This window comes from Marimonas lutisalis (assembly GCF_005434965.1).
GTDB classification, from domain to species: Bacteria; Pseudomonadota; Alphaproteobacteria; order Rhodobacterales; family Rhodobacteraceae; genus Marimonas_A; species Marimonas_A lutisalis.
On record NZ_SKCI01000005.1, the window covers coordinates 55596 to 110757 of the forward strand.

Genomic DNA, 55162 nt, shown 5'->3' on the forward strand with positions numbered 1-55162 from the left:
AAACGCGACGAAAACACCATGGCACAGATTACCAATACCGCCGGAAAACGTGGCAGCGCATGGCTGGCCGAGGGCGGGCTGCGCCCGACCCGTCAGCGCGTCGCGCTGGCCTCGCTTCTCGTGGGCGACGGAATGCACCGTCATGTCACCGCCGAAAGCCTCTATGACGCCGTGCAGAAATCCGGCGAAAAGGTTTCGCTGGCCACCGTCTACAATACGCTGCGCGCTTTCTGCGACGCCGGGCTGATGAGCGAGATCACGGTGGATGGTACGAAATCCTATTTCGACACCAACACCACCGAGCACCCGCATTTCTTCTGGGAAGAAACCGGCGAGCTGACCGACGCCTCGGACGAGCGGATGCTGATCACCAACCTGCCCGATGCCCCCGCTGGAGCCGAAATCGCCTCGGTTGACGTGGTGATCCGCCTGCGCCGGACCTGAGCCATCTTGCATAATCGCTGAATTGTCGCTCTCTTGGCCGCACCACGCCAAGGAGGGAACAATCATGCGCGCCATCACCTACACGAAATTCGGCCCCGCCGACGCGGTTCTGGCCCTGCGCGACATGCCCACGCCCAACCCGGCGGCGGGCGAGGTTCTGGTCCGGCTCAGCCGGTCGGGCGTGAACCCTTCGGACGTCAAAGCGCGCGCCGGGTCGCGCCCTGGCGTGACCGAGCCTCCCTATCCGCTGATCATCCCCCATTCCGACGGTGCCGGCGTGATCGAGGCCGTGGGCACCGGCGTCGATCCGATGCGCGTGGGCCAGCGCGTCTGGGTCTGGAACGGTCAGTGGCAGCGCCCGCATGGCACCGCCGCAAGCCATATCGTGCTGCCCGCCAGCCACGCCGTTCCCCTGCCCGACGGTGTCAGCTTCGATACCGGTGCGACGCTTGGCATTCCGGCTCTGACCGCGGCGCAAACCGTGTTTGGCGGCGGCGAGATCAAGGGCAAAACCCTGCTGGTGTCGGGCGGCGGCGGCTCGGTCGGGCACCTGGCGATCCAGCTGGCGGTCTGGGGCGGGGCCAAGGTGATCGCCACGGTAGGCTCGGGCCGTTCGGGCGATGATGCCCGCGCCGCCGGCGCCACAAGCGTCGTCGATTACCATTCGCCCTCCCTGGTCGAGGATATCCTGGCCGCCAATGACGGCCAGCCGATCGACCGCGCGGTGGAATGCGAGTTCGGCCCGAATGCCGACACGCTGGCCCAGGTCATGGCGCCGCTCTCGACGATTGCCGCCTACGGCTCGGCCGGAAACATGTCGCCCACCTTTCCCTTTGGCCCGATGCTGTTCAAGGCGCTCAAGATCGACATCACGCTGATCTACATCCTGCCCCCGCACGAGCGTGCCGAGATGATCCGCCTCATCCACAAGGCGCTGGATGAAGGCGCGCTGAATTCGCGTGTTCACGCCGTCTATCCGCTCGATCAATGCGCCGAGGCGCACAAGGCGGTCGAGGCGGCGGGCCGCCACGGTGCGATCCTGCTCGACTGCGACTAGCGCGGCCTACCTCTCGGGCGTTTCATCCAGCGTCTGAACGCGTTCGCGCGAGGCTTCGAGCCCGTCCGCATAGGCTTCGGCATCGCCGTAATCGATGAAGAGCGGGTAATGCGGATGCGGCGCGCCCATGCGGCCCGCATGCTTGATCGGGCACCAATAGGCCTCGGTCCGGCCGGCCACTTCGCGCACCCAGGAAATGACGCCGTTGGCATAGCCGCAATAGACGCAGTTCAGCTTCTGCAACCCGTTCAGATATTGCAGCTTGTGCCGGTCGATCCGGACATGATCGCGGCGCCGCACCTTGGGGATGCCATAGACCGGGAAACAGACCGCCTGGTAGATCGCGACGAACAGGTCCAGCAACACCAGGGGAACAATCAGCGCATAGATCACCGGCGCGGTCAGAACCACCATCGGCCGCGTCGCGCGCAGAAACTCCCATAACTTGATCCGCAGCTTGCGATGCTGCCGGCGAACCTCGTCCTCGAAGACAACGCGATCATTCTCGAGGCGATAGCGAAAGGCCTCGCCCTTGCGGGCGATTTCCTCTTCCAGCTCGTCCTGGAGATCGCGAATGCGGGTGATCAGATTTTCGATGGCTGACATGGGGCGGCCCTCCGGTTGCCACCCCAGCCTAGCATGAGCTGCCGCCGCGCGGCAGCCCCATGGCTCAGCCGATCGAAACCAGCTCGACGTCGAAGATCAGGTCCTTGCCCGCCAGCGGGTGGTTGGCATCCAGCACGACATGCGTGTCGGTGATCTCGTGGATGGTCAGGGTCATCACCTGGCCCTGCTCGTTATGGGCATGCACCTGGATGCCCACCTCCATCGGGATCTCGTCGGGGATTTCCTCGCGCGGGACGGCGCGGCGTGCTTCCTCGTGCACCGGGCCATAGGCCTGGTCGCTCGACACTTCCACGCGGCGCTTTTCGCCCACTGCCATGCCTTCCATGGCGCTGTCCAGCCCCGGGATGATCTGCCCGGATCCCACGGTGAATTCCAGCGGATCGCGGCCCTCGCTCGAATCGAACACGCTGCCATCGTTCAGTGTTCCGGTGTAGTGGATACGGACGGTATCGCCCTGTTTGACCTGGCTCATTTCGGCTCCTTTCCGTCCGTTCGGCGAACGTTTCCTCAGATAAATGAGTTCCGACCGTAACGGCCGTGTCCGGTGATTGCAAACAGGCCCCCCGCGACAATCCCGCACGTTTTTCGCTTTTCCCCTGCCCGCGCCCATGTCACCCTGTGCGCCGCAAGGGAGACGTAACGATGCCCATCACCACCGCCGTGTTCGATGCCTATGGCACGCTCTTCGATGTCACCGCCGCCGCCCGCGAAGCCGCGGGAGAACCCGGGCGCGAGGCGCTGGCCGACACATGGCCGCAACTGGCCGCGCATTGGCGCACGAAACAGCTGCAATACACCTGGCTGCGCGCGGTGACCGGCGATCACACCGATTTCTGGACCGTCACGCAGGATGGGCTTGACTGGGCGCTCGAGGCCACGGGCCTTGCCGGAGATGCCGATCTGCGCGCCGGCCTGCTGCAGCTTTACTGGGAGCTTTCGGCCTACCCGGAGGTGCCCGCCATGCTGGCGCGGCTCAAGGAGATGGGCCTGTCTACCGCAATTCTGTCGAACGGCTCGCCCGACATGCTCGCCGGGGCGGTGCAATCGGCCGGCATCGGCGATCTGCTCGACGATGTGCTGTCGGTCGAAAGCGTCGGCATCTTCAAACCTGCCCCGGCGGTCTATGATCTTGTCGGCCAGCGCTTCGGCTGCGAAAGATCTGACGTGCTCTTCGTCTCTTCCAACGGCTGGGATGCCGCCTGCGGTGCGGCCTATGGTTTCGTCACCGCCTGGGTCAACCGCGCGGGCGAGCCGATGGATCGCCTGCCGGGCCAGCCCCAGCACGAGCTTTCCGATCTCACCACCATCCCGCAAATCGCAGACCCGAACTATGGCAAGCTTCACAACCTCTGATGGCATCAAGCTGCACTACACCGACGAAGGCGCTGGCACGCCCATCCTCTGCCTGTCAGGCCTCACCCGGGAGGGGCGCGATTTCGATTTCGTCGCGCCGCACCTGTCGAAGGTGCGCCTGATCCGGCTCGATTATCGCGGCCGGGGCCGCTCGGACTGGGCCGATCCCGCCACCTACACGCCCGCGGTCGAGGCGCGCGACGCGCTTGAACTGCTCGACCATCTCGTGATCGACAAGGCCGCCATCCTCGGCACGTCGCGCGGGGGGATCATCGCGATGGTGTTGGCCGCCACGGCGCATGACCACCTGCTTGGCGTCGCGCTCAACGATGTCGGACCCGAGCTTGACCCAAAGGGGCTGGAAACCATCCTCACCTATATCGGCCGCAACCCGTCACACAAAACCCTCGCCGACCTGCTCAAGGTCTGGCCCGACGTGATCCGCGGTTTCGCCAACGTGCCCGAAACCCGCTACCGCGAGGAAATCGCCCGGCTATACGATGAAACGCCTGACGGCCTGCGCATCACATACGACCCGAAACTGCGCGATGCCGTGCTCGCCTCCGCGTCCGAGCCCGCCCCCGATCTCTGGCCGCTGTTCGATGCGCTGGCCGGCCTGCCGCTGGCCGTCATTCGCGGGGCGAATTCCGATATCCTGATGGAAAGCACCCTAGCCGAGATGCGCCGCCGCCGTCCCGACATGATCGTGGCCGAAGTCCCCGACCGCGGCCATATCCCCTATCTCGACGAGGCGGAAAGCCTCGCCGCCCTTCGTGAATGGATTGAACGCCTATGAATATCGAGATGATCCGCGCCGCCGCCGCGCGGCTTGAGGGCCATGTGCGCCGCACGCCCCTTCTGAGTTCACCCTTTCTGGACGAGATCGCGGGGCGCCGGCTCTTCGTGAAGGCCGAATGCCTGCAGCATACCGGCAGTTTCAAGTTCCGTGGCGGCTGGTCCGCGGTCTCCGCGCTCGATCCCGAGACCCGCGCGAAGGGCGTGATCGCCTTTTCCAGCGGCAACCACGCGCAAGGCGTGGCCCATGCCGCCACGCTGCACGGCGTACCATCGGTCATCATCATGCCCGAAGACGCGCCAAAGCTGAAAATCGACAACACCCGCGCACTCGGCGCCGAGGTGGTGCTGTATGACCGCGTCAACGAAGACCGCGATGCCATCGGCGCACGGCTGGCCCGGGAACGCGGCCTGACCCTCATCAAGCCTTTCGACGAACCCCAGGTCATCGCCGGCCAGGGCACCTGCGGCCTGGAAATCGCGCAGCAAGCGGCCGAGGAAGGCATCGCGCAGGCCGACGTGCTGGTCTGCTGCGGCGGTGGCGGTCTCACCTCGGGCATCGCGCTCGCGCTCGAAGCCGACGCCCCGGGCCTGCGCGCTCGCCCCTGCGAGCCCGAAGGCTTCGACGATACCGCCCGCTCGCTCGCCTCGGGCCGGCGCGAACGCAACGCGGCCATGTCGGGGTCGATCTGCGATGCCATCGTCACGCCCAGCCCGGGCGAACTGACCTTCCCGATCATGCAGCGCCTCTGCGGCCCAGGCCTCGCCGTGACCGAAGACGAGGTCCTGCGCGCGATGGCGCTGGCCTTCCTGCGGCTAAAGATCGTCGTCGAACCGGGCGGCGCCGTGGCGCTGGCCTCCGCGCTCTTCCATGGTGACGAGATCGAAGGCGACACGGTGATTGCCGTCACCACGGGCGGCAATGTCGATCCGGGCCTCTACCAGCGCGCCCTCGCGACACTGCCGGGCTGATCCCCGAATTTTCGCAGAAAATTCGCGCCCGCGGGCCGGTTGACACCCGGCACCGTGCCCGAGACCATTGTGCCAAAGGAAAGGCCCGCCATGACCCGTTTCACGATTGCCTCTTTCAACGTCAAGAACCTGATCGGCCCGGACAAGGAATTCTATGAATTCCTGACCTACACGCCCGAGGAATACGCCTGGAAACGCGCCTGGCTCGCAGATCAGATCCTGTCGATGGACGCCGACATCGTGGGCTTTCAGGAAGTGTTCGAGGAAGACGCCCTGCGTGATGTGCTGGCCGAGGCCGACCAGCGCGGTCGCAACCTGAACGATGCCGCGCTGCCCGACTCCTCGAAACCCTACCGCAAGAAGGCAATCTTCCGGAAACTGGCCTACACACCCTATGGCGACGCGGCACTCGCTTTCGCCCCTAATCTCAACGACGGCGAACCGGGCAAGCGCCGCCCGGGCCTCGCCATCGTGTCGCGCCTTGGCTTCGCCGAGCCGCCCCAAGTGCTTCAGCATCTCGATAAACCGCTCAGCATCCCGTTCCGCGAACTCACCGGCGAAGATGCGGGGCACTACACAATCACCCGGCTCTCTCGCCCGATCCTCAAGGCGCGCATCCCCGTCGGCGGCGAGGTGATCACGCTGTTCAACTGCCATTTCAAATCGAAACTCGGCGAACACCTCAAACCCAAGGGCGCCCCCTTCGCGCCCGAGGCCAACCTGCTCTCTTACGATCCGGCGGGACGCGCCATGGGATCGCTGCGTTCCGGCATCCGCCGCATGGCCGAGGCCTGGGTGCTGCGCCGCGAAGTCCTCGCCGAACTCGATCGGGGCCGCCCGGTCATGGCCATGGGCGATTTCAACGACGGCGAACACGCCGTCAGCAGCGAGATCGTCACCGGCGAGTTGCCCTTCAAGAATTACAGCTGGATGCTGCGCCACGACGCCAAGCATGACCAGGACCGTTATTCGAAAGAAGAACACGAACGCATCACCGAAAGCGTCGAACGCGTGCGGCTGCACTCGGCCGAAAAGCTTTTTGTCCGAAAATCCCTGCGCGACATGGTCTATACCTCGGCCTTCGGCGGCGTGTTCGAGTCGATCGACCAGATCTATATGTCCCGCCACTTCCACCCCGACTACGCAAAGAAGATCGGCGAGATGGAATATTTCAGCGCCTTCAACGACCACCTTACCGACGGCTCGCACCCCGAAGCGCCTTATAACAAGCTGGCCTCGGATCACGGACAGATCATGGCCCACATGGTGATGCACGACGACCGGTAAGGAATACCTGACTACCTGTCTGGCGCTGTCTGCGGCATCCTGCCCTTATTACATAAAAAACTTTTTCGGTGGGTGGTTCGCAGGTTTCCGGTCAATAGTGCCGCCGCAGTTTTCAATGGATGCTTCTTTCATAAAGACCTTTGCCTTCATCCTGGTCGCGGCAACCGGCTGTGCCATTGCCACGATCGGGATGAAGATGGCTTCGGGCAACTGGAGCTTCTTTGCGCTGGCGCTTCTGCTGCTGGGCTTCTTCGCCGCCACGCAATCCGAGGTTCACCTGATGCGGGGGATCGACCTCGGCGTGCTCTATCTGCTTATCATCGCGGTCGAAACAGTGGCGGTGCTGGGCTATGCCTGGGTCATTGGCGAGGGCCTGGGCCCCCGCGATGCGATGGGCGGGCTGCTGATCCTGGCCGGGATGGCGGTGGTCACGCATTAGGACGGCCAAGACATTTGACATCCCCCGCAGCTCTGCCGCACATAACCGGGGCAGACAATCAGGGGACACAGCACCATGCTCATGGCCGATCTCGGCGATATTCGCCTGCACTACCGTATCGACGGCGATCCCGATGGCGCGCCCGTGGTCTTTGCCAATTCGCTGGGCACCGACCTGCGGCTTTGGGACAAGGTGCTGCCGCTTCTGCCCAAGGGTCTGAAATACATCCGCTATGACAAGCGCGGTCATGGTCTTTCCGATGCCACGCCCGCGCCCTACCCGATGGGCACGCTGGTGCGCGATGCCGAACGGCTCCTCGATCATCTTGAGGTCAGGGAGTGCGTATTCGTCGGCCTTTCGATCGGCGGGATGATCGCGCAGGGCCTCGCCGTCAAGCGGCTCGACCAGGTGCGCGCCATCGTGCTGTCGAATACAGCCGCCAAGATCGGCCAGCCGCAGATGTGGGATGACCGGATCGCCGCCGTGCGCAAGGGTGGAATCGAGGCGCTGGCCGACAGCATTCTGGAACGCTGGTTTTCCAAACCGTTCCGTGAAACTGATGAGTTCCATGGCTGGCACAACATGCTGATCCGCCAGACGGTCGAGGGGTATACCGGCTGCTGCGCGGCAATCTCGGGCACCGATTTCTACACGCCCACTTCCGGGCTGCGCCTGCCCTGCCTCGGCATCGCGGGCAGTGAAGACGGCTCCACCCCGCCCGACCTGGTGCGCGAAACCACCGATCTGATCCCCGGCTCCCGGTTCGAGTTGATCCGCCGCGCCGGCCATCTGCCCTGTGTCGAACAACCCGCGGAATACGCCCGCATCCTGACCGCGTTCCTTCACGAGATCGGCCATGGCTAGGTTCGCCTCTGCATTGCATTCCGCCTGACGCTACGTCATTATTCGCCGCGAAATGTGCCCTTGACCGGAGTATCGCATGGCCGACTTCCTGTTGATCCACGGATCCTGCCACGGCGCCTGGTGCTGGCGCGACATGATCCCGGCTCTCACAGATCTCGGCCATACCGCCAGGGCCATCGATCTGCCCGGTCATGGTGGTGACCTTACCCCGATCCCGCAGATCACGCTTCAGGCCTATGCCGATGCGATCCTCGACGCCATCGACAAACCAGTCACCCTCGTCGGGCATTCCATGGGCGGCTACCCCATTTCGCTGGCCGCCGAGCAGGCCCCCGAGAAAATCAACCGCCTGATCTATCTCTGCGCCTATGTGCCCAAGGACAACCTCAGCCTGGCCGAGATGCGGCGCGAAGCGCCGTACCAGCCACTGATGCCGGCGGTCATGCGCGCCGAGGATGGCATGAGCTTCCGCATCGATCCCGCCAAGACGCAAGAGGTTTTCTACCACGACTGCCCCGACGGCACGGTGGCCTATGCCAACACCCGTCTTTGCGCTCAGGCCGTCGCGCCACAGGAAACCCCCTGCCCGCTGGGCGACAACTATGCCCGGGTGCCGCGCAGCTATATCCGCTGCATGGATGATCGCACCATTCCCCCCGAATACCAGGTCACGATGACATCCCAATGGCCGCCCGCGGATGTCTACGAAATGCCCACGGGCCATTCCCCGTTCTTCGCCGATCCCACGGGGCTCGCGGCCCTGCTTTCGCAAATCGCAGGATAACACACCCATGGCAGGATCCGTCTTCGACAGCCCTCTTTTCGCACGCCTGTTTCCCACCGGCGAGGTGGGCCGGCTCTTCACCGACAGCGCCGAGGTCCGCGCGATGCTGCTGGTCGAAGGCGCGCTGGCCAAGGCGCAGGGACAGTTGGGTGTGATCCCCGAAACCTCCGCCGCCTTCATCCAGCGCGCCACCATGGAGGTCCAGATCGACCCGGCCGGCTTGGCTGAGGCCACGGGCCAGAACGGCGTCAGCGTGCCGGGCCTTGTTGCGGCCTTCCGCAAGGCGATGGAGGCGCCCGAACACGCCCAATACGTCCACTGGGGCGCGACCAGCCAGGACATTATCGATACTGCCCTGATGCTGCGGCTGAAACAGGTTCTGGGTCATTATGCAACCGGGCTACGCGCCACACTGACGGCGCTGGCGCAACTGGCCGACACCCATGCCGATCTGCCAATGCCAGCGCGCACCTGGGGCCAGCATGCCACGCCCACCAGCTTTGGCGCGGTGGCCGCGGCCTGGGGGGCGCCCCTGCTCACCCTGCTGGGCGAAATCGACGGCCTGCGCGCCCGGCTCTGGGTCTCGCTCTCGGGCGCGGCGGGCACCGGCGCGGCCTTGGGGGACACCGCCACCGAAACCCGCGCGGCGCTGGCCCAGGGGCTGGCCCTGACGGATCCCGGGCGCACCTGGCACAATGACCGCACCCCGATCCTGACGCTCGCCGCCTGGATCACCCGGTTGCACGCGGCGCTGGCCAAGATGGGCGAGGATCTGATCACCCTCACGATGACCGGCATAGCCGAGGTCACGCTCGGCACCTCGGGCGGTTCCTCGACCATGCCGCAGAAACAGAACCCCGTCGGCCCCGGTGTCCTGTCGGCGCTGGCGCATCAGGCCACGGCACTCAATGCCACGCTTCAGGGCGCGGGCGTGCACCGTCTGGAACGCGACGGCCCGGCCTGGTTCTCCGAATGGCTGGCCCTCCCACAGCTCTGCCTGGGGGCCGCGGCGGCGCTCGACCATGCCACCAAACTGGCTGAAACCCTCTCACCTAACCCGCAGGCCATGGCCGGCGCGCTGGCCGCCGGTCAGGGTCTCATCCATGCCGAGGCGCTCAGCTTTGCGCTCACGGCCAAGCTCCCCCGCCCCGAGGCGCAGGCCGAAACCAAGGCACTCTGCCGGCAGGCGGCCCAAACCGCCCGCCCGCTGGCAGACCTGGCCGCCGAAGCACATCCCGATCTCGACTTTTCGGCCATATTCGACCCGGTGCAGCAGATGGGCCATGCCTCCGCCGAGGCACGCGCTTTCTCTGCAGCCGTGCGGGCTTTGCCCTCCGAAAGGTAAGGAATACCTGACTTTCCCCCAAGTCATCAGCCCAAAGCGCTTCCCTGCGGCCCGCCTTGCCCCTAGTTTCGCGCGACCCGTCCTTTTCGCGCGTTTTCCATGTCAGCCCGCCTGCCCGTTCTCTTCATAGTCATGACCGTGGTGCTCGATGCCATGGGGATCGGCCTCATCATGCCGGTCATGCCCGCGCTGATCGCCGAGATCGACGGCGGCAGCATTGCGCAGGCCGCGATCTGGGGCGGCATCCTGTCCACGGTCTTTGCCGTGATGCAATTCCTGTTCGGGCCCATCATCGGCGCGCTCTCCGACAGGTTCGGGCGCCGGCCAGTGCTGCTGATCTCGCTTCTCGTCATGGCTGCGGACTACGTGATCATGGCACTCGCAGGCTCGATGTGGCTTTTGTTGCTGGGGCGGATCATCGGCGGCATCACCGCAGCCACCCATGCGACCGCCAATGCCTATATCGCCGACATTTCCGCCCCGCATGAGAAGGCCGCGCGCTTCGGCCTCATCGGTGCGGGCTTCGGCATCGGCTTCGTTCTGGGCCCGGTGCTGGGCGGTCTTCTGGCCGAATACGGCACCCGTGCGCCCTTCTGGGCCGCCGGCGCTCTGGCGCTGGCCAACGCGCTTCTGGGCGCGCTGGTGCTGCGCGAAACCGTAACCGATGCCATCCGGCGCCCCTTCCGCTGGAGCCGCGCCAACCCATTCGGCGCCTTCCGCTCGATCACCGCCTTCCCGGGACTAGGCGCGCTTCTGCTGGTCTATTTCGTCTACCAGGTGGCCGGCATGGTCTACCCCGCGATCTGGGCCTATTTCACCACCGAGCGCTTCGGCTGGACCGAGGCGACGATCGGCCTCTCGCTCGGTATCTACGGGCTCTTCTTCGGGCTCGTGCAGGGCCTTGCGGTGCGCCCCTCGATGCGGATTCTCGGTTATCGCGGCACCGTGCTTTTCGCCCTCTGGGTCGAGCTGATCTCGCTCCTGATCACCGCCTTCATCACTTCGGGCACGCTGCTTTTGTTCCTGATCCCGATCGTGGCGCTTGGCGCCGTGGGTCTGCCCGCGCTTCAGGGCGCGATGTCCACGGCCGTCTCCGATGACGCGCAGGGCGAATTGCAAGGCGTGCTGACCTCGGCGAACTCGATGGCGATGATCATCGCGCCGCTTGCCATGACCCAGACATTCGCCGCCTTTACCCGCGAAGGCGCCTCCGTCTACCAGCCCGGCGCGCCTTTCCTGCTCGCGGCCGTGCTGATGGCGCTCTGCCTCATCCTGTTCGCACGAAATTCCGTTCCGTCAGCGACACGCTGATCGCCGCATTCGGGCTTGCGCCTCGCCCCGCTTCGCGCGCACATTCGCGCCAAAGCCCAGGGAGAGAGCCATGACCGCCATCAAAGCTGCCGTCTGCCGTGAATTCGGAAAACCGCTGGCCATCGAAACCATCGAACTGCGCGGGCCCGACATGGGCGAGGTGCAGGTCGATCTCGATGCCGTCGCCATCTGCCATTCCGACATTTCCTTCATCGAAGGCGGGTTCGGCGGCAACCTTCCCGCCGTCTACGGCCACGAAGCCGCCGGCCGCGTCTCCGCCGTGGGCCCCGGCGTCAAAGGCTTCGAGGTGGGCGACAGCGTCTGCGTCACGCTCATCCGCGCCTGTGGCACCTGCCCGTCCTGCGGTTCCGGTAAACCCACGATCTGCGAAACGCCCTATGACCGGATGAGCGGCCCGCTCAGCCTGCCCGACGGCACGCCGGTCGAACACGGGCTGGCCACCGCCGCCTTTGCAGAAAAGGTTGTCGTCGATCAAAGCCAGATCGTGAAAATCCCCAACGAAGTGGGCAAGGATGTCGCCTCGCTCATCTCCTGCGGGGTGATCACCGGCGTCGGCGCCGCCGTCAACGCCGCGAACATCCGGCCCGGTCAGGACGTGGTGGTGATCGGCGCGGGCGGTGTCGGTCTCAACGCGATCCAGGGCGCGCGCATCGCTGGCGCCCGCCGCATCGTCGCCGTGGACATGAGCGAAGAAAAACTCGAAGCGGCCCGCGAATTCGGCGCTACCGATGGCGTTCTGGCCACCGATGGCAAACCTTGGCGCGCCGCGATCAAGGCAATGGGCCGCGGCGCCGACGCGGTGCTTGTCTCGGTCGGCGCGACCCAGGCCTATGACGAGGCCCCGCGCTATTTGGCCCGGGGCGGCAGTGTCGTGATGGTCGGCATGCCGCATCTCGGCCAGACAAGCAGCTATTCCCCGCTGATCATGGCCGACAGCGGCCAGAACATCCTGGGCACCAAGATGGGCGACGTTGTGATCAAGCGCGACATCCCCTGGATCGTGGACCTCTACCAGCAGGGGCGGCTCAAACTGGACGAACTGATCACCAACCGCTGGAGCCTCGAAGAAATCAACGAGGCCATCGAGGACACCAAATCGGGGGCCGCGCGGCGCAACGTGATCCTGTTCTGACGCGAACGGGGTTGCGATACGCGTCTCCCGCGGGGATTGTGGCCTGAAACCCAACCTCGCGAGGCGCGCATGAAACTGACCGATCTCGACATCATCGTCACTGCCCCGCCCGCCCCCGGCTGGGGCGGGCGCTACTGGATTCTCGTGAAGCTTTCCACCGATACCGGCATCACCGGTTGGGGCGAATGCTACGCGTCCTCGATCGGTCCCGAGGCGATGAAGGCCGTGATTTCAGACGTGTTCACCCGCCACATGGAAGGCGAAAACCCCGAGAATATCGAACTGATGTTCCGCCGCGCCTATTCCAGCGGCTTCACCCAACGGCCAGACCTGACGGTGATGGGCGCATTCTCGGGGCTCGAGATCGCCTGCTGGGACATCCTGGGCAAGGATCGCGGCCGCCCGGTGCACGCGCTCATCGGCGGGCGGATGAACGACCGCATTCGCGCCTATACCTATCTCTACCCGCTTGACGGGCACGACATGGACACCTTCTGGACCGATCCACAAGCCGCCGGTGAAAGCGCCGCGGCGATGGTCGATCTGGGCTACACCGCGGTCAAGTTCGATCCGGCCGGCCCCTACACCATCCGCGGCGGCCACATGCCGGCAATGTCCGACATCACCACCTCCGTCGCCTTCTGCAAGGCCATCCGCGAGGCCGTGGGCGACCGCGCTGATCTCCTCTTCGGCACGCACGGGCAGTTCAATACCGCGGGCGCGATCCGCCTGGGCCAGGCGCTGGAGCCCTACTCACCACTCTGGTTCGAAGAGCCCACGCCCCCCGACAACATCGAGGACATGGCCCGCGTCGCCCGCAATTTGCGCATCCCCGTCGCCACCGGCGAAAGGATGACCACCAAGGCCGAATTCGCCGCCGTCCTGCGCGCAGGTGCCGCCGAAATCCTGCAACCGGCCCTGGGCCGCGCCGGCGGGATCTGGGAAATGAAGAAGGTCGCCGCCATCGCCGAGGCGTTCAATGCGCAGATGGCCCCGCATCTTTACGCCGGCCCGGTCGAATGGGCCGCCAATATCCACCTTGCCGCCGCGATCCCCAACATCCTGATGGCCGAGACGATCGAAACACCGTTCCACAACGATCTGATCCGCGGCGCGATCAAGGTCGAGGGCGGATTCATCACCCCGCCCGATGCCCCGGGCCTCGGTATCGAAGTCGACGAAGACCTTGCCCGCGCGCATCCCTACACCGGCGACGGGCTGCATCTGCAGATGCAGGAACAGCCCTGCGACTATGCCAACGGCAACAACTTTCAGGGCGGCGCCCCGGCAAGCAAGGTGTAATACTCGCTTTTCGTTCTTACATATGCTAAAGATCGCATGAATGAACCGCGAGGAGCAGACGCTTGGACGCCAAGGCCCCACCCGCCCCGCCCGAAGAAATGGCCCGCAGTGCCGCCAGCGCGGCGGCCTATCTGAAAACCCTGGCCCATGAGGGCCGGCTGATGATCCTGTGCCATCTCGGTTCGGGCGAGAAATCGGTGGGAGAATTGGAACAGCTCCTGCAGATTCGCCAGGCTGCCGTCAGCCAGATGCTCGCGCGGCTGCGCGAAGAGGGTCTTGTGACAACGCGCCGCGACGGCAAGACCGTCTATTACAGCCTCGCCAATGAAAGCACCTACGAGGTGATTTCGCTGCTCTACCGGCTGTTCTGCGGACCCGCCGACACGCAGCCGGGTGATCCCATCGCCTGCGCCTGATTGCCCACACCCCTTTCCATTTGCAGCGACAAGCCTTAACTTGAACGCGGTTCAAACTGCGGAAGAGAGACATGGCAGGCAAAGTCGAAGCGCGCCGCGAGGCGCTGCGGGACAAACTGATCGACATCGCCGAAAAAACGATCGCCGAGCAGGGCATGGAAGCCATCCGCGCTCGCGATCTCGCGCGCGAGGCCGGCTGCGCCGTGGGCGCTATCTACAATGTCTTCGGCGATATGGGCGACATCGTGATCGCCGTGAACGGCCGCACCTTCCGCAAGCTGGGCAAAGCGGTTGCCGCCTCGGTGCGCGAGGCGCCCGAAGACCCGATCGAGCAGTTGATCGCGATGTCCTACGCCTATCTGCGCTTCGCCGTCGAAAACCCCAGGCTCTGGCGCACGCTGTTCGACATCCAGATGTCCACCTCCACCGACGTGCCCGCCTGGTACCTGCAGGAACTGGATGCGCTCTTCCAGAACATCGCGCGTCCCCTTGCCCGCCTGTTCCCTGAAATGCACGCGGACGAACTCGACCTGATGACGCGCACACTATTCTCCTCGGTTCACGGCATCGTCCTGCTGGGCGTCGAAAATCGCATCTCTGGTGTGCCCCGCGATCGCCTGGAACAGATGATCGCCCTGCTGCTTCGGAATATCACGGCGAAACAAACCGTTTCCTGAACAGTGTTCATTTTTCCTTGAACGCCGTTCAAGGTATTGCTACATCCATTTCATGAACACCGTTCACGAAGGAGGAGGTAACATTGACATCGCTGATAACACCCTGCGCCCGCTTACACGCATAGGCGCAGACACAACCTGAAATTGCCCCCAAAACACTCCGGGCACGCCTCAAAGTTGCCATTTGGGGCAAGTAACACGCAAACGTAATCTCGAAGAAAGGTACTCTTATGTTTTCGACTCTCAGAACCCTTTTCTCTGGTGCACAGGCCCGCGCCGACGAACGCATCACCGATCATTTCGCGCTTGAACTCATTGATCAGAAAATCCGCGAGACCGAGGCCGCCGTCAAAGCCGCCAAGGCCACGCTGGCCAGCCTGATCCAGCGTCGCAACGCCGAACAGCGACAAGTCGACGCGCTCAAATCCCGTATCGAAGGGCTGATGGACCGCGCCCGCGCCGCGCTCGCCTCCAATGACGAGGCGCTCGCCGCCGAGGCCGCCCAGGCCATCGCCACGATGGAAAACGAGCTGGAAGGCCGCAACGAAACGCTGGCACGCCTTGAACAGAAGGTTCTGCGCCTGCGCAATTCGGTCGAGGCGGGCAACCGCCGCGTGGTTGACCTCAAGCAGGGCGCCATCCAGGCCCGTGCCGTGCGTCGCGAACAGGACATCCAGAAACGCCTGTCCACCACGCTTTCGGGCCGTGACAGCGCGTCGGAGGCCGAGGAACTCATCAACCGCGTGCTTGGCCGCGATGACCCGTATGAGCAGGCCGAGATTCTCAAGCAGATCGAAGACGACCTTTCGCATCGCGATCTCGAGGACCGCATGTCGGACGCCGGCTATGGCCCCGCGACCAAAATTACCGCGAAATCGGTGCTGGATCGCCTCAAAGCTGACAAAGCCGCTTGATACCAGTCCGCAATCACGCATCCCCCGCCTGATTTAATGAGGAACTCACAATGTTTGACATGAACAAGAACGACAACACCCTGATCATGGTCTTCAACGGCGCTGGCGTCGTGGCCGCCTACATCCTGCTCGGCATCTCGCTGTGGCTCTCGACCGAAGTGCCGCTCTCGACCAAGGGTTTCTGGGGCATCGGCATCCTGATGCTCACGATCAGCCTGGTGAACTTCGTGAAATACCGCTTCGACACCCAGCAGCGCGAAGACCGCCTGCGCATGATCGAGGAAGCCAAGAACGAGCAGATGCTGGCCAAATACGTCACCAAGGACGAATAATCAGCCTTCCCACCAATCGCGGATTTCCTCCGCGCTCACCCCGCCTTGTGGTCCGATCGCCACGAGGCGGGTTTTTTCTGGCCGGGCCACCCGCGTTATCTCGACCGAGGGGCCGACCTTGTGCAGTTCGAACCCTTCCTCGCCCGATCCGCGTATCACGCCTTTCACACGGTAAAGCCGCTCGGGTGCCTGGCCCAGCTTTTCTTCCAGGGCCACCCGGCCATATTCCGCGTCCCCTTCGTAGCTCCAGGTGACATAGGCGCCGTGGCCCGCGCCGCTGCTCTTGCCCGTGCCCGCTTCGATCCCGCCGAGCAAAAGCGGGGCCACCGCCTGCAGCGCATCCATCGCCACCACCGGCGCGCGGCTCAGCGCAGCCAGTTGCATCGCCAGCGCCGCCGGCACCTCGCCCCCGCATTTCGACACGATCAGCAGGTCGGCCACTTCGATCTGGCCGCGGATCTGCGCCCCGATCTGCACATCCGCCGCCAGCGCGGGAAAGTTCTGCGCATCCACCACGACGGCAATGCCACCATAGTCCATCTCGGGTTCCGCCCGCGCCGCATCGGCGATCTTCTTGGGGTCGGCGATCCCGCTCGCCTCGATCACAAGATGCTCGGGCCGCGGCCGCCGGTCCAGCGCATCGCCCAGCGCCATGTACAGGTCCGCGCCCATCGTGCAGCACACGCAGCCATTGGTCAGTTCGATCGTGTCCTCGCCCGCGCTTTTCAGCAGGTCGGCGTCGATATTCACCGCGCCAAAATCATTGACCATGACCATCACGCGCCGGCCATGCGCTTCACTCAGCAAGCGGTTGATCAGCGTGGTCTTGCCCGCACCCAGGTACCCCCCGATGACCGTCAATGGCAGCTTGTCCATGATCTCCCCCTGGAAAATGGCGATCCCGGAAGGACTCGAACCCTCAGCCTGCTGATTAGAAGTCAGCTGCTCTATCCAGTTGAGCTACGGGACCGCACGTTTCCTATTTGAACGCGCGACCGCCCCTTGGCAAGGGCATCAGTGCGTCCAGGGCCCGCGCCGGTTGGTGGCGAAATTCTCGCCATAGCCGCCCGCGCGGATATTGGGCTTGCGCTTGTGCGGGCGGGTCACCACGGCGTCGATGCCATGTTCCTCGGCATAGGCCAGCGCCGCTTCCTTGGTGGGGAATTTCAGCTTCACCTGCGATTGCGTGTCCCGCGACGAGGTCCACCCCATCAGCGGATCAACCTCGCGCGCACTTTCCGGCGCAAATTCCAGCACCCAGTGTTTCGTCTTGGCCGTGCCCGATGACATGGCGGTACGGCTGGGCTGATAAATACGCGCGGGCATTGGCACACTCCTCGTTGACCGCCCTTGGTTTACCCAAATCCCCGGCCCGCCCGCAAGCCGGAAATAACTGCAAAACAGGGGATTTGCCCAAAAGCGGCCCGTGCGGCCCACCCATCGGGCCAACGCCCCCTTGAACCGGAACAAAAAGTGATCAACTCTAAGGGGCTCAGCCCGCGGAGTCGCCCATGCCCTACGCCCATTCCGACAAATCCGAACCGATCCTGCATTCCCCCGCCCCCGACGTGAAAACCCGCGAGAAGCTCGAGGGCGGCAAGCGCTTCGTCATGCAGACCGAATTCAACGCTGCCGGTGACCAGCCCACCGCGATCGCCGAGCTCAGCCAGGGCATCCTCGATGACGAGCGCAACCAGGTCCTTCTGGGCGCGACCGGCACCGGCAAGACCTTCACCATGGCCAAGGTGATCGAGGAAACCCAGCGCCCCGCCATCATCCTCGCCCCGAACAAGACGCTCGCGGCCCAGCTTTACGGCGAATTCAAGGGCTTCTTTCCCGACAACGCGGTCGAATACTTCGTTTCCTACTACGACTATTACCAGCCCGAGGCCTACGTGCCGCGCAGCGACACCTATATCGAGAAGGAATCCCAGATCAACGAACAGATCGACCGGATGCGCCACTCGGCCACCCGGGCGCTCTTGGAGCGCGACGATGTGATCATCGTCGCCTCGGTTTCCTGCATCTACGGCATCGGCTCGGTCGAAACTTATGGCGCGATGACCCAGGATTTGCAGGTCGGCAACGATTACGACCAGCGCGCAGTGATCGCCGATCTGGTCGCCCAGCAATACCGCCGCAACGACCAAGCGTTCCAGCGCGGCTCATTCCGCGTGCGCGGCGACAGTCTCGAGATCTTCCCGGCCCACCTCGAAGACCGCGCCTGGCGGCTGTCGTTCTTCGGGGAAGAGCTTGAATCGATTGTCGAATTCGACCCCCTGACCGGCGAAAAGACCGACACGTTCGACAAGATCCGCGTCTACGCCAACTCGCATTACGTCACGCCGAAGCCCACGATGCAGCAGGCCATCCAGGGCATCAAGCAAGAGCTGCGCCAGCGCCTCGACCAACTCGTAGGCGAAGGCAAGCTGTTAGAGGCTCAGCGCCTCGAACAGCGCACCAATTTCGACCTCGAAATGCTCGAGGCCACCGGCGTCTGCAACGGGATCGAGAACTATTCGCGCTACCTCACCGGCCGCGCCCCGGGTGAGCCGCCCCCCACCCTCTTCGAATTCATCCCCGACCATGCCATCGTCTTCGCCGATGAATCCCACGTCAGCGTGCCGCAGATCGGTGGCATGTATCGTGGCGACTACCGGCGCAAGTTCACGCTGGCCGAACACGGCTTCCGCCTGCCGTCCTGCATGGACAACCGCCCGCTGAAGTTCGAGGAATGGGACGCCATGCGCCCGCAATCCGTCTTCGTCTCGGCCACCCCCGCGGCGTGGGAGCTTGAACAGACCGGCGGCGTCTTCACCGAGCAGGTGATCCGCCCCACCGGCCTCCTCGATCCGCAGGTCGAAATCCGCCCGGTCGACACCCAGGTCGATGACCTCCTGCATGAGATTCGCATCGTCGCCGAAAAGGGCTTCCGCGTCCTCTGCACCACGCTGACGAAACGCATGGCCGAGGACCTCACCGAATACCTGCACGAACAGGGCATCCGCGTGCGCTACATGCATTCCGACATCGACACGATCGAACGGATCGAAATCCTGCGCGACCTGCGGCTTGGCGCTTTCGACGTGCTGGTGGGCATCAACCTGCTGCGCGAAGGGCTCGACATCCCCGAATGCGGGCTGGTGGCGATCCTCGATGCGGATAAAGAGGGCTTCCTTCGCTCCGAGACCTCGCTCATCCAGACCATCGGCCGCGCCGCGCGCAACGCCGATGGCCGCGTCATCATGTATGCCGACCGGATCACCGGCTCGATGGAGCGTGCGATCTCCGAGACCGACCGCCGCCGCGCCAAGCAGATCGCCTATAACGAGGAACACGGCATCACGCCCGAGACGGTGAAGAAGAACGTCGAGGACGTGCTCGCAGGTTTGTATCAAGGCGACGTGGACATGAACCGCGTCACGGCACAGGTCGACAAGCCGCTCCACGGCGCCAACCTAGAAAAGGTGCTCGACGGCATGCGCGACGACATGCGCAAGGCCGCCGAGAACCTCGAATTCGAAGAGGCCGCCCGGTTGCGGGATGAGATCAAGCGGCTGGAAGCGGTGGATTTGGCCGTCGCCGACGACCCCCTGGCGCGGCAGTATGCGGTGGAGAAGGCGTCTGAAGCGGCTGTGGGCTCGCGTGGGCGCTCAACGGCCGGCCGGGCCGGGCAGCGTGGGGGGAATGTGAAGCGGAGGGGGCGGTGAAACAAATATGGCAGACTATAGAGAAATTTCTCAGGAGTATGCTCAAGGAGCAATAAAGGCATCCGTTCTTTTGAATAGTGGCGCGATTGTCATTTGCCTGAGTCAATTGGATGAAATGATCCAACACGTAGGTCGATGGAGCTTCGCTTGCGCGATCCTGCTATATGTTTTCGGAACACTGTTCGGCGCGGTGACTTGGGTGCTTGCTTTTTTGTCTACTCGTCACGTTGACAGGAAACAACTCGGCCAAGAGGAAACTTACGAGCGCGCAGATCAGTATATGTTCGGCGGATTCTTTTCGATTGTGGTTTCACTGCTTATGTTTTTGACAGCTGCATTGGTTTTAGCTTTTTCGCTAATCTCGAATTGATCATTTTGATTTCATGCGAACGTTGCGGAAGGCTGCGGGGCATATCTACTAATGCCCAAATCTCCGATTTGGGCACGCGCCCGACCCGGGGCGGGCGCGACGCCTACGTCTAGCGTTCCGCGTGGATCATCACCGTAGGCCGGGCTTTTGCCCGGCACCCCACCGCAAAACCCGCACCGCGCTTGCACCCCTCCCCCGGCAATGCCACCCTGCCCGCATCGCCCACCCGAGCCCCGGACCCCGGCCATGACCGACCCCGAGAAATGGTCCCGACACGTCACCGAAACCAGCCATGCGCTGGAGCTTGAGCCCGGCCTCTTCACCTGGGACGATCCCGAACGCATCGCCGCCGCGCTCAAACGCGCGGCCGAGGCCAGCACGGCACGCAAGGGCACGCCCTATCAGTCGGCCATGTCGATGCTCACCTTCTACATCAACCGCGCCGGCCACAGCCTGCCCGATGACCAGCGCAAGGTGCTCGAAGAGGCCAAGCAGCACCTGCGCCGCCTCTTTGGCCGCCATCCCTGACCGCGACTGCCCCCAGCCGCTCCATTTCGCGGCGTCTCAGACCTGCTTAATCACCCGGATCAGCACCAGCAGGATCACCGCCCCGATGGTCGCATGGATGATCGACCAGATGATCCCGCCGCCGCCCCCGAAGCCGATGACCGGAAAGGCCAGCCCGGCGATGATCGCGCCGACGACCCCAACAACGATATTACCGCCCAGACCAAAACCGCCACCCTTGACGATCGTCCCCGCCAGCCATCCGGCCACGGCCCCGACGATCAGCATCACGATGATACCCATGCGCTGTCCTCCTGTTACGCTACATTCATTGCCCCAGCCCCAGCCGCTCAAGATGCGCCACGCTGTCGGGCACGCGGGAAAAATCGTTGATCTCGACGATCAGGTGCGGCTTCACCTCCAGTTCCCCCAGCGCCGTGAAGATGGGAAAGAAATTCGTATCCCCCTCGCCCAGCACCCAGTGCCGGTCGGCATAGCCGTCTGCATCCTGCAGGTGCACATGGCCCAGAAGCTCGCCCGCGTCCTGAATGAACCGATCCACCGGCGGCGCGCCCGCCGAAACATGCGCCCAGAGCGCGTGGCCGGTATCCACCGACAAACGTAAGCTGGGCGTATCCGCCGCCTCCACCACCGCGCGGCGCAGAGCCGGGTCATTGTCGCGGATATTCTCCAGCACCATCTCGACACCCAGCTCCCCGGCCCGCTTCAGAGCCGGCGCCAGCGTGTCGAGGATCGCGGAAATACTCTTTGCCCGGTCCTTCGGCCCGTTGTCGAGGTTATGCGCATCCCACGGATCATAGGGCGAATGGATCACCATCTGCCGCGCCTCCAGCCGCGCACACACCTCCAGCGCCTGGTCCAGCCGCGTCTGCACCACCGCGCGGATGTCCTTGTCCTTCACATTCAGTTCAAAACCCGAAAACGGCCCGTGAATGCCCAGCCGTCCCTCCCAGCCCTGCAACTTGGCCTTCGCCATGTCGATGAACGGCCCCGGGTTCTTCAGGATATCGGCCATGCAGAACTCGGGCAGCTCGATGTCGCGGTTTTTCTCGAAGATCCAGTCGCGGTGCCGGTCCAGGTCCAGCACCGTCAGTTGCGCGCCGATCACGGGTATCTCTGTCATGGGGTCCTCCCTCTTGCGCGCCATACTGCGCGCGCCGCGCCCCCTTGCCAAGCCCGCACCGCTCGCGCAGTCTCGGCCCATGCGCCGCCTCGCAATTCTTCTCTGGTTCGGGCTTGCCCCCGCCGCGCTGGCCGATGACGGGATCACCAGCCCCGGCCAATGCCTGCGCGCGCCCTATGCGCAGGCCGACACGCCGCACCAGGCAAGGCTGGCAGAACTCGTCACCCACCTGCGCTCGCATCTCGCGGCCTTTGCCACGCTGCGCGACACGCTCGATGCAATCGGCCCCACGATCTGCCTCTCGGATGCGCTGATGGCCGAACATGGCTTCATGACAGTCGAAGACCGCCAGATCGTGCTCAACGCCGCGCTGCCGGACGACAAAATGCTGCTGACGCTGGTGCACGAGTTGCGCCACCTGGAACAGCTGCGCGAAGGGGTCTGCCCCTCGCCCGGCCTGTCGATGCGCGAAAACGCCCGCGCCACCTTCGTGATCGAGGCCGACGCCAATGTCGTCACCCTTCTGGTCGGCTGGCAGGCGCGCGCGGATGGCCAGCCGGCGCTCTGGCAGATCCTGAAAACCTGGGACAGCACCGCCGACATCGCGGAAGAATTCGAACGGGTGATGGCGAACACCGGCGACTTGTCAGAGGCCGCCTCGGCCGCCTTCGATCAATGGTATGCCCGCCCCGACCGGCGCGAAAACTACTACCTGCAAAGCTGCTCGGACTATCTCGACCGGCAGGACGAACGCCACGCCCTGCCCAGCTACAAACGGATGGACCCGGGCTTTCTCGACGCACTCTGCCATTTGCCCGATGGCACATCCTATGACTGTACCGAGCCGCCCGGCGCGCTCGCGCGTTAGTCGCCGGTGACGGTCAGGCCCAGGCCGCGCCAGCTCTGCATGCCGCCGCGATAGTAATAGATCTTCTCGGCCGGATAGCCCGCCTCGATCATGCGGCGCGCGGCGGTCGGCGATTGCCCGCACCACGGGCCGTTGCAATAAAGCGCGACCGATTTCACATCCGGCCCGTCGCAGATGAACCCGTCGAAATCCGGCTCACAACCCAGCTCGCCCAGGCGGTCGGCGGCTTCGGTATAGGGCACGTTCACCGCGCCCGGAATGGCGCCTTTCTCGAAATCGGGGCGCACCCGCCCGTCGATTACCACGACGTTCGGATCGTTCAGGAACTGCATCAGCTCCAGCTCCCCGATCGGCGTGACGCCCGGCGCGGGGATCATCGGCTGAATGCAGAAATTCGGACAGGGGCGCGAGGTCAGCGCGAAATTCCCGGTGATCACGTTCGCATTGTCCTGGATGCGCTTGATCTCAACCGGCCCATCCGCTGTTTCCACGGTGACCGACATCACGTCCTTGGTGATGTTCACCGGCTCCTGCGCGGCGACGGGGGCGGCCAATACGGCCAGGGCAAGGGCAAGGGCAAGTTTCTTCATCTGTTCGGGTCTCCCTGTCGATTACTGTCACTCAGTCGAAATCGAAAATCTCGGCAAGGATCGACTTGCGCTTTTTCTTCTTCCGATACCAGCCGTCATCGTCCGAATACTTGCCACGATATTTCTTGGCTTTCTTGTAGCGGTCCTTGTCATAGCGCTGCTCGTCCTCGTATCGGCGCTCGTCCTCGTATCGGCGCGGCTCCTCATATCGCGGCATTTCGTGCGCCTGGCGCGGGGCCGGCGCGGCCTGCGGCGGCTCGGGTGGGGGCGGTGCCGGCATCGGCTCGGGGTCCGGGTTGGGCAGCACCATCGGGCCCGCGGCCTTTTCGATGATCTTGTCCAATTCACCCCGGTCCAGCCACACACCCCGGCATTTCGGGCAATAGTCAATCTCGACGCCGTGGCGTTCGGTCATGATCAGGGTTTCTCCGTCGATCGGGCATTTCATTGCGGGCGGCCTCCTCTGTCTCTTGCCCCGATATGGGAAGAGCCCGGCCAGCCCGCAACCGCGTGCGCTTTACCTCAGCACGTGCACCGCGCATTTCGCATGGCGCACCACCCGTGCCGCGGTCGACCCCAGCAGGTAGTCGCTCAGCCCCGGCCGGTGCGAGGCCATGACGATACAATCGATCCCATGCTCCTCGGCATAATCGAGGATGGTGCGCGCCGAATGGCCCTCGACCACAACCGGCGTCACGTCTTTCGCGCCGCCCAACTCGGCCTTCAGCTCCGTCTCGACCTCGTCCATGATCTTCGCGCTCTGTCCCTCGGGCAGCTGGTTCTGAATATAGCCGGGCATCGCCTCGACAACAGTCAGCGAGGTGATCTTCGCGCCCTCCGAGGCCAGCGCGCGCGCCACGTTCAACGCCTTGCCGGTATGCGGGTCATGGTCGGATGCAATCGGCACCAGGATATTCTTGTACATGGTCAGTTCTCCTTGTTTGTCACGGCCTCAGCGCACCACGTGCACCGCACACCCCGCATGGCGCACCACATGCGCCGCGGTCGAACCTAGCAGGTAATCCTGCATGCCGGGCCGGTGCGATGCGATCACGATGCAATCGGCCCAGTTCTCCTTGGCCCAGTCCAGGATCGAACGTCCCGAATGGCCCTCGATCACCACCGCCTTGGCGTTCTCGATGCCCTCGGCCATCTTCTCCAGTTCGGCCTGCACGGCCTGCGCGGCCTCGTCCAGGTAATCCTGCGACATGTAGGAAATCGCGTAAGACGGAATATGCTCGATCACGTGCAAAAGCGTGATCCGCGCGCCCTTCCCGGCCAGCGCCTTGGCAACGTCAATCGCCTCCTGCGCGTCGCGCTCCGTGTCAAATGATACCGGCACCAGAATATTCATGTACATGGCTGGTCTCCCTCCAGTGGTCGAAGGGATGATGCCGCATCCGCGTCCGGCGGACATTGATTCATATCATGGGCGCGCAGCGCCCTGCGGCAGGTCAGTCGTAGGTATCGACCACGTCATACATCACCGGTTCGAAATTCTTGCACAGATCGGCGATCCGCCGGTTGCGCTTGCGCATCTCGTCGCTGCGCAGCATCGCCTGGAAGTCCTCGCGTCGCTGCCATTGCGAATAGTTGGCGATCCGGGTCTGCGCATCGTTGATATGCAGCCCCGCGGCAATGAACCCCGGCTGTTTCGAGATGAACTCGGCATAGGCCGCGCGCAGCTCGTCCATCAGGTCCTGCGCGGTGCCCGGCGTCATCTCGAAGGTCGTGATCACTGTCTGAAAACTGTTATCCTTGGAAATCTTCGGCATCTCGGGCCTCCCTCTGGGTATCCACACTCAGCCTAGCAGCCCACTCTGCCGCTGCAAAACCGTTTCCGATTAACCCCCTGTTTACCAAACTTTCCGAATACTTACCGGCGCACCCGCAAAGGAGCGCCGATGCAGCGCCTTCTGATCCTTGTTCTGGCCAGTGTTCTGGCCTTTGTTCTGGCTTGTCTCCGCGCCCCCGCCGCCCAGGCCGGGGCGTGGCCGCGCGAAAAGGGCAAGGTTTTCCTCTCGGCCTCGACCCGGGTCGCGGGCACCAGCCTGGCAGGCCCCTATTCGATCTATTCCACCACCTATCTCGAATACGGGCTCACCGACAGGCTCACCGTCGGCCTCGATGTCGGGCACGCCATCTCGGGCCAGGGCAAGGCGGTCGTGTTCCTGCGCTACCCTCTCGCGCTCGGAAAAGACCCCAATCGCTTTGCTGTCGAACTGGGCCTCGGCACAATTGCCGGCGAACCGGCGATCCGTCCGGGCTTTTCCTATGGCCGCGGAGTCTCGCTGGGGCAGAGTTCGGGCTGGTTCAATGTCGACACCTTCGCCGAATACCGCGGCACCAACCGCCGGATCGACCTGAAATCCGACATCACCTTCGGGCTCGATCCGCCCGGCCCCCTGAAGGCCCTCGTCCAGTTGCAAACCGGCATTTCGCAGGGCGATCCCTCGTTCGCGCGCCTCGCACCGTCACTGCTCTATGAATTCGGATCTCGCAGCCATATCGAACTGGGGCTCACCGCGGGGTTGATCGGCGACACCCAGATGGGGGTCAAGCTGGGCTTCTGGCGCGAATTCTGAACACGACAGGGACGCCCGCAGCGGACGCCCCTGCCCTTCGGCTCACCGCCGCCTACAGCGGTTCGTCCATGCGCACCTTCACCGTCACGTCCCCGCGCACCGGCTGTTCAAAGACCAGCTCGACCCGGTCCTTGTTCGGCCCCTGTTGCAACACACCATAGGGCTGTTCGTGCCGCGCCGCGTTGCTGGCATTGCGCAACGCCCCGATCGGCTGCACCGATTCCAACGTCTGCGCCCATCCGCCAAAGGGAAACCGCGGTGCACAATCAATCGTCCAGACCTGCGCCTCTGTCGGCTGCGCATGTTTCACGATCAGCGGGTTTTCCGTGGCCACGTCGATCAGGTTGAACATGTTGTTGGTGAAGGTGACGTTCTTCATCCGGTCATAGTTCAGATCGGCGAAACTCGTGTCCACGCGCTCCACCCGCTCGATCTCTCCACCGATGGTGCGGAAGAAATTGCCCTGAACCGTCAACCCGTTGATGAAATGCCCCGTGCCATAGGGCTTCACCACGAGAAAACTGAACCACGGCGCCACATGGCTGCACAGGAAATAGTTTTCGGTGATCGACAATTGGCTGAACGACAACTCGGTGGCGAACTCGGGCGCGTTGTCATGCTCGTTCGTCCATTCCAGGAACGCGTTGTCCACGTAGTTGCCGTTCACAACCGCCCGCGTGTTGGTGCCGGTAAAGACAATGCCGGCCGTGCGGATCCCCTCGCTCACCCCGTCACCCTGGAAAAAATGGTTGCCGGTGATGATGCTGCCCGATCCGCCGATCACCGCGAAATGCCGGAATTTCGACGCCCGGTTGTTGCGGATCTTCACATCGTTGCCGGTCGTGTTCATCACAATCGACACCCGGTCCTGGCTCAGCTTGGCGCCCTCGTCGGAAATGAACTGGCACCGGTCCACCAGCATCCCCTGACAGCCCTCGCCATGGCTGGTGATGCAACGATCCTTGGGCCGGGTGATGAAACAGTCGCGTAGATGAAAGATCAGGCCCGACGGCGCCAGAAGGATGCCGCTCGCGTGCCCCGAACAGCGAAACTCCACATCCGAGATAGAAAACTTGTCCAGATCCTCGAAGCCCGAGAAATCCAGCACGTATTTGAACCGCCGGAAAGTGAAAACCTGCGTGCCTTCCGCATCATAAAGCTGCTTGTTCAGCGTGATTTCCTGCGTCGCCACGTTCTTGTCGCGCACATAGACCTCGCGGCCCACGCCCGTGCCCTCGACCAGCGATCCCACCGGAATGTTGGCCACGTTGACCACCCCGGTCAGCTTGCGGCCATCCGCCACCGAATATGTCGCCTGGCTCGTCACCACCTCGGTGTCCCACGCGGGCCCGCGCTGCACGTCGAACTGGCCGTTTCGGATATGCCGGCGCATCGAGAACGACGTGCGGTTGGCCACCGCCGCCTGCACGTCGATCGGCTGGGTCACGGTGATCTGCCGCCCACCCATGTCCAGCCCCTCATGGTCGGAATTGTTGAACAGCGCCTGCACCGCTTTTTTATAGGCCAGTTCCTCGTTCCCGAAGGCGTCGATATAGGCCGGCAGGTCGTAATCCTTGGTCAGCGACAGGATCGCCGCATCGGGCATCACCACCGTGCCCTCGAATTCCACCCGGCTTTCAAAGGTCATCGAGTCGCCCAGGAAATACGTGCCCTTCGACACCAGCACCTTGCGCCCGGCCGCCGCCGCATCCGCCGCCTCGAAGGCCGCCAGGTCATCGCTCACCCCGTCGCCCACAGCACCGTAATCGCGCACATCGACCCAGTTCATCATGTCGCGCAGGAACACGCTGGTGATGTCCTCGATCACGATATCGTCGATCCGCACCACCCCGCCGCTGGCGCCGGTCAGGTCCAGGCCGAAATGGCCATAGATCGGCTCCGCGCCCCAGACCATGTCGACGCCCGTGCGTAGCCCCGCGCCGATGATCGCGCTCACCTCGACCACCTCGCCATACTGGCTCAGCGCTACGCTCGGGCCCACCTCGGTCAGGCCGGTGACATGCGCACCGCCTGCGCCGCCGGCCCAGCCGGCGATGCGCACCGACGGCAGGTTGCCGCTCACCGCCTTCACCCGCGCGGTAATACGCAGGTAACAGCCCGGCAGCAGCGGCGTTTCCCCCATGTAGCGTAACTGCTGTACGCTATCGAGTTTCTGCAACTCCAGGCAGCCGCCGAAATCCTGGTCCGCCGGCACCAGGGCCGCATTGGCCGCATTCTCATAGGTGTCCGAGCCCGGCGTGCCATCCCCGCTCGACCACACGTCAAGCCCCGCCGCGAATGCGGGCGGCATCAGGATCACGCCATCGGTAATTGCCTTGTTCATCCAGTTTTCCCTTTCCGCGCGCCGCGCCGCATGCCGGCAGAGGCGTGCTTGATGTCTCTCAGCCTGCGCCGGGCTTGGCCTCACGCGCCGGAAAGGGAGGTATCAACGAAGGGTTAACAGGGCCTGAGACCACCGTAACGGTGCCTGCCCGGCACACCGCGCGGCGCAACACCACCGCACGCCGCGTTTACGACCGTCGGTTAACCCTTTGTCAGGATTTGGCCGACAGCCGGATGTCAGCCGGGGGGTGCACGCATGTCACCCCCCTGAAAACAGCGAAAGCCGGGCGTTAATCCCGGCTTTCGAATTGGTTGATTTGCGCCAGGCGTCAGGCGCTCAGGCGATCCTTGACCATCGGGCCCACCGCGCCGAAATCCATCTGCCCGGTGTATTTTTCCTTCAGCATGCCCATCACCTTGCCCATGTCGCGGATCGACTCCGCCCCGGCCTCGCTGATCGCCTCGCTCACGGCCTCGGCCACCTCGTCATCGTTCAGCTGCTTGGGCAGGAATTCCTCGATAACGCTCACCTCGGCGCGTTCGCTCTCGGCCAGGTCCAGCCGCCCACCCTCTTCATAGGCGCGCGCGCTCTCCTGGCGCTGCTTGACCATTTTGCCAAGGATGGCAAGCACTTCGGCATCGCCCACCCCGGCCTCGTTGCCATCACCGCGGGCCGCGATATCGCGGTCCTTGATCGCGGCATTGATCAGGCGCAGCGTCGAAAGGCGGTCTTTCGCCTTGTCCTTCATCGCCTGTTTCAGCGCGGAATTGATCCGCTCGCGCATATCCATTTACGGCCATCCCCATGGTTGTCGTAAGCTCTGTTACATAACCCTTCGGACTGGCCCTGACAACAGTGACGCAAGGGCCGTTTCGCCCCCTTGACCCCTGCCCGCCCCGACACTAGGTTCGCGCCAATTTGACCCCCGGAGAGACTCGCATGGCGCTTGATACCCAATCCCGCCCGACCGCCTGCCTGGCCCTGGCCGACGGCACGCTGTTCTTTGGCCACGGGTTCGGCGCCACAGGCGAAACCACGGCCGAGCTCTGCTTCAACACCGCGATGACCGGCTACCAGGAAATCATGACCGATCCCTCCTACGCCGGGCAGGTCGTCACCTTCACCTTCCCCCATGTCGGCAATGTCGGCGTGAACGTCGATGACGACGAAACCGGTGATCCGGTGGCCGAAGGCATGGTGGTGAAATGGGATCCGACCGAACCGTCGAACTGGCGTTCCACCGAACGTCTGGCCGATTGGCTGGCCGCGCGCGGGCGCATCGCCATCGGCGGCATCGACACGCGCCGGCTGACCCGCGCGATCCGCCAGCAGGGCGCGCCGCACGTGGCACTGGCCCATGATCCCGAAGGCAATTTCGACATCGAGGCGCTTGTCGCCCGCGCCCGCGGCTTCCCCGGCCTCGTCGGGCTCGACCTTGCCAAGAAAGTGACCTGCGCCCAGTCCTACCGCTGGGACGAAATGCGCTGGGCCTGGCCCGAGGGCTATACCCGCCTGGCCGATCCCAAATTCAAGGTCGTCGCCATCGACTACGGCGCCAAGCGCAACATCCTGCGCTGCCTCGCCTCGGTCGGCTGCGACGTCACCGTTCTGCCCGCCACCGCCACCGCCGACGAGGTGCTGGTCCATGATCCCGATGGCGTGTTCCTGTCGAACGGGCCTGGCGATCCGGCGGCCACCGGCGAATACGCCGTCCCGATGATCCGCGACGTGCTCGACCGCACCGATCTGCCGGTCTTCGGCATCTGCCTCGGCCATCAGATGCTGGCCCTCGCGCTTGGCGCGCAGACCATCAAGATGAACCACGGCCACCACGGCGCAAACCACCCTGTGAAGGATCTCGAAACCGGCAAGGTCGAGATCACCTCGATGAACCACGGCTTCGCGGTGGACAGCCAAACGCTGCCGAAGGGCGTGGTGGAAACACATGTTTCACTTTTCGATGGTAGCAACTGTGGCATCCGCATGTCCGATCGCCCAGTCTACTCGGTTCAGTACCACCCCGAGGCATCGCCGGGACCGCAGGACAGCTTCTATCTTTTCGAGCGTTTTGCCGACGCGATGGGAAAACGGGGCTGAAACCGGGACAAATGCCCCGGCACCCTGGCCCCGAAAGGCCGGAAATTCACCTTTTATTAACGCTTTGGCAGGCGAAGTCCGCCGATTCACGGGCGAAATCTCGCGAAATTTAACCGGATATTAACCTCTTTGAACCAATCCTTTCCGTCGGTAACGCCTTGTTTCGGGCTGCCGAAGGGTAAGGAAAGACAATGCAACACGCCCGGCACATCGCCGGGGCACCGCAGGCCGGGGAAGATCTGGGACGCTTCCTCCAAGCCTCCGGAACGCTCACGGCTGGCACACTGCTGTCGGTGCGCGCGCTTCAGGCGCAGTGCCGCACATCCATTGACCGCATCCTGATCTCCGAGGGCCTGTTGTCGCCTGATGAGGTGGCAACCGCCCTCAGCCGTTTCCACGGCGTTCCGCGCGCGGACCTGTCGGCACTTCCGCCCGATCCAGAGCTTGCCGGCCTCATCCCGCTGCGCCTTTGCCTGAACAACAGCGCCGTGCCGTGGCGCGTCGACGGCGAGCGCGTGCAGATCGCCGTCTCCCGTCCCGAGGATTTCGCCCGCGTCCTGAGCTTTATGGACGACGCCGCCCCCCGGGCGGAAATGGTCATCGCCACGGCGTCCGAAATCCACGCCGCGCTCGCCCGGCTTCACCGCGAAAAGCTGACTGCCACGGCCTCGGCCCGCGTCCCGGAAAGCGAAAGCTGCCGCGGCTGGGAACGGGCGGGCCGCGCGCGGCTAGGTCTCACCATCACTCTGCTCGCGGCGCTATTCGCCCTGACCGTTTTCTTTCCGACCCACGTCTTCGCCGCTCTGGCCAGCTGGGCCGCCTTTACGCTTTTGGTAGCGGCCGGTCTGCGCCTATCGGCCTATATTGCGCACGTTTCGCGCCCGCCCGAAACGCCATCCCCCGATCTCGACCCGGCGAAACATCCGCTCCCGCGTGTGTCGGTTCTCGTCCCCTTGTTCAAGGAAACCGAGATTGCAGGCGCGCTCGTCCAACGGCTCTCCCGGTTAACCTATCCGAAACCGCTGCTGGATATCGTGCTGGTCCTGGAAGAAAACGATCACCTGACACGCGAAACCATCGCCAGCTGCACTTTGCCCCCGTGGATGCGTGTCATCGAAGTCCCCGAGGGACGCCCGAAGACGAAACCGCGCGCGATGAATTACGCTCTGGATTTCTGTGATGGCGACATCGTCGGCATCTGGGATGCAGAGGACGCCCCCGACCCCGACCAGGTCAACCGCGTCGTGCAGGAATTTCGCCGCTCGCCCCCCGACGTGGTCTGCCTGCAGGGCGTACTGGATTACTACAACAGTCGCCAGAACTGGCTCGCCCGCTGCTTCACCATCGAATACGCCGCATGGTTCCGGCTTCTGCTGCCAGGCATGTCGCGAATGGGGTTGTCGATACCGCTGGGCGGCACCACGCTCTGGTTTGACCGCACGGTTCTCGAAGAACTTGGCGGTTGGGATGCCCACAACGTGACAGAAGATGCCGATCTGGGGTTTCGCCTGGCCCGACACGGGTACAAGACGCGGGTGATCGAAACTGCCACCGGCGAAGAAGCCAATTGCCGGGTCTGGCCCTGGGTGCGCCAGCGCTCACGCTGGCTCAAGGGCTACATGGTCACCTATCTGGTGCATATGCGCGATCCGCTGCTGTTTTACAGGCAGATGGGCCCTCTGAAATTCTGGGGTTTTCAGGCGCATTTCATCGCCGCGCTCTCGCAATTTATGCTTGCGCCCATCCTGTGGTCCTTCTGGCTGGTCCTGCTCGGGCTTCCGCACCCGCTGGACCCATTCGTGTCGCGAGCATTCCTGATCAATCTCGGCATCATTTTCCTGATGGTCGAAATGCTATCGATCCTGATCAATGCCACAGCCGTATCCGGTGCCCGGCATCGGCATCTGCTGGCCTGGGTGCCAACCATGCATTTTTATTTTCCACTTGGGGCAATCGCCGCCTACAAGGCGCTTTACGGACTCATAGCGCGCCCGTTTTTCTGGGATAAAACCCAGCACGGGCACTCACTGGCGCATCAGGAACACGCCTCAGGCGTCGGAAGCGTTGGCGTCCAGCTTCAGTCGGGTGACGAAAGCCTTTGAAATGTGATCCTTCAGCGCTTCCTGCGCCGCCTGCTCGTCGCGCGCCTCGATCGCGCTGACTATCGCGTCATGCTCGGCCAGCGCCGTCTCGCTGCGCCCCTCAACGGCCAGCGATGTTGTCGCCATAAGCGCCATGGACTGATGCACGAGGTCCAGTTGCTGAACCAGGAAGCGGTTGTGCGAGGCCAGGTGCAACTGTCGGTGAAACCTCCGGTTGGCCCTTGCAAGGGCCGATGGATCATCGACAAGGGCGCGGTCCTCCTCGACCATGTCGCGCAGAACGCGCACCTCTTCTTCTGTCGCATGCCTTGCGGCCAACCGGGCCGCCAACCCCTCCAGCTCGGCCCTTACCACATAGAGTTCGGACAACTGGTTATGGTCGAGTGATGCCACGATCAGGCTGCGCCCGTCGCGTCTGAGAAGTTGTTGGGTTTCAAGCCTCTGCAGCGCTTCACGGATCGGGGTGCGGGAGACTCCGAACCTCTCTGCCAGGTCGCTCTCGACCAGCCTATCTCCCGGCTTGAACTCCCCCAGGTCGATCGCTTCAAGCAGAAGCGAATAGGCGTCTTTCTGCGCTGTCTTGGCCTCTTTCATCCTCTCTCCCCTGCGGTTTCGCGCAGTCGGAGTAGACCCGCAAAACACCCGGGCTTCAACCCTGCTGATCGTTGCCTTTGCCCGAACGGCGCGGTAGTTTTCGCGCATGCCAAAGGACCTGTTTTCTCACGTCGCTTTCTGGGTCTTCGATCTCGACAACACGCTTTATCCGCCACAGGCGCGGCTGTTCGACCAGATCGAGGTGAAAATGACCCGGTACGTCATGGATGCGCTCGGCGTGGATCGCGCACGGGCGGACCACCTGCGCAAGTATTACTGGCGCAAATACGGCACCACTCTCGCAGGTCTCATGCAGGAACATGGCGTCGATCCCGCGCCCTACCTGACCGATGTTCACGAGATATCGCTCGACCACCTTGAACCCGATCCCGGCCTGCGCCGCGGCATCTCGGCACTGCCCGGGAGAAAAATCGTCTACACCAACGGAACCGCCCCCTATGCCGAACGCGTGATCGCAGCGAGGGGCCTTGAAGGCGCGTTCGACGCTGTTTACGGGGTCGAGCACGCCGACTTTCACCCCAAACCCCATGAGCAAGCATTCGAACGTGTCTTCGCACGCGATGGGCTGGACCCGAAACGCGGTGCGATGTTCGAGGACGACGCCCGCAACCTCGCGGTTCCGCATGCTCTCGGGATGCGAACAGTTCACGTTGCACCAGCACCGGAATCTGCCGATCACGTGCATCATCACACCGATGATCTGACCGGTTTCATCGTCCGCCTGACCGATTGATTTTTATGAATTTTCCACAATTGGGCAAACGGTCGCGCTGCGGCAATGTGTACCTTTAATTCAATAATCCGAATGTTATGTCAGCCTTCTAATCACTCAACAGGATGAGGCACACATGACCCTTGCAGACACCACTCCCGCCCCCGGAACCAATGCACATACCGGAGGCGACGAAACCAATTTGGCGATGAAGATCATTTTCACGGTTCTTGTGCTCCTCGCCGCCTGGGGCGTGTCGATCTATACATGGGGCGTTCCCGGTCTCTACATCCCTGCCCTTGCTACCGTACCCTTCATGTACCTCCTGCTGGTGACCATCGCGAAGGGTTGACCGCTGCGGTCAGGATGCCGCTTGGACTTCGCCAAGCAAGCGGGATAGATTCGCGCCAGGAGGGCATCCGACATGGCAAAATGCGACTTTGACATTGTTGTGTCCGGCGGCGGTGTCGCCGGACTGACCGCTGCCGCCGTCTTCGGAACTGCGGGCTTTTCAGTGCTCTGCGTCGATCCCACGCCGCCGGTCGTTGAGCGCGATGCCGAGGGCTCGGACTTGCGCACCACCGCCTTTCTTCAGCCGTCTCGCGATCTTCTCGATTTCGCCGGCCTGTGGACACGGCTGAAGCCCCACGCCGCGCCACTTCAGATCATGCGGATTGTCGACGCGGGCGGACCCGTTGCCGAACCGAGGCTGACCAAGGATTTCGATGCGGGCGATATCTCGGATCAGCCATTTGGCTGGAACCTGCCGAACTGGCTCCTTCGGCGCGAAATGGTGGCTCGGCTCGGCGAGATGCCGAATGTCGAGTTTCGTCCGGGCACGGGCTTTGCCGGGATTTTCACCCGGGAAGCGGAAGCCCGTGTAAGCCTGAGCGACGAAAGCAAGGTCAGCGCAAGGCTTGTCATCGCAGCAGACGGACGCAACTCTCCGGTTCGCGCAGCAACCGGCATCCCGGTGAAAACAACACGTTACGGACAAAAGGCACTGGCCTTTGCCGTCACTCATCCAATTCCGCATGAAAACGTTTCAACTGAAATCCACCGCTCGGGCGGGCCTTTCACGCTTGTTCCCCTGCCCGACTACAAAGGCATGCCTTCATCCGCGATCGTTTGGATGGAGCGCGGCCCTGAAGTGCTTCGTCTTGCCAATCTCGAGGTGGACGCCTTCGAAGAGGCGATGAACGAACGTTCCTGTCGGATGTTCGGGCCCTTGACGCTGGCATCTCGGCGGACGGTCTGGCCGATCATCAGCCAGTTGGCCGAGCGGATGTATGCGGAACGCACTGCGCTGGTCGCCGAGGCGGCACATGTGGTGCCGCCCATCGGGGCGCAAGGTCTGAACATGTCACTTGCCGATATGCGGGTGCTTCTGGACCTTGCTCAGGCCAATCCTGATCGACTGGGCAACCGAACGATGCTGGAAACCTACCATCGCCGCCGTCATTTCGAAGTGCGCGCCCGCGTCACCGGGATCGACCTGCTGAACCGCGCCTCGATGATTGAAGCCCAGCCCCTGCGCGATGTTCGGGCGGCAGGGCTGAACGCTATCTATTCACTTGGCCCGGTGCGAAAGACGATGATGCAAATGGGCCTTGGCGCAAGAAGCTAGCCTTGGCTCAGAGAACCTGATCCAGAGCACTCTCCAATCGTTTGAGAGTGGCCGGCACATCATAGAGCTTGTCCAGCCCAAACAGCCCCAGGCGGAACGTGCTGAAACCTTCAGGCTCATCACAGGCCAGCGGAACACCGGCGGCGATTTGCACGCCGAGAGCGGCGAACTTTTTACCGTTCTGCACGTCGGGATCATTCGTATAGCTGACAACGACCCCTGGCGCACCGAAGCCTTCTGCTGCGACGGATTGCACGCCGCGCTTGGCCAGCATATCGCGCACAGCATTGCCAAGTTCCCATTGGGCGTTGCGCAGTTTTTCAAACCCGTAGTCGCGGGTTTCGGTCATCGTATCGCGGAAGGCCCGAAGGGCATCGGTGGGCATGGTGGCGTGATAGGCGTGGCCACCGTCTTCGTAAGCCTTCATGATCGAGCGCCATTTCTTCAGGTCCAGCGCAAAACTGTCTGAAGCAGTCTTGTCGAGCCTATCGAGTGCACGGCCCGACATCATGACCAGCCCGGCCGATGGCGACGCCGACCAGCCCTTTTGCGGTGCGGAAATCAGGACATCCACGCCGGTTGCCTTCATGTCGACCCACACCGCGCCGCTGGCGATACAGTCCAGAACCATCAGTGCGCCCACGTCATGCGCAGCGTCGGCCAACGCGCGAATGTAGTCGTCCGGCAGGATAAGACCGGCAGACGTTTCGACATGCGGCGCGAATACCACGTCGGGTTTTGCCTCGCGAATGGCGGCTGTCACCTCGTCGATGGGGGCAGGTGCAAACGGGGCCGTCGGCCCATTTCCGGTCTGGCGAGCCTTGAAAACCGTTGTTTTCTGGGTGAAATCGCCTGCCTCGAAGATCTGGCTCCAACGGTAGGAGAACCAGCCGTTCCGAATGATCATTGCATGGGCATCATGGCCAAACTGGCGCGCCACGGATTCCATCCCGTATGTGCCCCCACCGGGCACGAGCGCAACCCCGTCTGCGCTATAGACCTCCTTCAGCATCGAGGAAATGTCGCGCATAACCTGCTGGAATGCGGCTGACATATGGTTAAGCGAGCGGTCGGTGAACACCACCGAAAACTCGAGCAGCCCATCAGGATCCACGGTGTCAAGCAAGGCGGCCATTGGTCAATCTCCTGTTCCAGATCGCGCATTTCAGTGCATCTGAGCCGCGATTTGCGGGAAATGCAATCTCAGGCCACCGCGCGCTATCGCCGCGCCTGCCCCAATTTCGCCACAATCTGGCCCAATTTAGCACCAAGTTTGACGACAATTTGGCCTCAATCGAGCAAAAAACAACATATGCGGGGCTATCCCGCAGGATAGACAGGCATGGCCGACACAACACTTTTGTTGAACGGTTTCAGTATTCTTGGTGATCCCCAAACAAACAGTAACGCCAGCAACGGCGGAGAATTCATGGTACATGACGGTGAAGCGGTGTTTGAAGCCGATGATATCGTCATGTTCCAGGTCGAAGGCGCCAACCCGGATGGATCGCTGAACGAGAACTCTGTAATTGTCGGCATCATCGTCTATGACAACGCTAGCGATTACTACAACGAAACCCCCAAATACACCTACTCGGCCTCCCCCGGGGCGCCCATCGACACCGGACGCAACAACATGGGAGACCGCTATCTCGAGTTCGATGCCTCAAGCCTCACCTCGACCGACCCAGGCGCGCCAACTCTGGATGAAATGGCCTTATTTGGGGGAGTGGACATTCTGGCGGCGCTCAACAGCGGTCCTGGCCCCTATGAAATCCCGACCAACGAGGACATCGACTATAACGGCGATGGTATCATCACGCCGGACGAACAGGGTGACGGTGTTTTCAGTAGTGAAATCAGTCTCTTGGCTTCGATCTGTTTTTGTCGTGGCACACTTATCGAGACACCCGGGGGGCCCCGCGCAATTGAAACCCTGAAAATCGGGGACCGTGTTATTACACTTGACCATGGCGCCCAGAAGATCCGGTGGATTGGTGGTAGTGCTATACGCGGAACTGGTGCAAACGCACCTGTACGGATCAGGCCCGGTGCCCTGGGCAATGTCCGCGAGCTCTGGGTGTCGCAAAACCACAGGATGCTGATCACAGGGGCTTGGGCTGAACTCTTGTTCGGGCAGGAACAGGTGTTGGTCGCTGCAAAACACCTCGTCAATGACGACACGATCAGGATCGTACCGAAGGCAAAGGTCGAGTATTTCCATTTCCTGTTCGACGATCATCAGATCGTCTTTGCAGAGGCCTGCCCGACAGAAAGCCTGTTTCCCGGCAAGCAGACGTTGAAATCATTGAACGACACGGAACGCGATGAAATCATTTCGCTTTTCCCCGATCTGGAAACAAGGGACGACGGCGCGCCAATGTCGCGCTATGCATTGAAAGCCTTTGAGGCCGAGGCCTTGCGGCGCGTGGCTTAACCCAACGGTCCGGGACGCCTTTCTTCGCTCAGCAGAACGTTTGCCTCGACATCGCCTGCCCCGGGCAGGGTCATGATCCGGCGGCGCAGGACGCGTTCGAAATCGGGGATGTCGCGGGCAACGACGCGCAGGCGGTAATCGTACAGGCCCAGGACGTGTTCGACGGTCTGCACCTCGGGAATGGCCGACACAGCGCGTTCGAAATCTTCCAATGAAACCCGGCCCTTAGTGGCAAGTTTCACGCCCAGAAACACCGTCACGCCGAACCCCAGCTTCTCCTTGTCGAGAACGAGGCGTCGGCGGGCAATGACGCCGCTTTCATAGAAGCGGTTGATCCTGCGCCAGGTTTGCGGTTGCGAAAGGCCAAGGCGGCGGCCGAGCGCCCCGGCACTGAGCTTGGCATCATGGGCCAGTGCATTCAGAATCTGCCGGTCAATTTCATCAAGCTCGATCATACCGGCAGGACCTCGTCGCTCTTGATCCTCGCGACATGCATCAGCGCCTCGATATCGGCGATGTGCGGCAATGTCAGGATACGGTCGCGATAAACCTGTTGATACTGCGCCATATCCCGGGCGATGACCGAAAGGCGCGTGTCCACACGCCCAAGAAATGTTTGTATTTCTATAACTTCCGGCACTTCCCGTGCAGCTGCGATGAACTCGTCAAAGGCCCGGGGCTGAGTTTTGTCCAGCGTGATGCGCAGGCTTACCTCGACCGAGTAGCCAAGCGCCTGCCAGTCGATCACAGCCTCCTGGCCGAGGATGATTCCCGCCGATTCCATTTTCTCGACCCGCCGCCAACACGCCGCCGCCGACAGTCCGCAGCGCTCGGCGAGGGTGGAATTGGTGATGTCGGGCGCGGATTGGAGGTGGCGCAGGATACGGCGGTCGATGTCGTCAAGCATGAGTCTCTCGGCTCTTGGCTATCTTGCGAATGATTATTTCAGTTTTCAGCAAAACTCAACAATCACGGCAAATTTCATCGGCGGAACCTGTCTATGATCGCGCCCTGTAGGATGCGGAAAGAATCGCATCGTGGGATGAAAAACGACTGAAAGGAGCGCCCGACATGCGCGTGTATTACGATCGCGATTGCGACATCAACCTGATCAAGGACAAGAAAGTGGCCATCCTGGGCTATGGCAGCCAGGGCCATGCGCACGCGCTGAACCTGCGCGACAGCGGTGCCAAGAACGTGGCCGTCGCCCTGCGCGAAGGCAGCCCGAGCGCCAAGAAGGCCGAAGCCGAAGGCCTGCAGGTGATGGGCATCGCCGAAGCCGCTGCCTGGTGCGACGTGATCATGTTCACCATGCCCGACGAACTTCAGGCGGAAACCTACAAGAAATACGTGCATGACAACCTGAAAGAAGGTTCGGCCATCGCGTTCGCCCACGGCCTGAACGTGCATTTCGGCCTGATCGAGCCGAAGCCCGGCGTTGACGTGATCATGATGGCACCGAAGGGCCCGGGCCATACCGTGCGCGGCGAATACGTCAAAGGCGGCGGCGTGCCCTGCCTTGTTGCGGTGAACAACGACGCCACCGGCAAGGCGCTGGAAATCGGCCTGAGCTACTGCTCGGCCATCGGCGGCGGCCGTTCGGGCATCATTGAAACCAATTTCCGCGAGGAATGCGAAACCGACCTCTTCGGCGAGCAGACGGTTCTGTGCGGCGGGTTGGTCGAGCTGATCCGCATGGGCTTTGAAACCCTGGTGGAAGCCGGCTATGCGCCGGAAATGGCCTATTTCGAGTGCCTGCACGAAGTGAAGCTGATCGTCGACCTGATCTATGAAGGCGGCATCGCGAACATGAACTACTCGATCTCGAACACGGCCGAGTATGGCGAGTATGTCAGCGGCCCGCGCATCCTGCCCTATGACGAGACCAAAGCCCGCATGAAAGAAGTGCTGCGCGACATCCAGACCGGCAAGTTCGTGCGTGACTTCATGCAGGAAAACGCCGTTGGCCAGCCCTACTTCAAGGCAACCCGCCGGATCAACGACGAGCACCAGATCGAGCAGGTCGGCGAGAAGCTGCGCGACATGATGCCCTGGATCTCGGCCGGCAAGATGGTCGACAAGGAAAAGAACTGATACCGATCTTACGGTTCAGACCAAAACGATTGCGATTGACCTCGGCCCCGTGCCGGGGTCAATTCGTTTCGAGGAGGAGACGTGACGCAACCCCCTGATATCACCGCGAAAAGCTGGCTCATGGTGGCCTTTCTGGGTTTTGTCTGGGGTGGCACGTTCCTGATCAACGAGGTGGCGCTGGAAGAGCTGACACCGTTCTGGCTGGCCACCGCGCGGATTTCCTTCGCCGCCCTGGCGATGCTGGTGATCTGGGTGGGCATGGGCCGGCCGCTCTTTGCCGAGCGGCCCGATGGGGCCACACGGATGCGGCTGGCACTGGTGGGCGCGCTGAGCTCGGCCCTGCCCTTCATGCTGATCGCCTGGGGCCAGCAATACGTGACCAGCGGCTTTGCCGGCGTCAGCATGGCGGCGATTGCCCTCTTGGTGCTGCCGCTGGCGCATTTCCTGGTACCGGGCGAGCGGATGACGTGGCGCCGGGCGGCGGGGTTCGTGATCGGGTTTTGCGGGGTCGTCGTTCTGATCGGCGGGCAAGCCTTTGAAAGCACCGGCGAAACGCTGGAATTTGCCGGGCGGCTGGCCTGCCTGGCCGCGGCAAGCTGTTACGCGATGAGCTCGGTTCAGATGCGCAAGCTGCCGGCGGTCGACCCGATCGGGTTGGCCACGGTTCTGCTGTTGATCGGGGCCTGCATCGTGGTGCCGGTTGCGCTGCTGGTTGAAGGTATGCCGCCGATGCCGAGCCCGCAGATCTGGGCGATCATCGCCTTCCTGGGCATTGTGCCCACGGGCATTGCCAACATGATCCGCGTGCTGGTGATCCGCAGCGCAGGGCCGGTTTTCATGAGCCTGACGAACTACCAGGTGCCGGTCTGGTCCGTCGTTCTGGGTGCGGCCTTTCTGGGCGAGCCGCTGCCCGGCAGCCTGCTGTTGGCGCTGGCGCTGATCCTGTGCGGGGTGGGGTTGAGCCAATACGGGGCGCTGAAACGGCTGTTTACCGGGAAAAATTAACCCACTGGTGATGAAAAATCCATGCGCGGGCCCGCGGAGGCGTTCGCACGCAACGGGCAAACCATTGGTTTCACGTCACTTTCATCTTCATAGATCGGCCGGTACGGGCGAATGTGCAAGCAACGGTTAACGCAGGCCGTGGGGGTGACATGCGTGCACCGCCCGGCTGACATCCGGCTGCCGGAAAATCGCGGATCACGCCGGACGGCGCATTAACCTGTGTCAGACGGACTCCTGAACCGCGGCAACGACGTGATCGACGGCTTCGTGCAGGATGGTTTCGTCCTCGCATTCGGCCATGACGCGGATGAGCGGTTCGGTCCCCGACTTGCGAATGAGCAACCGGCCAAGGCCATCGAGCCGGGCCTCGGCCTCGGCAATCGCGGCCTTTACCGGCGCCAGTTCGAGCGGCACCTGCCCGGCCTCGTAACGCACGTTTTTCAGAAGCTGCGGCACCTTTTCGAAACTGTGCACCAGATCCGAAGCGCGATGCCCGGTGCGCACCATTTCGGCCAGGAATTGCAGCCCGGCCATCAGCCCGTCACCGGTGGTGGCGTAATCGGTCATCACGATATGGCCCGACTGTTCGCCGCCCAAGTTGAACCCGCCGGCGCGCATCCGTTCGACGACGTAGCGGTCGCCGACCGCGGTGCGTTCCAGCGATACGCCGCGGCCCTGGAGGTAACGTTCCAGCCCGAGGTTGGACATGACCGTGGCCACGAGCGCATTGCCCTTGAGCCGGCCCTCCTCGGCCCAGCGGGCGGCGAGCAGCGCCATGATCTGATCGCCATCAGCGACGGTGCCGGTTTCGTCGATGAGGATCACGCGGTCGGCATCGCCATCGAGGCAGATGCCCAGGTCCGCACCGTGGCTGACCACGGTTTCGGCGGCGATGCGCGGCTTGGTCGAGCCGCAATCGAGGTTGATGTTGGACCCATCGGGCGAAACGCCGACGGGGATGACCTCGGCGCCCAGTTCCCACAGGACCTCGGGGGCGGCGCGGTAGGCGGCCCCATTGGCACAATCGACGACCACCTTGATGCCGTCGAGGCGCATGCCGAAGGGAAAGGTGGATTTGACCCGCTCGATATAGCGGAAGCGGCCATCGTCGATCCGCTTGGCGCGGCCGATATTGCGGGCCTGCACGGGCTCGACACCTTTCTCGATCAGTGCCTCGATCTCCATCTCGGCCTCGTCAGAGAGCTTGAAGCCGTCGGGCCCGAAGAACTTGATCCCGTTATCGACGGCGGGGTTGTGCGAGGCGGAGATCATCACGCCCAGATCGGCGCGCATCGAGGGCGTGAGCAGGCCCACGGCGGGGGTGGGAACGGGACCGAGCAGAAGCACGTTCATGCCGGTGCTGGTCAGGCCGGCGGTGAGCGCGTTTTCGAACATGTAGCCCGACAGGCGGGTATCCTTGCCGATCACCACGCGGTGGGCGACGGACTTGTCCTGCCGGAAATAGCGGCCCACGGCGGCGCCGATCCTGAGCGCCATTTCGGCAGTCATCGGGTGGGTGTTGGCGGTGCCGCGCACCCCGTCTGTGCCAAACAGCTTGCGTGTCATTCCTTGCCCTCCGTCACGGCGCGCCACAGCGCGAGCGCCTGTGCTGTTTCCCTTACATCATGAACCCGCAGGATTTGCACGCCCTGCGCCGCCGCGGCCAGCGCCACGGCGACCGAGCCCGGGGCACGATCCTGCGCCTGCGGCGCGCGGCCCAGCTTGCCGATGAACCCCTTGCGCGACGCGCCCAGCAGAACCGGGCAGCCCAGCCCGTGGAAAATGGAAATCCCGTTCAGGAGCGCGAGGTTGTGGGCAACGGTCTTGCCGAAGCCGATCCCGGGATCGACGACAATGCGCGACCGCGGGATGCCCTGCGCCACGAGCGCGGAGACGCGCGCGGCGAGCCAGTCGTAGACATCGAGCAGCACGTTGTCGTAGCTGGGATCGTCCTGCATGGTTTCCGGATCGCCCAGGGCGTGCATGACGCAGACCGGCAGGCCCGTCTCCGCGCAGAATGGCGCGAGATCAGTATCGAAGGTGAATCCCGCCACATCGTTGACCAGCACGGCGCCGGCGGCATGGGCGGCGCGGGCCACGGCGGATTTGCGCGTGTCGATCGAGATGGGCACGGAAAGCGCCGATGAAATGGCACTGATCGCGGGGGCGGTACGGGCGATTTCGGTCTCGACCGGCACCTCGCGGGCTCCGGGACGGGTGCTTTCGCCGCCTATGTCGATCAGATCGGCGCCCGCATCGGCCATCGCGCGGGCATGGGCAAGGGCGGTAACGGTGCCCTCATGTGCGCCGCCATCGGAGAAACTGTCGGGAGTGACGTTTAGGATTCCCATCAGGCGCGGCGCGTCCATCGGGAGGCCGCAGATATCCGCACGGGGCGCGGTGAGCGCGGCGATCACCTCGGCCGGAATGGAAGAAACCGGCAGCACCCGGGCCGGGACATCGCGTTCAAAATGCTCGGCATGGGTAAACCAGCACGCGCCGCCCGCCAGAGGCAGGGCGTCGGCGGGCCGGATCGGGCCGGACTGCACCAGGGGTCGGAAATAGCTACTCATGCGCGCCTGAATGGGCGATTGCGCGTGGCGTGGCAAGCGTCAGAGCGCGGCGCGGTCGGCCGCCACGACGCGGCTGACCAGATCGGCGGTCTGCTCCGGCAGGTCCTTGCCGATCGAAAGGAAAGCAGCGGCATGCATAACGCGCGCGAACCACAGCGCCAGAGCCACCGCATCGCCACCCTTCGCCGACGGCCCGTCAACGGCATCCAGCACGATCTTCGAAGGCGCCCACACACTGATCTGGCCGTGCTTCATCGCCCAGTCGAGCTCGGTCCGTGTCTCGACGACAACGCAGCGGGGATCACGCGCCGCCAGAACCCAGGCATTCTGCTCAATGGCGAGAAGATCAATCCGGCGCTGCGTCATCGCGTGGCCGGTCTGTGGCGCGGCAATGTCGGCGGGGCCGACGCAGAGCAGCACGGGGTGTTCTGCCTTTTCCAGCTGGTCGAGCCAGCCGGAAAGATGCGGTGACGCAATTGCCGCGTTCGACAGGAACACCACCTGCGGATGCGGGCCGTCGCCAGGCTCGGGCGGGGCGGTAAAGACCACGGGATCATCCTTGGAGCGGACGATCTCGACGCCAAGGGCGCCCGGGCCACGGTCGAGCTTCTCGATCCGGACGAAGACACGCTCGGCCTGGGGTTCGAGCAGGATGCGCTCGGCAATGCGCTCGGCCAGGGTTTCCAGCAGGTTCAGGCGCTCGGCGGCCAGTTCTGTCGCAATCGCCTCGGTCACCTTGTCATAGCTGAGGATGCGGTCGACATCGTCATCGACGAGCGAGTCGAGCGGCCGGACCTCGACCACGATGTTAAACTGCACGCGTTGCGTTTTCCCGCGTTCGGCCTGAAAGGCGCCGATTTCGACCTCGACGATATGATCGCGCAGCGAGATACGGTCGAGCGGGTGGGCAGCCCCGGTGGCGCGCGAGCGCGCGTCGGGATGCTCGAACGCGAGGCGGATTTCGTTGCTCATTCTGCAGGCTCCCGGCGCCGGTTGGGATTTCAAGGGCCATTCTAGCCCCGGGGCGGGACATATCAGGGCCACGGGCGGCAGGCCACCTGCGATTTGCGGCATGGTTTGCGCAGGCAGACCGCCTGCGCGGCGACCGTCAGTTCTGCGACAGGCGGGTCGGCTGGCGATAGAAGTGGTGGAACCCGATGGTCGCCGTGCGCGGGAACTTGCGCGCCCAGCGCGGATTGACCGACTTCGTATGGTAATGCGTCGCGCCCTTGGTCAGCGGCCGCGGCCCACCCTGCACCATCAGCTTGGCGATCTTGCCAACGCGGGTGAAGGCCTGCGGCTCGTTGATGACCTCCTTGTGGCCATCGCACGTATAGGTGAACTGGCAGGCGTACTTGCGCCCCGTGCCCTGGTTGATCACGCCGCAAACCGTATCGGGATAGTTCGGGCTGTCGACCCGGTTCATGATCACCTCGGCCACGGCGAACTGGCCCTTCACGCTTTCGCCGCGGGCTTCGAAATAGAGCGCCTCGGCAAGGCAGCGCCATTGCGCGCCCCCGGTCGCCTTGGGCTGCGTTTCCAGCCAGTTGCGCGAATAGGACAGAGGACCGGCAGAGGCCGGTCGCTGCAGCAGGGCGTCGGCCTGCGAAGACGAAAGCTTCTGCAGAGCGCGCTGTTCCTTGCTGAAGAGCTGTTTGACGGTGGTGTCGGCGATTGCCGGACCTGCCAGGCAAAGCCCGGCAATCAGTGCAATTACGGTCCGCATTTTGAAAGCCCCAGTTCCCAAGTCTTAACCAAAAGCGTGAACGTCACGCAGTAACAAGCGGATTTTTTATACAAATTTTTCATATCAGTCCAGCCGGACGCCCCTGCGACCTGCCGCCGCTGTAGCGAAAACGAGCCGATTTCTATGGCCAAACGCAGGATATTGGAGAGGCGGGAACTGCCCCCTACCCGATCTTGTCGGCCACGGCGAGCTGTGCCGCAGCCAGCCGCGCCACCGGAACCCGGAACGGAGAGCAGGAGACATAGTCGAATCCGGCATTGCGACAGAAGGCAATTGATTCGGGGCTGCCGCCATGTTCGCCACAGATCGACAGGACCAGATCGGGGCGTGCCGCGCGGCCACGTTCGGCGCCGATCGTCAACAATTCGCCTACGCCATCGGCGTCGAGCGTATGGAACGGATCTTCCTGGTAGACGCCCTGCTGCACGTAAGTCGACATGAAGCGGCCGGCATCATCGCGCGAGAGGCCATAGGTCATCTGGGTCAGGTCGTTGGTACCGAAGCTGAGGAAGGCACAATGCGGCGCGATATCGCCGGCGCGCAGCGCGGCGCGCGGCGTTTCGACCATGACGCCCAGGCGATAGGTGAAATCCTGCCCGGTTTCGTTGCGCACCGCCGCCGCAACGGCGTCGATGCGGGTTTTCACCAGTTCGACCTCGCGCTTGGCGCTGACCAGCGGGATCATAATTTCGGGCACGACCGGATCGCCATCCTTGCTGGCCTCGATCGTGGCCTCGAAAATGGCACGGGCCTGCATGTCGTAGATCTCGGGGACGGTTACGCCCAGGCGCACGCCGCGCATGCCGAGCATGGGGTTGTATTCGCCCAGTGCCTCGACCCGGCGGGTGACATCCGAAAGCGGCAGGTCCAGTGCCTCGGCCAGTTCGCGGTGGCCGGCACGGTCATGCGGCAGGAATTCGTGTAGGGGCGGGTCGAGCAGGCGGATGCAGACCGGCTTGCCCTCCATGATGCGAAACAGCTCGGTAAAGTCGGCGCGCTGCATGGGCAGCAGCCGGTCGAGCGCGGCGCGGCGGTCCTCGGGGCTGTTGGCGAAGATCATCTCGCGCATGACGATCAGCCGGTCGGTCTCGAAGAACATGTGTTCGGTGCGGCAGAGCCCGATGCCCTCGGCCATGAAATTGCGCGCGGTCTGCGCGTCGGCCGGGGTGTCGGCATTGGCGCGGATGGCGATATCGCGCACCGCGTCGGCCCAGGACATGAGGATCTGCAGGTCTTCGTCCTGCGCGGCCTCGATCAGCGCGGGCTGGCCGGCCAGAACCTCGCCATGGGTGCCGTCGACGGTGATGATGTCGCCTTCGCGGAAGACCCGGCCATCGGGCGCGGTCAGCACCTTCTTGCGGATCTGGAACCGCATCTCGGAGGCGCCGACGACGCAGGGCAGACCGAGGCCGCGGCCGATGACGGCGGCGTGGCTGGTCATGCCGCCACGCTCGGTCAGAACGGCGGCGGCCGCGTGCATGCCGCGGATGTCCTCGGGGCTGGTTTCGCGACGCACCAGAACGCAGGGTTCGTCGCGAGCGGCGCTGGCCTGGGCCTCGGCGGCGGAAAACACGATCTTGCCGCTGGCCGCCCCCGGGCTGGCGGCGATGCCGGTGGCAAGGTGATCGCGGGGCGCCTCGGGGTCGACCTGCCGGTGCAGCATTTCGCTCAGCATGGTCGGATCGACGCGCATCAGCGCCTCTTCGCGCGGGATGATGCCATCCTCGGCCAAGCGCACGGCGATGCGCACGGCAGCACGGGCCGAGCGCTGGACGCGCACCCCGTCAAGCAGCCAGACCTTGCCGTTCTCGATGGTGAACTCGGCCTGCATCTCGGCGCGCAGGCGGGTGCGCATCAGCTTGGTATAGTCGATCAGATCGGCGAAGGCCTGCGGCGCCTGTTCCTCGAGCGAGGGGCCGCGGGGGTCACGCTCGAGATAAAGCGAGGATTCGCCGGTGAGCGCGTCGCGGCCCTGGCTTTGGCTGAGATAGCGGCCGGTGATCTGCGGCAGGCCGGTCTGGCTGTCGACAAGCTGAATGACGCCCGAGCCGCATTCGCCCTGCCCCAGGCCGAACACCATTTCCTGCACCACGAGGCCGAGCCCCGCATCGGCGGGCGCGCCCTTGGCCTGGCGCAGGAGGCGGGCCGTCGTACCTTCCCAGGCGCGGGCCATCGAGCGCAGCACGGCGGCGAGTTGCACGGCGGGGTCCTGCGGGAATTCCTCTTCGGCCTCTTCCTCATAGGCGTGCAGCGCCTCGGACAGGCCGGCGGGGCCGGTATCGGTGATGTCCTCGAACATGTCCGGATCGAGCCGGGCGACGTGGATGGCATAGGACTGCACGAAGCGCAGGAATAGCGTCGCTGCGGCGTCGGTCCCCAGACGGTCGGCCAGATCGACATAGACCGCGTCGTTCATGCCGATGTTGAGCACCGCGTTGGGCCCACCCCAATCGGGATCTTCCGAGGAGGGGCGCACGCACAAGAGCGCCGTGTCGCCGAAGGGCGCGAGCAGTTTGCGCATGTCCGGCATCTCGCCAGCGGCGATGCGGTGAACCTCGTCGAAGGAAAGCGCGACGGTTTTCGGCACCGGCAGATCGAGCCGAACCAGCCGTTGCAGGCATTTCGCCCGTCCGCCATGGGTGGCCGTGGCGATCGGGGCCGAGGGGGTAATGAGGGCGATATGCGCGTCGTCTTGCTGCACTGCGGCATCCTTTGTCTTGGGCGCAGAATACGCTTAAGCCGCTTGCTGGCAAGTAAAAGCTTGATCCGCGCCGGGCAGGCCCGCATGCTAAAGCGTCGCAGTCAACAGAAGGAAGGATGCCCCATGGCCGTCGTGCACGTCTTTGCCATCATCACCGCGAAACCCGGCCAGCGGGACGCGGTTCTGGAGATTTTCCGCGCCAACGTGCCCGCGGTGCGGGCCGAGGATGGCTGCATCGAATACCAGGCGGTCGTCGACGCCGCTGAGGCCGGGCCGTTCCAGGCGCCGCTGGGCCCTGACAGCTTTGCCGTGGTCGAGAAATGGGAGAGTATGGCGACGCTGCACGCCCATGCCGTGGCGCCACATATGAAAGCCTATGGCGCGCAGGTGAAAGACATGCTGGCCGACCGGAAAATCCACATCCTGAGCGACGCGTAGCCACGGCACCGCAGAGGGCGCGGCGCGGGCGCCTAGCCCTGGATCATCGTCAGATCAGCCACCTTGAGGCAGATGCCGCGGATCCTGGCCAGAAGGTTCAGCCGGTTGCGGCGCACGACATCGTTGTCCGAGTTGACCTGCACGGCCTCGAAGAACGCATCAATCGGCGCGCGCAGACGGGCCATGGCTTCCATCGCGGCGGCATAGTCCTCTTTCTCCATTGCCGCGGCGATCTCGGGCTCGGCGGCGTCAAGCGCAGCGAAGAGCGCCTTTTCCTCGTCCGTTTCGGCGAACTTGATGTCGGCGCCGAAGGAATATTCGACGCCGTCCTTTTCTTCGGCCTGGGTAAGGATGTTGTTGGCGCGCTTGAACCCCTGCAGCAGGTTGTCGCCATCGTCGGTTTTCAGGAAGCCGCCCAGCGCCTCGGCCCGTTTGACAAGCATGTTGAGATCGTCGCCGCCATCCGCGAGGCAGGCATCGATCACGTCATGGCGCAGGCCCTGATCGCGCAGGTGCACCTTGAGCCGGTCGTGGAAGAAGGCCAGCAGATCGGTCGAGATGTCGGGCACCAGTTCGCCCACGGTGCGCAGAAGCGAGCCGTCGCCGGTATCGGGGGCGTCGTCACGCGCCTTGAGCCGGTCGAGCACCGCGTGAAAGGCGCCACCAAAGACGCCGTGATCGGAAATCTCGTCGATGATTTCCTCAAGCGTGTCGATCTCGCCGGTGGAGGCCTTGACCGCGTTCAGCCCGATTTTGTGCAGCACCAGCTGCGCGTCGATATAGGTGTCGAGCTTGAGCCGCAGGTCGCCTTCGAGGATGATGCGGATCACGCCCAGTGCCGCGCGGCGCAGCGCGAACGGGTCTTTCGAGCCGGTGGGTTTTTCGTCGATCGCCCAGAACCCGGTGAGCGTATCGAGCTTGTCGGCGAGCGCCACGGCGCGCGATACCGCGCCTTCGGGCACGTCATCGGAGGGACCGAGCGGCGAGTAATGCTCTTCGCAGGCCCGGGCCACTTCGGCCGGCAGGCCCGCGGCCTCGGCATAGTAGCGGCCCATGAGACCCTGGAGCTCGGGGAATTCGTAGACCATCTCGGAACTGAGATCGGCCTTGGCCACGCGCGCAGCCTGTTCGGCCATCGCCGGGTCCGCGCCGGTGATGGGCGCCAGCATGCGCGCCAGGCGGGCGATGCGGGCGATGCGCGCCGCTTGGGTGCCCAACTGCCGCTCGAATGTGACGTTTTCAAGCTTTTCCAGCCATTCGCCCATGCCCGCGCGGGCGATGCGCAGATCGTTCTCCCAGAAGAACTTGGCATCCGAGAGGCGGGCCGAAAGCACCTTCTGGTTGCCGGCAAGGATCGTCGCGCCGTGATCGGCGGTTTCGCGGTTGGCGACGGTGACAAAGCGCTCGATCCGGCCGGTTTTCGGGTTTTTCACCGAGAAGAACTTCTGGTGTTCCTTCATCGAGGTCTGCAGCACTTCGGGCGGCAGTTCGAGAAACTCTTCGCCGATTTCGCCCATCAGCACGACGGGCCATTCGACAAGGCCCGCGACCTCGGCCAGCAGGCCGCGGTCCTCGACCACTTCGAGCCCGGCGGCGAAAGCCTGGTTGGTGGCGTCCTGCCAGATGTGATCGGCGCGTTCGGCGGCGTCGAGGATCACCTTGTCACGCTTGAGCCTGGCCTCGTAATCCTCGAAGCTGCTGACGGCGAAGCGCCCGCCGCCCATGAAGCGGTGGCCTTCGGTGGTATTGGAGGATGTGATGCCGTCGATCTCGAACGGGACGACCTGGGCGCCATCCTCGGACGAAAGGATGCAAAGGATCGAGTGCAGCGGGCGCACCCAGCGCAGGTTGCCGCCGCCCCAGCGCATGGATTTGGGCCAGGGGAAGTTGCGGATCACGTCGCCCAGAACCTCGGCCACGATCTCGGCCGCGGGGCGGCCGGGTTTTTCGATCGTGGCGAAAAAGACGGCGCCCTTGGGCGTGTCGCGTTGTTCCAGGTCTTCGCGTGTGAGCCCTGCCCCGCGCAGGAATCCCTCGATCGCCTTTTCGGGGGCGTCGACGCGCGGACCCTTGCGCTCTTCGCGGATGGTGGGGCTTTCGGCCAGCAGGTCCTCGACCGCGAGGGCCAGGCGCCGGGGCGTCGAAAACGCCTGCGCGCCGCCATAGGTCAGCCCTGCTTCGACCAGGCCGTCGGTCATGCGTTTCTTCAGGTCCTCGGCCGCGCGCGCCTGCATGCGGGCGGGGATTTCCTCGGAAAAGAGTTCGATCAGCAGGTTGGGCATGTCAGTTGCCTTCGGGTTTGGGCGGGCAGTCGGCGGGGGCGGGTTTGCCGTCGAACACCTCTTCGCCGCAATGATTGATCTGGTGCCAGGCGAAACCGCGGCCATCGGGCAGCACGGCGATCACCCGGTCGATGCCATATTCGATGTTGTGCTGGCCGAGGAAGGCCAGGGCCTCGCCGCGTTCCAGCGCCTCCCCGATCTCGACGGCGTCGAAGCAATCGAACCAGCCGGGGGCGACCAGCGGCTCGGCGGCCTCGTAGGGCTCATAGGTTTCGGTCAGCATCGGGATCGACTGCGCGGTGGTGAAGCACGCGCGGTAGCGGATGGGCGAGCTGTCGGCGTTGATGGCCTTGAAATCGTCGTAGAGGATCGGCTCGGGCCGGCCCGAAGTGAGCGAGGTGAGCATCACGTCATCGGTGCCGGTGGCCACGACCTCGTCATAATAGGCGTAGACCTGCAGGTAGTAGATGGCTGCTCCTGCGATAAGTGAAATCACGACGATGAACCCCGCTACGATCTTGCCGCTCATGCTTCGGCATACCCCCCGGCCTCGGTCTGCACGAAGGCGTCGGCGCATTTCTTGGCCAGCGCACGCACCCGGCCGATATAGGCCTGCCGTTCGGTGACCGAGATCACCCCGCGCGCATCGAGCAGGTTGAAGATGTGGCTGGCCTTGATGCACTGGTCATAGGCGGGATGCGCCATGACGATGCGGCGGCCGGTTTTCGGATCGGTCGTGGGATGCTCGAGGATCGCCTCGCATTCGGCCTCGGCCTCTTCGAACTGCTTCAGCAGGACCTGCGTGTTGGCCACATCGAAATTCCACCGCGAATATTCCTGCTCGGTCTGGCGGAAAACATCGCCATAGCTGAGCGCGATGGGCGCGTCGGGATCGTTGAAGGGCATCTCCATCACGTGGTCGATGCCCAGAACATACATCGCCAGACGTTCGAGCCCGTAAGTGAGCTCGCCCGAGACGGGGTGGCAATCATGGCCGCCGACCTGCTGGAAATAGGTGAACTGCGACACTTCCATGCCATCGCACCAGACCTCCCAGCCGAGCCCCCAGGCGCCGAGCGTCGGGCTTTCCCAGTCATCCTCGACAAAGCGGATGTCGTGCAGCTCCATGTCGATGCCGATCGCCGCGAGGCTGCCGAGGTAGAGCTCTTGCAGATCGGGCGGGCTGGGTTTGATCAGAACCTGGTACTGGTAATAGTGCTGAAGGCGGTTGGGATTTTCGCCATAGCGCCCATCGGTGGGGCGGCGAGAAGGCTGCACATAGGCCGCCGCCCAGGGACGCGAGCCAAGAGAGCGCAGGGTGGTTGCGGGGTGAAACGTGCCGGCGCCGACTTCCATGTCATAGGGCTGCATGATGGCGCAGCCCTTTTCGGCCCAGTAGTTCTGAAGCCGCAGGATGATCTCCTGAAAACTGCGGGGTTTTGCCGTCGGGGACGTCATCACGGAGCCTCTTTTGCGCACGGTCGGTCGAAATCGCGCCCTGCTTAATGGGGGGGCGCGGCAGGGTCAATTGCGGCCTCACGCATTATTTGGGTGCATGGATCGCGGGATTTGATAAAACACCCTCCAGACTCAGATAAGAGCTGACAGGGTAAGGGCAAGACTCCGACAATGCGACGCACAATTTTCGCTGTTTTTATCACCATTGTTTTCTTCGTCCGGCCGGCCACGGCGCAGGATGGTGTCGCTTGGGTTCAGATCGAGGCGCAACCCAGCCTGACCCAGGCACAGGAGCGTGTGCGCGCCTATGCCGGGCAGTTGCCGGACGTCAACGGCTTTGCCCTGGGCGGGGGCTGGTACGGGATCGCACTGGGCCCCTACACGAGCGAGGACGCAGAGCGGGTACTGCGCGTCTATCGTGCGCAGGGTGAAATTCCCGGTGACAGTTTCATCGCCTATTCCAGCAGCTTTCGTCAGCAGTTCTGGCCTATCGGGGCGAATATCCTGGCGGTCGAGCCGCAGGAGGCGAACCCGGTGCAACAGGCGGCGGTCGAAACCGACGCGCCCGCGCCGGAACCGCAGCCCGAACCCGAGGCAAGGCCGGTCGATGAAACCCCGGCCGAAGCCCGCCGCAGCGAAGCCGAGTTGAACCGCGACGAGCGGATGGAACTGCAGATGATGCTGAAATGGGCCGGTTTCTACGACGCCGCGATCGATGGCGCCTTTGGCCGCGGCACGCGCGGGTCGATGGCCGAATGGCAGGACGCCAACGGGTTCGAGCGCACCGGCATCCTGACCACGATGCAGCGCACGGAGCTGAAACGGCAGTACGACGCCATACTCGACGGTCTCGACCTGAAAATGGTGATCAACGAGACCGCGGGCATCGAAATGAAGATCCCGACTGGCGTGGTGGCCTTCAGGGAATACAACCCGCCCTTCGCGCATTACGAAGCTACCGGCGATATCAACGCAAAAGTGTTGATGATTTCTCAACCGGGCGATCAGAACACGCTTTTCGGGCTTTACGACATCATGCAGACGCTTGAGATCGTGCCCGAAGCCGGCCCGCGTGAACGCGATGGCGACAGCTTCCTGCTGATCGGGGAAGCGGCGGATTTCATCAGCCATACCGAGGCGCGGCTGCAGAACGGCGAGATCAAGGGTTTCACCCTGGTCTGGCCTGCCGGAGACGAGGAGCGGCGCACGCGGCTTCTGGGCGAAATGCAGAAGAGTTTCAACCGCCTGGACGGCGTGATGAGCCCGGCGGAGGGCGCGGATGACAGCCAGAGCATCGACCTGGTGTCGGGGCTGGAGATCCGACGGCCGAAACTGTCGCGCTCGGGCTTTTTCGTGGATGATCGCGGCACGGTGGTGACCACGGCGCAGGCCGTGCGCGGCTGTGAGAAGATCACGCTGGATGGCGATTACGAGGCCGAGGTGCTGGCCAGTGACGAGACGCTGGGCATTGCCGTGCTGCGCGCGACCGAAGCGCTGGCCCCGCCGTCGGTTGCGACCCTGCGCCAGGGCGATCCGCGCCTGCAATCGGAGGTCGCGGTGTCCGGATTCTCGTACGAGGGGGTTCTGAGCGCGCCGACGCTGACCTTTGGCCGGCTGAGCGATATCAAGGGGTTGCAGGGCGAAACCCAGTTGAAACGGCTGGCGTTGAACGCATTGCCCGGCGATGCCGGCGGCCCCGTTTTCGACGATGGCGGCGCGGTGTTCGGCATGTTGCTGCCGCAGGAAGACGGCGCGCGCAAACTGCCCGAGAACGTGAGCTTTGCCGCCGATGCGGCGGCCATCCGCACGGTGCTGGAGCAGGCCGGGATCACCCCTGCCGGAGCCAGCGCCGACGGGCCGGTTGCGCCCGAGGACCTGACCGATGCCGCGCGTGGCATGACGGTGCTGGTCAGCTGCTGGTAGGCATCGCACGCAGCGGTTAACGCCGCGGCGATGCAGAAAACCGGCGGGGTGCAACGCGGCTGACATGTGCGCACCCCCCGTGCACCGCTGCGGCGCGGCATTTCTTTACCCTGAATTTACTTAATCCACCGTGCGTAGGCGGGCCGCCGTCGGGCGGACCGCTCGAATTGGACTCAATTGCGCACCGCTTTCCCCCCTGCCCCGGCGCGTGCATTAAGACCTTGGCAAGATTTGCGCGTCAGCCTGTGGGAATCGGATGGGGGCGTGCCCGGGTGATCCGGGCCGCAAAGAGGAGTAAGGACCATGCTGCGTCTTATGAGTGCCGTGATCGTTCTGGGGGTAAGCGCAACCGTTGCACAGGCCGGGGGCATCGCCGCCCCGCCCGTCCATCACACGACCCAGTGGTGGACCAGCTCTGCCGGGTGCGAATACAGCCGCTCGGGCCGCCCCGGGGGGGCCGTGACCTGGATCGTGACCAAGGTACCGCGCGGCGCGGTCTGCCCACAGTATATCGGGGCTGGCAGCCGCTATGCCCCCGGTCCGGTATCCGGCCCGAGCAACCGCATCTGCCGCGAGCGCGGTGCTAATCCGCGGGTGCGGGCGATATGCGCAGGAGCGTAGGCCGGTCAGCCTGAAACGCATCGAGCACGGCCTGCTGCAAATCAGTCAGCGAGGCCGGCTCGGCGGCGTGGGCTCCATAGGCCCGCGCCAGCGCCGCGAAATCGGGATTGCGCGCGACCACCGCGTTGGGCGCGATCTGGGAGGCGATCATGCTGTCCTCGATCTCTTTCAATTTGCCGTTGTCCCACAGCAGGATCGGCAGCGGCAGGCCCAGTTCGACCGCGGTGCCGAGCTCCTGGAGGCTGTACTGAAAGCCGTAGTCGCCCGCGATGGCGAGCGTCGGCCTGCCCGGGCGCGCGACCGCCCCGCCGATGGCCGCAGGTAGCGCATAGCCCAGCGTACCGAAACCGGTGGGATGGTGCCAGTGGCCGGGCCTGGGCATGTCCCAGACCTCTTTCGCGACATAGGCGAATTGGGTCATGTCGGAATAGATCATCGTGTCATCGGGCAGCACCGCGCGCAGCGCATCGCAGACCGGCACGATACCGGGGCGTTCGGCATCGGCCTCGGCCCGGGCGGCAGCGCGGAAGGCGGCGATCT

General features: G+C 63.7%; 59 protein-coding genes and 1 tRNA gene (1 of these 60 running past the window's edge). 33 read left to right on the top strand and 27 right to left on the bottom strand.

The features are described from left to right. Positions 1-18: 18 nt before the first annotated feature. Together irr and E0501_RS18685 are read left to right on the top strand one after the other, a co-directional pair. Positions 19-444, top strand: coding sequence for a Fur family transcriptional regulator Irr (gene irr, locus E0501_RS18680; RefSeq protein WP_137702933.1), 426 nt, complete (start codon positions 19-21; stop codon positions 442-444). Between the two features lie 64 nt (positions 445-508). Beyond that, positions 509-1501 carry an NADPH:quinone reductase gene (locus E0501_RS18685; protein WP_137702934.1) on the top strand — a complete coding sequence of 331 codons (993 nt, stop codon included), beginning with the start codon at positions 509-511 and terminating at the stop codon, positions 1499-1501. 6 nt (positions 1502-1507) lie between these two features. Here E0501_RS18685 and E0501_RS18690 read toward each other — a convergent pair whose 3' ends face one another. Both E0501_RS18690 and E0501_RS18695 read right to left on the bottom strand, forming a co-directional pair. Further along, complete coding sequence (locus tag E0501_RS18690; protein ID WP_137702935.1) at positions 1508-2107, bottom strand: hypothetical protein; 600 nt, start codon at positions 2105-2107, stop codon at positions 1508-1510. Between the two features lie 64 nt (positions 2108-2171). Continuing rightward, positions 2172-2600 (bottom strand): FKBP-type peptidyl-prolyl cis-trans isomerase, encoded by a 429-nt coding sequence (locus E0501_RS18695; RefSeq protein WP_137702936.1) that lies wholly within the window; start codon positions 2598-2600, stop codon positions 2172-2174. Between the two features lie 170 nt (positions 2601-2770). Here E0501_RS18695 and E0501_RS18700 point away from each other — a divergent pair, with 170 nt between their 5' ends. The 15 genes from E0501_RS18700 (at position 2771) to E0501_RS18770 (ending at position 16072) form a co-directional block, all read left to right on the top strand. Next, positions 2771-3481 carry a haloacid dehalogenase type II gene (locus E0501_RS18700; RefSeq protein ID WP_137702937.1) on the top strand — a complete coding sequence of 237 codons (711 nt, stop codon included), beginning with the start codon at positions 2771-2773 and terminating at the stop codon, positions 3479-3481. Continuing rightward, entirely contained in the window at positions 3459-4277 is an 819-nt protein-coding gene (locus E0501_RS18705) for an alpha/beta fold hydrolase (protein ID WP_137702938.1), read from the top strand. Before E0501_RS18700 ends, E0501_RS18705 begins: the two co-directional genes overlap by 23 nt. Further along, positions 4274-5248 (top strand): threonine ammonia-lyase, encoded by a 975-nt coding sequence (locus E0501_RS18710; protein ID WP_137702939.1) that lies wholly within the window; start codon positions 4274-4276, stop codon positions 5246-5248. Before E0501_RS18705 ends, E0501_RS18710 begins: the two co-directional genes overlap by 4 nt. Positions 5249-5338: 90 nt before the next feature. Next, positions 5339-6535, top strand: a complete 1197-nt coding sequence (locus E0501_RS18715; RefSeq protein ID WP_137702940.1) for an endonuclease/exonuclease/phosphatase family protein — start codon at positions 5339-5341, stop codon at positions 6533-6535. A gap of 115 nt (positions 6536-6650) precedes the next feature. Next, on the top strand, positions 6651-6974 hold the full coding sequence (locus tag E0501_RS18720) for a 5-aminolevulinate synthase (protein WP_137702941.1): 324 nt from the start codon (positions 6651-6653) through the stop codon (positions 6972-6974). Between the two features lie 75 nt (positions 6975-7049). Continuing rightward, complete coding sequence (gene pcaD, locus E0501_RS18725) at positions 7050-7838, top strand: 3-oxoadipate enol-lactonase (protein ID WP_137702942.1); 789 nt, start codon at positions 7050-7052, stop codon at positions 7836-7838. 76 nt (positions 7839-7914) lie between these two features. Then, on the top strand, positions 7915-8622 hold the full coding sequence (locus E0501_RS18730; protein ID WP_137702943.1) for an alpha/beta fold hydrolase: 708 nt from the start codon (positions 7915-7917) through the stop codon (positions 8620-8622). Positions 8623-8629: 7 nt separating this feature from the next. Next, entirely contained in the window at positions 8630-9967 is a 1338-nt protein-coding gene (locus tag E0501_RS18735) for a lyase family protein (RefSeq protein ID WP_137702944.1), read from the top strand. A gap of 99 nt (positions 9968-10066) precedes the next feature. Further along, complete coding sequence (locus E0501_RS18740; protein ID WP_137702945.1) at positions 10067-11278, top strand: TCR/Tet family MFS transporter; 1212 nt, start codon at positions 10067-10069, stop codon at positions 11276-11278. Positions 11279-11348: 70 nt separating this feature from the next. After that, positions 11349-12431 carry a Zn-dependent alcohol dehydrogenase gene (locus tag E0501_RS18745; RefSeq protein ID WP_137702946.1) on the top strand — a complete coding sequence of 361 codons (1083 nt, stop codon included), beginning with the start codon at positions 11349-11351 and terminating at the stop codon, positions 12429-12431. A gap of 69 nt (positions 12432-12500) precedes the next feature. Next, on the top strand, positions 12501-13733 hold the full coding sequence (locus E0501_RS18750) for a mandelate racemase/muconate lactonizing enzyme family protein (protein ID WP_137702947.1): 1233 nt from the start codon (positions 12501-12503) through the stop codon (positions 13731-13733). Between the two features lie 98 nt (positions 13734-13831). Then, the gene (locus E0501_RS18755) at positions 13832-14149 is read left to right on the top strand and encodes an ArsR/SmtB family transcription factor (RefSeq protein ID WP_137702948.1); all 318 of its coding nucleotides are present in this window, start codon (positions 13832-13834) and stop codon (positions 14147-14149) included. 71 nt (positions 14150-14220) lie between these two features. Then, a complete protein-coding gene (locus tag E0501_RS18760; RefSeq protein WP_137702949.1) occupies positions 14221-14826 on the top strand; it encodes a TetR/AcrR family transcriptional regulator in 606 nt (201 codons plus the stop codon). Between the two features lie 230 nt (positions 14827-15056). After that, positions 15057-15740 (top strand): PspA/IM30 family protein, encoded by a 684-nt coding sequence (locus E0501_RS18765; RefSeq protein WP_137702950.1) that lies wholly within the window; start codon positions 15057-15059, stop codon positions 15738-15740. A 50-nt stretch (positions 15741-15790) separates the two neighbouring features. Next, a complete protein-coding gene (locus E0501_RS18770; protein WP_137702951.1) occupies positions 15791-16072 on the top strand; it encodes a hypothetical protein in 282 nt (93 codons plus the stop codon). Here E0501_RS18770 and E0501_RS18775 read toward each other — a convergent pair whose 3' ends face one another. The 3 genes from E0501_RS18775 to E0501_RS18785 form a co-directional block, all read right to left on the bottom strand. Next, the gene (locus E0501_RS18775) at positions 16073-16948 is read right to left on the bottom strand and encodes a CobW family GTP-binding protein (protein WP_235857912.1); all 876 of its coding nucleotides are present in this window, start codon (positions 16946-16948) and stop codon (positions 16073-16075) included. 17 nt (positions 16949-16965) lie between these two features. Continuing rightward, positions 16966-17042: transfer RNA gene (locus E0501_RS18780), tRNA-Arg, on the bottom strand. 44 nt (positions 17043-17086) lie between these two features. Continuing rightward, the gene (locus E0501_RS18785) at positions 17087-17398 is read right to left on the bottom strand and encodes an ETC complex I subunit (RefSeq protein WP_137702953.1); all 312 of its coding nucleotides are present in this window, start codon (positions 17396-17398) and stop codon (positions 17087-17089) included. 185 nt (positions 17399-17583) lie between these two features. On the opposite strand from E0501_RS18785, the gene uvrB reads away from it, so the two are divergent. The 3 genes from uvrB (at position 17584) to E0501_RS18800 (ending at position 20680) form a co-directional block, all read left to right on the top strand. Beyond that, entirely contained in the window at positions 17584-19782 is a 2199-nt protein-coding gene (gene uvrB, locus E0501_RS18790) for an excinuclease ABC subunit UvrB (RefSeq protein ID WP_137702954.1), read from the top strand. A 7-nt stretch (positions 19783-19789) separates the two neighbouring features. Next, positions 19790-20152 carry a hypothetical protein gene (locus E0501_RS18795; RefSeq protein ID WP_137702955.1) on the top strand — a complete coding sequence of 121 codons (363 nt, stop codon included), beginning with the start codon at positions 19790-19792 and terminating at the stop codon, positions 20150-20152. 246 nt (positions 20153-20398) lie between these two features. Beyond that, positions 20399-20680, top strand: coding sequence for a DUF3175 domain-containing protein (locus E0501_RS18800; protein WP_137702956.1), 282 nt, complete (start codon positions 20399-20401; stop codon positions 20678-20680). Positions 20681-20716: 36 nt separating this feature from the next. On the opposite strand, the gene E0501_RS18805 is transcribed toward E0501_RS18800, so the two are convergent. Next, positions 20717-20962, bottom strand: a complete 246-nt coding sequence (locus E0501_RS18805) for a GlsB/YeaQ/YmgE family stress response membrane protein (RefSeq protein ID WP_137702957.1) — start codon at positions 20960-20962, stop codon at positions 20717-20719. 25 nt (positions 20963-20987) lie between these two features. Then, on the bottom strand, positions 20988-21803 hold the full coding sequence (locus E0501_RS18810) for a sugar phosphate isomerase/epimerase family protein (protein ID WP_137702958.1): 816 nt from the start codon (positions 21801-21803) through the stop codon (positions 20988-20990). A 79-nt stretch (positions 21804-21882) separates the two neighbouring features. On the opposite strand from E0501_RS18810, the gene E0501_RS18815 reads away from it, so the two are divergent. Next, the gene (locus E0501_RS18815) at positions 21883-22671 is read left to right on the top strand and encodes a DUF6782 family putative metallopeptidase (protein ID WP_137702959.1); all 789 of its coding nucleotides are present in this window, start codon (positions 21883-21885) and stop codon (positions 22669-22671) included. Here E0501_RS18815 and E0501_RS18820 read toward each other — a convergent pair. From E0501_RS18820 to E0501_RS18840, 5 genes are all read right to left on the bottom strand, one after another. Continuing rightward, complete coding sequence (locus tag E0501_RS18820) at positions 22668-23261, bottom strand: rhodanese-like domain-containing protein (protein WP_137702960.1); 594 nt, start codon at positions 23259-23261, stop codon at positions 22668-22670. The genes E0501_RS18815 and E0501_RS18820 overlap by 4 nt on opposite strands. A 31-nt stretch (positions 23262-23292) precedes the next feature. Then, on the bottom strand, positions 23293-23709 hold the full coding sequence (locus E0501_RS21840) for a TFIIB-type zinc ribbon-containing protein (RefSeq protein WP_137702961.1): 417 nt from the start codon (positions 23707-23709) through the stop codon (positions 23293-23295). A 69-nt stretch (positions 23710-23778) separates the two neighbouring features. Continuing rightward, the gene (locus E0501_RS18830; protein ID WP_137702962.1) at positions 23779-24186 is read right to left on the bottom strand and encodes a universal stress protein; all 408 of its coding nucleotides are present in this window, start codon (positions 24184-24186) and stop codon (positions 23779-23781) included. 27 nt (positions 24187-24213) lie between these two features. Further along, the gene (locus E0501_RS18835) at positions 24214-24621 is read right to left on the bottom strand and encodes a universal stress protein (protein ID WP_137702963.1); all 408 of its coding nucleotides are present in this window, start codon (positions 24619-24621) and stop codon (positions 24214-24216) included. A gap of 94 nt (positions 24622-24715) precedes the next feature. Then, entirely contained in the window at positions 24716-25036 is a 321-nt protein-coding gene (locus tag E0501_RS18840) for an antibiotic biosynthesis monooxygenase family protein (RefSeq protein ID WP_137702964.1), read from the bottom strand. Positions 25037-25165: 129 nt separating this feature from the next. Between E0501_RS18840 and E0501_RS18845 the strand changes: the two genes are divergently transcribed. Further along, a complete protein-coding gene (locus E0501_RS18845; protein WP_137702965.1) occupies positions 25166-25846 on the top strand; it encodes a hypothetical protein in 681 nt (226 codons plus the stop codon). A gap of 52 nt (positions 25847-25898) precedes the next feature. Here E0501_RS18845 and E0501_RS18850 read toward each other — a convergent pair whose 3' ends face one another. Continuing rightward, positions 25899-28190: a glycosyl hydrolase family 28-related protein gene (locus E0501_RS18850; RefSeq protein ID WP_137702966.1), complete on the bottom strand. Its 2292-nt coding sequence runs from the start codon at positions 28188-28190 to the stop codon at positions 25899-25901. 328 nt (positions 28191-28518) lie between these two features. Then, positions 28519-28980: a GatB/YqeY domain-containing protein gene (locus E0501_RS18855; protein WP_137702967.1), complete on the bottom strand. Its 462-nt coding sequence runs from the start codon at positions 28978-28980 to the stop codon at positions 28519-28521. A gap of 149 nt (positions 28981-29129) precedes the next feature. Between E0501_RS18855 and carA the strand changes: the two genes are divergently transcribed. Next, entirely contained in the window at positions 29130-30287 is a 1158-nt protein-coding gene (carA, locus tag E0501_RS18860) for a glutamine-hydrolyzing carbamoyl-phosphate synthase small subunit (protein ID WP_137702968.1), read from the top strand. Between the two features lie 191 nt (positions 30288-30478). After that, positions 30479-32389 carry a glycosyltransferase family 2 protein gene (locus E0501_RS18865; protein ID WP_137702969.1) on the top strand — a complete coding sequence of 637 codons (1911 nt, stop codon included), beginning with the start codon at positions 30479-30481 and terminating at the stop codon, positions 32387-32389. Here the strand turns inward: E0501_RS18865 and E0501_RS18870 are convergent. After that, the gene (locus tag E0501_RS18870) at positions 32336-32983 is read right to left on the bottom strand and encodes a GntR family transcriptional regulator (RefSeq protein ID WP_137702970.1); all 648 of its coding nucleotides are present in this window, start codon (positions 32981-32983) and stop codon (positions 32336-32338) included. The two genes, E0501_RS18865 and E0501_RS18870, sit on opposite strands and share 54 nt — an antisense overlap. A 106-nt stretch (positions 32984-33089) precedes the next feature. Here E0501_RS18870 and E0501_RS18875 point away from each other — a divergent pair, with 106 nt between their 5' ends. From E0501_RS18875 to E0501_RS18880, 3 genes are all read left to right on the top strand, one after another. Continuing rightward, positions 33090-33737, top strand: coding sequence for a pyrimidine 5'-nucleotidase (locus E0501_RS18875; RefSeq protein WP_137702971.1), 648 nt, complete (start codon positions 33090-33092; stop codon positions 33735-33737). Positions 33738-33924: 187 nt separating this feature from the next. Further along, positions 33925-34068, top strand: coding sequence for a hypothetical protein (locus tag E0501_RS21205; RefSeq protein WP_161594662.1), 144 nt, complete (start codon positions 33925-33927; stop codon positions 34066-34068). 72 nt (positions 34069-34140) lie between these two features. Then, a complete protein-coding gene (locus E0501_RS18880; protein ID WP_137702972.1) occupies positions 34141-35343 on the top strand; it encodes a UbiH/UbiF family hydroxylase in 1203 nt (400 codons plus the stop codon). A 7-nt stretch (positions 35344-35350) separates the two neighbouring features. Here the strand turns inward: E0501_RS18880 and E0501_RS18885 are convergent, their stop codons facing one another. Further along, positions 35351-36478 carry an aminotransferase class V-fold PLP-dependent enzyme gene (locus E0501_RS18885; RefSeq protein ID WP_137702973.1) on the bottom strand — a complete coding sequence of 376 codons (1128 nt, stop codon included), beginning with the start codon at positions 36476-36478 and terminating at the stop codon, positions 35351-35353. A gap of 207 nt (positions 36479-36685) precedes the next feature. Between E0501_RS18885 and E0501_RS18890 the strand changes: the two genes are divergently transcribed. Beyond that, a complete protein-coding gene (locus tag E0501_RS18890) occupies positions 36686-37780 on the top strand; it encodes a Hint domain-containing protein (protein ID WP_137702974.1) in 1095 nt (364 codons plus the stop codon). On the opposite strand, the gene E0501_RS18895 is transcribed toward E0501_RS18890, so the two are convergent. Beyond that, positions 37777-38235, bottom strand: coding sequence for an Lrp/AsnC family transcriptional regulator (locus E0501_RS18895; RefSeq protein WP_137702975.1), 459 nt, complete (start codon positions 38233-38235; stop codon positions 37777-37779). The two genes, E0501_RS18890 and E0501_RS18895, sit on opposite strands and share 4 nt — an antisense overlap. Beyond that, positions 38232-38687 carry an Lrp/AsnC family transcriptional regulator gene (locus E0501_RS18900; RefSeq protein ID WP_137702976.1) on the bottom strand — a complete coding sequence of 152 codons (456 nt, stop codon included), beginning with the start codon at positions 38685-38687 and terminating at the stop codon, positions 38232-38234. The genes E0501_RS18895 and E0501_RS18900 overlap by 4 nt, the downstream gene beginning before the upstream one ends. 164 nt (positions 38688-38851) lie before the next feature. Here E0501_RS18900 and ilvC point away from each other — a divergent pair, with 164 nt between their 5' ends. Next, positions 38852-39874, top strand: a complete 1023-nt coding sequence (gene ilvC, locus E0501_RS18905) for a ketol-acid reductoisomerase (protein WP_137702977.1) — start codon at positions 38852-38854, stop codon at positions 39872-39874. A gap of 81 nt (positions 39875-39955) precedes the next feature. Beyond that, on the top strand, positions 39956-40879 hold the full coding sequence (locus E0501_RS18910) for a DMT family transporter (RefSeq protein ID WP_137702978.1): 924 nt from the start codon (positions 39956-39958) through the stop codon (positions 40877-40879). Between the two features lie 222 nt (positions 40880-41101). On the opposite strand, the gene glmM is transcribed toward E0501_RS18910, so the two are convergent. The 5 genes from glmM to ppdK all read right to left on the bottom strand — a co-directional run bounded on the left by glmM (position 41102) and on the right by ppdK (position 47900). Further along, on the bottom strand, positions 41102-42445 hold the full coding sequence (glmM, locus tag E0501_RS18915) for a phosphoglucosamine mutase (protein ID WP_137702979.1): 1344 nt from the start codon (positions 42443-42445) through the stop codon (positions 41102-41104). After that, positions 42442-43452, bottom strand: a complete 1011-nt coding sequence (folP, locus tag E0501_RS18920) for a dihydropteroate synthase (RefSeq protein ID WP_137702980.1) — start codon at positions 43450-43452, stop codon at positions 42442-42444. The genes glmM and folP overlap by 4 nt, the downstream gene beginning before the upstream one ends. Positions 43453-43491: 39 nt before the next feature. Continuing rightward, complete coding sequence (locus tag E0501_RS18925; protein WP_137702981.1) at positions 43492-44424, bottom strand: dihydroneopterin aldolase; 933 nt, start codon at positions 44422-44424, stop codon at positions 43492-43494. A gap of 136 nt (positions 44425-44560) precedes the next feature. Further along, positions 44561-45178: a cell wall hydrolase gene (locus E0501_RS18930; RefSeq protein ID WP_137702982.1), complete on the bottom strand. Its 618-nt coding sequence runs from the start codon at positions 45176-45178 to the stop codon at positions 44561-44563. A 184-nt stretch (positions 45179-45362) separates the two neighbouring features. Beyond that, positions 45363-47900, bottom strand: a complete 2538-nt coding sequence (gene ppdK / locus E0501_RS18935) for a pyruvate, phosphate dikinase (protein ID WP_137702983.1) — start codon at positions 47898-47900, stop codon at positions 45363-45365. Between the two features lie 123 nt (positions 47901-48023). Between ppdK and E0501_RS18940 the strand changes: the two genes are divergently transcribed. Continuing rightward, positions 48024-48338: a putative quinol monooxygenase gene (locus tag E0501_RS18940; protein ID WP_137702984.1), complete on the top strand. Its 315-nt coding sequence runs from the start codon at positions 48024-48026 to the stop codon at positions 48336-48338. Positions 48339-48370: 32 nt separating this feature from the next. Here the strand turns inward: E0501_RS18940 and glyS are convergent, their stop codons facing one another. From glyS to E0501_RS18955, 3 genes are read right to left on the bottom strand one after another with little or no spacing between them, the layout of a single operon-like run. After that, a complete protein-coding gene (glyS, locus tag E0501_RS18945; protein WP_137702985.1) occupies positions 48371-50620 on the bottom strand; it encodes a glycine--tRNA ligase subunit beta in 2250 nt (749 codons plus the stop codon). A gap of 1 nt (position 50621) precedes the next feature. Next, complete coding sequence (locus E0501_RS18950; protein ID WP_137702986.1) at positions 50622-51149, bottom strand: DUF6446 family protein; 528 nt, start codon at positions 51147-51149, stop codon at positions 50622-50624. Beyond that, positions 51146-52078, bottom strand: coding sequence for a glycine--tRNA ligase subunit alpha (locus tag E0501_RS18955; RefSeq protein ID WP_137702987.1), 933 nt, complete (start codon positions 52076-52078; stop codon positions 51146-51148). The genes E0501_RS18950 and E0501_RS18955 overlap by 4 nt, the downstream gene beginning before the upstream one ends. Positions 52079-52249: 171 nt before the next feature. On the opposite strand from E0501_RS18955, the gene E0501_RS18960 reads away from it, so the two are divergent. Continuing rightward, positions 52250-54001 (top strand): serine protease, encoded by a 1752-nt coding sequence (locus tag E0501_RS18960; protein ID WP_137702988.1) that lies wholly within the window; start codon positions 52250-52252, stop codon positions 53999-54001. 303 nt (positions 54002-54304) lie between these two features. Beyond that, a complete protein-coding gene (locus E0501_RS18965; RefSeq protein ID WP_137702989.1) occupies positions 54305-54622 on the top strand; it encodes a hypothetical protein in 318 nt (105 codons plus the stop codon). Here E0501_RS18965 and E0501_RS18970 read toward each other — a convergent pair. After that, positions 54585-55162, bottom strand: the end of a protein-coding gene (locus E0501_RS18970; protein ID WP_137702990.1) for a 5-guanidino-2-oxopentanoate decarboxylase. It continues 1012 nt past the right edge of the window; the window shows 578 of its 1590 coding nt (coding positions 1013-1590); its start codon lies off the right edge, out of view; the stop codon is at positions 54585-54587. The two genes, E0501_RS18965 and E0501_RS18970, sit on opposite strands and share 38 nt — an antisense overlap.

Excerpts from the sequence above, each read along its gene's own strand:
- irr (WP_137702933.1), top strand. The coding sequence starts at position 19 with ATGGCACAGATTACCAATACCGCCGGAAAACGTGGCAGCGCATGGCTG.
- E0501_RS18685 (WP_137702934.1), top strand. The coding sequence starts at position 509 with ATGCGCGCCATCACCTACACGAAATTCGGCCCCGCCGACGCGGTTCTG.
- E0501_RS18690 (WP_137702935.1), bottom strand. The coding sequence starts at position 2,107 with ATGTCAGCCATCGAAAATCTGATCACCCGCATTCGCGATCTCCAGGAC.
- E0501_RS18695 (WP_137702936.1), bottom strand. The coding sequence starts at position 2,600 with ATGAGCCAGGTCAAACAGGGCGATACCGTCCGTATCCACTACACCGGA.
- E0501_RS18700 (WP_137702937.1), top strand. The coding sequence starts at position 2,771 with ATGCCCATCACCACCGCCGTGTTCGATGCCTATGGCACGCTCTTCGAT.
- E0501_RS18705 (WP_137702938.1), top strand. The coding sequence starts at position 3,459 with ATGGCAAGCTTCACAACCTCTGATGGCATCAAGCTGCACTACACCGAC.
- E0501_RS18710 (WP_137702939.1), top strand. The coding sequence starts at position 4,274 with ATGAATATCGAGATGATCCGCGCCGCCGCCGCGCGGCTTGAGGGCCAT.
- E0501_RS18715 (WP_137702940.1), top strand. The coding sequence starts at position 5,339 with ATGACCCGTTTCACGATTGCCTCTTTCAACGTCAAGAACCTGATCGGC.
- E0501_RS18720 (WP_137702941.1), top strand. The coding sequence starts at position 6,651 with ATGGATGCTTCTTTCATAAAGACCTTTGCCTTCATCCTGGTCGCGGCA.
- pcaD (WP_137702942.1), top strand. The coding sequence starts at position 7,050 with ATGCTCATGGCCGATCTCGGCGATATTCGCCTGCACTACCGTATCGAC.
- E0501_RS18730 (WP_137702943.1), top strand. The coding sequence starts at position 7,915 with ATGGCCGACTTCCTGTTGATCCACGGATCCTGCCACGGCGCCTGGTGC.
- E0501_RS18735 (WP_137702944.1), top strand. The coding sequence starts at position 8,630 with ATGGCAGGATCCGTCTTCGACAGCCCTCTTTTCGCACGCCTGTTTCCC.
- E0501_RS18740 (WP_137702945.1), top strand. The coding sequence starts at position 10,067 with ATGTCAGCCCGCCTGCCCGTTCTCTTCATAGTCATGACCGTGGTGCTC.
- E0501_RS18745 (WP_137702946.1), top strand. The coding sequence starts at position 11,349 with ATGACCGCCATCAAAGCTGCCGTCTGCCGTGAATTCGGAAAACCGCTG.
- E0501_RS18750 (WP_137702947.1), top strand. The coding sequence starts at position 12,501 with ATGAAACTGACCGATCTCGACATCATCGTCACTGCCCCGCCCGCCCCC.
- E0501_RS18755 (WP_137702948.1), top strand. The coding sequence starts at position 13,832 with ATGGCCCGCAGTGCCGCCAGCGCGGCGGCCTATCTGAAAACCCTGGCC.
- E0501_RS18760 (WP_137702949.1), top strand. The coding sequence starts at position 14,221 with ATGGCAGGCAAAGTCGAAGCGCGCCGCGAGGCGCTGCGGGACAAACTG.
- E0501_RS18765 (WP_137702950.1), top strand. The coding sequence starts at position 15,057 with ATGTTTTCGACTCTCAGAACCCTTTTCTCTGGTGCACAGGCCCGCGCC.
- E0501_RS18770 (WP_137702951.1), top strand. The coding sequence starts at position 15,791 with ATGTTTGACATGAACAAGAACGACAACACCCTGATCATGGTCTTCAAC.
- E0501_RS18775 (WP_235857912.1), bottom strand. The coding sequence starts at position 16,948 with ATGGACAAGCTGCCATTGACGGTCATCGGGGGGTACCTGGGTGCGGGC.
- E0501_RS18785 (WP_137702953.1), bottom strand. The coding sequence starts at position 17,398 with ATGCCCGCGCGTATTTATCAGCCCAGCCGTACCGCCATGTCATCGGGC.
- uvrB (WP_137702954.1), top strand. The coding sequence starts at position 17,584 with ATGCCCTACGCCCATTCCGACAAATCCGAACCGATCCTGCATTCCCCC.
- E0501_RS18795 (WP_137702955.1), top strand. The coding sequence starts at position 19,790 with ATGGCAGACTATAGAGAAATTTCTCAGGAGTATGCTCAAGGAGCAATA.
- E0501_RS18800 (WP_137702956.1), top strand. The coding sequence starts at position 20,399 with ATGACCGACCCCGAGAAATGGTCCCGACACGTCACCGAAACCAGCCAT.
- E0501_RS18805 (WP_137702957.1), bottom strand. The coding sequence starts at position 20,962 with ATGGGTATCATCGTGATGCTGATCGTCGGGGCCGTGGCCGGATGGCTG.
- E0501_RS18810 (WP_137702958.1), bottom strand. The coding sequence starts at position 21,803 with ATGACAGAGATACCCGTGATCGGCGCGCAACTGACGGTGCTGGACCTG.
- E0501_RS18815 (WP_137702959.1), top strand. The coding sequence starts at position 21,883 with ATGCGCCGCCTCGCAATTCTTCTCTGGTTCGGGCTTGCCCCCGCCGCG.
- E0501_RS18820 (WP_137702960.1), bottom strand. The coding sequence starts at position 23,261 with ATGAAGAAACTTGCCCTTGCCCTTGCCCTGGCCGTATTGGCCGCCCCC.
- E0501_RS21840 (WP_137702961.1), bottom strand. The coding sequence starts at position 23,709 with ATGAAATGCCCGATCGACGGAGAAACCCTGATCATGACCGAACGCCAC.
- E0501_RS18830 (WP_137702962.1), bottom strand. The coding sequence starts at position 24,186 with ATGTACAAGAATATCCTGGTGCCGATTGCATCCGACCATGACCCGCAT.
- E0501_RS18835 (WP_137702963.1), bottom strand. The coding sequence starts at position 24,621 with ATGTACATGAATATTCTGGTGCCGGTATCATTTGACACGGAGCGCGAC.
- E0501_RS18840 (WP_137702964.1), bottom strand. The coding sequence starts at position 25,036 with ATGCCGAAGATTTCCAAGGATAACAGTTTTCAGACAGTGATCACGACC.
- E0501_RS18845 (WP_137702965.1), top strand. The coding sequence starts at position 25,166 with ATGCAGCGCCTTCTGATCCTTGTTCTGGCCAGTGTTCTGGCCTTTGTT.
- E0501_RS18850 (WP_137702966.1), bottom strand. The coding sequence starts at position 28,190 with ATGAACAAGGCAATTACCGATGGCGTGATCCTGATGCCGCCCGCATTC.
- E0501_RS18855 (WP_137702967.1), bottom strand. The coding sequence starts at position 28,980 with ATGGATATGCGCGAGCGGATCAATTCCGCGCTGAAACAGGCGATGAAG.
- carA (WP_137702968.1), top strand. The coding sequence starts at position 29,130 with ATGGCGCTTGATACCCAATCCCGCCCGACCGCCTGCCTGGCCCTGGCC.
- E0501_RS18865 (WP_137702969.1), top strand. The coding sequence starts at position 30,479 with ATGCAACACGCCCGGCACATCGCCGGGGCACCGCAGGCCGGGGAAGAT.
- E0501_RS18870 (WP_137702970.1), bottom strand. The coding sequence starts at position 32,983 with ATGAAAGAGGCCAAGACAGCGCAGAAAGACGCCTATTCGCTTCTGCTT.
- E0501_RS18875 (WP_137702971.1), top strand. The coding sequence starts at position 33,090 with ATGCCAAAGGACCTGTTTTCTCACGTCGCTTTCTGGGTCTTCGATCTC.
- E0501_RS21205 (WP_161594662.1), top strand. The coding sequence starts at position 33,925 with ATGAAGATCATTTTCACGGTTCTTGTGCTCCTCGCCGCCTGGGGCGTG.
- E0501_RS18880 (WP_137702972.1), top strand. The coding sequence starts at position 34,141 with ATGGCAAAATGCGACTTTGACATTGTTGTGTCCGGCGGCGGTGTCGCC.
- E0501_RS18885 (WP_137702973.1), bottom strand. The coding sequence starts at position 36,478 with ATGGCCGCCTTGCTTGACACCGTGGATCCTGATGGGCTGCTCGAGTTT.
- E0501_RS18890 (WP_137702974.1), top strand. The coding sequence starts at position 36,686 with ATGGCCGACACAACACTTTTGTTGAACGGTTTCAGTATTCTTGGTGAT.
- E0501_RS18895 (WP_137702975.1), bottom strand. The coding sequence starts at position 38,235 with ATGATCGAGCTTGATGAAATTGACCGGCAGATTCTGAATGCACTGGCC.
- E0501_RS18900 (WP_137702976.1), bottom strand. The coding sequence starts at position 38,687 with ATGCTTGACGACATCGACCGCCGTATCCTGCGCCACCTCCAATCCGCG.
- ilvC (WP_137702977.1), top strand. The coding sequence starts at position 38,852 with ATGCGCGTGTATTACGATCGCGATTGCGACATCAACCTGATCAAGGAC.
- glmM (WP_137702979.1), bottom strand. The coding sequence starts at position 42,445 with ATGACACGCAAGCTGTTTGGCACAGACGGGGTGCGCGGCACCGCCAAC.
- folP (WP_137702980.1), bottom strand. The coding sequence starts at position 43,452 with ATGAGTAGCTATTTCCGACCCCTGGTGCAGTCCGGCCCGATCCGGCCC.
- E0501_RS18925 (WP_137702981.1), bottom strand. The coding sequence starts at position 44,424 with ATGAGCAACGAAATCCGCCTCGCGTTCGAGCATCCCGACGCGCGCTCG.
- E0501_RS18930 (WP_137702982.1), bottom strand. The coding sequence starts at position 45,178 with ATGCGGACCGTAATTGCACTGATTGCCGGGCTTTGCCTGGCAGGTCCG.
- E0501_RS18940 (WP_137702984.1), top strand. The coding sequence starts at position 48,024 with ATGGCCGTCGTGCACGTCTTTGCCATCATCACCGCGAAACCCGGCCAG.
- glyS (WP_137702985.1), bottom strand. The coding sequence starts at position 50,620 with ATGCCCAACCTGCTGATCGAACTCTTTTCCGAGGAAATCCCCGCCCGC.
- E0501_RS18950 (WP_137702986.1), bottom strand. The coding sequence starts at position 51,149 with ATGAGCGGCAAGATCGTAGCGGGGTTCATCGTCGTGATTTCACTTATC.
- E0501_RS18955 (WP_137702987.1), bottom strand. The coding sequence starts at position 52,078 with ATGACGTCCCCGACGGCAAAACCCCGCAGTTTTCAGGAGATCATCCTG.
- E0501_RS18960 (WP_137702988.1), top strand. The coding sequence starts at position 52,250 with ATGCGACGCACAATTTTCGCTGTTTTTATCACCATTGTTTTCTTCGTC.
- E0501_RS18965 (WP_137702989.1), top strand. The coding sequence starts at position 54,305 with ATGCTGCGTCTTATGAGTGCCGTGATCGTTCTGGGGGTAAGCGCAACC.